We start from the raw sequence: 55,198 nt of genomic DNA on the forward strand, positions 1-55,198 counted from the left end.
GCAGCGGCTTGCCGGTCTGAACGACAGCTTCGAGAACCGGGAGCATCGACTGCAGGTTCGAGAGCTTCTTCTCGTGAAGGAGAATGAAGACGTCTTCGAGGTCTGCGATCATCTTTTCCGGGTTGGTCACGAAGTAGGGGCTGAGGTAGCCGCGGTCGAACTGCATGCCTTCGACAACTTCGAGTTCGGTTTCGGCGGTCTTGGCTTCTTCAACCGTGATGACGCCTTCGTTGCCGACCTTCTGCATGGCTTCAGCAATGTCGAGACCGACCTGCTTGTCGCCATTGGCCGAAATCGTGCCGACCTGTGCAACTTCTTCCGAGGTGGAGATCTTCTTGGCCTTGGCCTGGAGATCCTTCACGACGTCAGCAACAGCAAGGTCGATGCCGCGCTTCAGGTCCATCGGGTTCATGCCGGCGGCAACGGCCTTGTTGCCTTCGCGAACGATCGCCTGGGCAAGAACGGTTGCAGTCGTGGTGCCGTCGCCGGCGATGTCGTTGGTCTTCGAAGCAACTTCGCGGACCATCTGGGCGCCCATGTTTTCGAACTTGTCTTCGAGTTCGATTTCCTTGGCGACCGAAACGCCGTCCTTGGTGATGCGCGGAGCGCCGAAGGACTTGTCGATGATGACGTTACGGCCCTTCGGGCCGAGCGTTACCTTCACTGCATCGGCGAGAATGTCGACGCCACGCAGCATCTTTTCGCGCGCGGTGCGGCCAAACTTGATTTCTTTAGATGCCATATTCTTAACTCCTGAATTCGAGTTGTTCGGGCAAAGAGCCCGTCAGCCATTTCGGGAAAGCAGGTCGGCCGATCAGCCGATGATGCCCATAATGTCGGCTTCCTTCATGATCAGAAGGTCTTCGCCGTCGATCTTGACTTCGGTGCCGGACCACTTGCCGAACAGGATGCGGTCGCCAGCCTTGACGTCGAGTGCGACAACCTTGCCGGACTCATCGCGCGCGCCGGAGCCGACGGCGACGATTTCGCCTTCCTGCGGCTTTTCCTTGGCGGTATCGGGAATGATGATGCCACCCTTGGTCTTGGCTTCGGACTCAACGCGGCGAACAACGACGCGGTCGTGAAGGGGGCGGAAGTTGGTGCTTGCCATTGTCTAATCCCTCGATCGAATGACATTCGCGGACCGGAGTGGCCCACATGGATAGGTGTTAGCACTCCCTTGCGGTGAGTGCTAGCGACGAGCATTTAGGGATGGCTCCGAAAGGAGTCAATGAGAGCAATCACGAATTTTTGCGCCGGAATTGTGAAGAGGCCGGAGAATAGTCGGAGATTGCGGCCGAAACCCGACGCCGCCGAACTCGTCCGCCTCGGGATGGGATCGTCAAGCTTTGCCCATCCACTTCGATCGCCGGTCGAAATCTTCGCATTGGCCGGCAGCAAAGAAAATGCCTTGCCATCGCCTTGCGCCTTTGCAATGTCACCGGTGACTGAAGCAAACGGGAAATCGGAATGGCGAAGCAGATAGAAAACTTCTCGGAGATAACAAGTCACTATGATGTGGTGCTCTGTGATGTCTGGGGCGTCGTTCACAACGGCGTCGATCCGTTCCCGAAGGCGGCAGCTGCCCTTGAAGCGGCACGTGAGAGTGGCGTCGCCGTCGTCCTCATCACCAATTCGCCGCGCCTTTCCTGGCAGGTGGTCGAACAGTTGCGCCAGATCGGCGTTCCCGACAGCGCCTATGACAGGATCGTCACCTCTGGCGACGTCACGCGCGGGTTGATCGCCGAAGGGCCGAAGACGGTCTTTCTGCTCGGCCCCGAGCGCGACAAGGCGCTTCTCGAAGGCATTGGCGTCGAGCGCCGGCCGGCGGGCGAAGCGCAATCGCTCGTCTGCACCGGCTTTTTCGACGACGAGACGGAGAAGCCGGAGGATTACACCGACATGCTTCTCGATTTCAAAGCCCGCGACGTGCCGATGATCTGCGCCAATCCCGACCTCGTCGTCGAGCGTGGCCATCGCATTATCCCCTGCGCCGGCGCCATGGCTGCCTATTACGAGCAGCTTGGCGGCAAAACCCGAATCGCCGGCAAGCCGCACCGGCCGATCTACGAGGCGACGCTGGCCGCTGCCCGCGAGCTTCGCGGCGATTTCCCGGTCGAGCGCGTGCTGGCGATCGGCGACGGCATGCCGACCGATGTGCGCGGCGCCTTGAATTATGGCCTCGACCTTCTTTACATCAGCGGCGGTATCCACGCCAAGGAATACACCCTCAACGGCGAAACCGACGAGGCGATCCTCCACGCCTATCTCGAACGGGAAAAAGCCGCGCCGAAGTGGTGGATGCCCCGCCTTGCATGAAGACACGCCTTGCATGAAGAGAAGCCAGCCGATGACCGTCTTCCACCGCAATGAAACCCGGGAACCCTTGCCCGCCCATCTGAAGGGCGGCGTCATTGCCATCGGCAATTTCGACGGCGTGCACCGCGGCCATCAATCGGTGCTGAGCCGCGCGCTCGAAATCTCCGAGGCGCGCGGTATCCCCGCTTTGGTGCTGACCTTCGAGCCGCATCCGCGTACGGTCTTTCGGCCGCAGGCGCCGGTCTTCCGCCTGACGCCCGCGCCGCTGAAGGCCCGCATCCTGGAAGCGCTGGGTTTCGGCGCCGTCATCGAGTATCCCTTCGACTACGAATTCTCGCAGCGCTCGGCCGATGATTTCATCCATTCGATCCTGAAGGATTGGCTCGGCGCCTCCGAAGTCGTCACCGGCTTCGATTTCCATTTCGGCCGCGGCCGCGAGGGCGGTCCCGCCTTCCTGATGAATGCCGGCCATACCTACGGCTTCGGCGTCACCTTGATCGATGCCTTCCGCGACGAAAACGCCGATGTCGTCTCTTCGAGCCATATCCGCGCGCTCCTGAAGGAGGGCAACGTCAGCGAAGTCGCCGGCATGCTGGGTTATCGCTACACGGTGGAAGCCGAGGTGATCGACGGCGAAAAGCTCGGCCGGCAGCTGGGCTTCCCGACGGCCAACATGCGCCTGCCGCCGGAGGTCGATCTTGCCGCCGGCATCTACGCCGTCCGCTTCCGCCGTCAGGACGGCACGCTCCACGATGCCGTCGCAAGCTACGGCCGCCGCCCGACGGTGACGGAAAACGGCGCACCGCTGCTCGAAACCTATCTTTTCGATTTCAGCGGCGATCTCTACGGCCAGCTCTGCTCAGTCTCCTTCTTCGGCTATATTAGACCCGAGCTGAAATTCGACGGCCTCGATCCGCTCGTTGCCCAGATCAAACGCGATGAGGAAGAGGCGAGGGCGCTGCTTGCCGGCGTTAAACCGCTCAGCGTGCTTGATGGGAAACTGTGCTTTTCCTGAGGTCGCCTTGAGTGCGGCTGTCGCTGGGACACCGGCAATTCCAGCCGTTGATGCCGATTGTGAACCGCGAATTCTTCTCTTCCTTTTCCCGGCAAAAACGCCTATGAACCGGCGCGATGACGAAACTTCGGCTGGCAATGATGATGCGAATTATCGGCCCGGCCTTCCGCGCGCGCTAAGCGGCCGGAAGGTCCGGGTTTTTGGCGCTTGGAAACGAGCGCTTCCGCCACCAGCTCTTTCACGCCCGTTGCGCCCTTTCCGGGCCGCCAGAAACGATTGCCAGACATGACCGACACAGCCGAAAAGATCGACTATTCGAAGACCCTCTATTTGCCCGAGACTGATTTCCCGATGCGCGCCGGCCTGCCGCAGAAGGAGCCGGAACTCGTCAAGCGCTGGCAGGAGATGGGTCTCTACAAGAAACTGCGCGCTTCCGCCGCCGGCCGCGAGAAATTCGTCCTCCACGACGGCCCGCCCTATGCCAACGGCAACATCCATATCGGCCACGCGCTGAACAAGATCCTCAAGGACGTCATCAACCGTTCGTTCCAAATGCGCGGCTACGACGCCAATTACGTGCCCGGCTGGGATTGCCACGGCCTGCCGATCGAATGGAAGATCGAAGAGAAGTACCGCGAGAAGGGCAAGAACAAGGACGAGGTCCCGGTCAACGAATTCCGCAGGGAATGCCGTGAATTTGCCGCCGGCTGGATCAAGGTCCAGGCAGAAGAGTTCAAGCGTCTCGGCATCGAGGGTGACTTCGATAATCCCTATACGACGATGAACTTCCACGCGGAGTCGCGCATCGCCGGCGAACTCTTGAAGATCGCCGCAAGCGGTCAGCTTTATCGCGGCTCCAAGCCGATCATGTGGTCGGTCGTCGAGCGCACCGCGCTGGCCGAAGCAGAAGTCGAATACCAGGACTATGAGAGCGATACGATCTGGGTGAAATTCCCCGTCGTCGAAGGTCCGGCTGCGCTCAAGGATGCGTTCGTGGTCATCTGGACGACCACGCCCTGGACGATCCCCGGCAACCGCGCGGTCTCCTTTTCCGCGCGTGTTTCCTATGGCCTCTATGAGGTGACGGCCGCCGAGAACGATTTTGGTCCGCGTCCTGGAGAAAAGCTGATCTTTGCCGACAAGCTGGCCGAGGAATCCTTCGCCAAGGCCAAACTGCAGTACAAGCGCTTGAGCGATGTCTCTTCGGCTGATTTCGCAGCGATGACCTGTGCGCATCCCTTCAAGGGTCTCGGCGGTGGCTATGAATTCCTCGTGCCGTTGCTCGATGGCGATCACGTCACCGATGATGCCGGCACCGGTTTCGTGCACACGGCGCCAAGCCATGGTCGCGAAGACTTTGATGCCTGGATGTCGGCTGTCCGCACGCTTGAGGCCCGCGGTATCGAGACCAAGATCCCGTTCCCGGTCGACGACGGCGGCTTCTACACATCAGACGCTCCCGGCTTCGAAGGCGCCCGCGTCATCGACGACAACGGCAAGAAGGGTGATGCCAACGACCGCGTCATCAGGGAACTGATCGCCCGCGGCGCACTCTTTGCCCGCGGCCGGCTGAAGCACCAGTATCCGCATTCCTGGCGCTCGAAGAAGCCGGTCATCTTTCGCAACACGCCGCAATGGTTCGTCTATATGGACAAGACCCTTGCCGACGGCACGACGCTGCGTTCGCGCGCCTTGGGTGCGATCGACGACACGCGCTTCGTGCCCGCCGCCGGCCAGAACCGCCTGCGCGCCATGATCGAAGGTCGCCCGGACTGGGTGCTCTCGCGCCAGCGCGCCTGGGGCGTGCCGATCGCCGTCTTTGCCGACGAGCAGGGCGAGGTCCTCATCGATGAAGCCGTCAACGCCCGCATCATCGAGGCCTTCGAACATGAGGGCGCCGACGCCTGGTTTGCCGAAGGCGCCAAGGAGCGTTTCCTCGGCAATGACCACGACCATTCCCGCTGGACCCAGGTCATGGATATCCTTGACGTCTGGTTCGACTCTGGCTCGACGCACACCTTCACGCTCGAAGACCGTCCGGACCTGAAATGGCCGGCCGATCTTTATCTTGAAGGTTCCGACCAGCATCGCGGCTGGTTCCATTCGTCGCTGCTGGAATCGGCTGCCACCCGCGGCCGTGCGCCTTACGACGCCGTCCTCACCCATGGCTTCACCATGGACGAGAAGGGCGAGAAGATGTCGAAGTCGAAGGGCAACGTCACCGCGCCGCAGGAGGTGATGAAGGACGCCGGCGCCGATATCCTGCGCCTCTGGGTCATGACCTCGGATTATGCCGACGACCTGCGCGTCGGCAAGACGATCATCCAGACCAATGTCGACGCCTATCGCAAGCTGCGCAACACCATCCGCTGGATGCTCGGCACGCTCGCCCATGACAAGGGCGAGGAGATCGCGCTTGCCGACCTGCCGGAGCTGGAGCAACTGATGCTGCACCGGCTTGCCGAGCTCGACGAGCTGGTGCGCGAGAACTACGATGCCTTCGACTTCAAGAAGATTGCCCGCGCGCTGATCGATTTCGCCAATGTCGAGCTTTCGGCCTTCTATTTCGATGTCCGCAAGGATGCGCTCTATTGCGATGCGCCGTCGAGCCTGCGCCGGCGCGCCAGCCTGCACGTCATCCGTCAGATCTTCGATTGCATGGTGACGTGGCTCGCCCCGATGCTGCCCTTCACCACCGAGGAGGCCTGGCTGTCGCGCAACCCGTCTGCCGTGTCCGTGCATCTGGAGCAGTTTGCTCCGGTTGCAAAGGAATGGCGCAACGATGCCTTGGCCGAGAAGTGGAAGAAGATCCGTACAGTGCGTTCGGTTGTGACCGGTGCCCTGGAAATCGAGCGCAAGGACAAGCGCATCGGCTCCTCGCTGGAAGCGGCTCCGGTCGTCCACATCGCCGATCCGGAATTGCTGAAGGCGCTGGAAGGCCAGGACTTCACCGAGGTCTGCATCACCTCGGCAATCGAGATCAAGGCCGGCGAAGGACCAGCGGATGCCTTCCGCCTTGCCGAAGTGCCTCAGGTCAGCGTCGTGCCGAAGCTGGCAGAGGGTGAAAAATGCGCCCGCTCCTGGCGCATCACCAGGGATGTCGGCTCCGATCCCGAGTATCCCGATGTTTCGGCTCGCGACGCCGCTGCCCTTCGCGAACTTGCCGCGCTCAAGTGAAGAATATTGCCGGATGAATTGCGCTTTCGCGGTTCATCCGGTAAAAGCTGCCTGAAAATGGCCGGATTTTTGCGTCAGGGGGACGTTTGTCCGGTTGGGCGAGGATTGCACCGGCAGGGCTGGAAGGGTTTTCATGTTAGCAACGCATTGGTTCCGTATGGGCGCCTGCCTGTCTGTTGTAGTGGCGGGATGCTCCCTGGTGTCCAGTTGCGCCAGCAGCCCGACCTACGGCACGGACAAGACCGCCATGGAACAGTTGACCGACGATCTCGGCCAGTCCGTGTCGTTGACCGGACCGGACCCGAAGAACAAGGGCGTCAAGTACACGCCGCGGCCGACGCTGGTGCTGCCGGCGCAGGCGCAGAAGGAAACCCTCGTTGCGCCGCAGCAGACGGTCGCCAACAAGGACAATCCGCAATGGCTTGAATCGCCGGAGGAGACGCGCGCCCGTCTCGTTTCGGAAGCCGACGAGAATTCGGACAATCCGAATTACCGCTCGCCGCTGGCAAGCTCTGCGATCGAAGGCGGTCGACGCACGACGGAAGCCCAGACCAAGGCTTATCGCGAAGCCCGCGCCCTGCAGAAGGGCTCCTATGTCGATCAGCGCCGCTATATATCAGATCCGCCGCCCGGCTACCGCACCGTCGACGATCCGGCGAAGCTCGACGATGTCGGCGAGCCCGAGCTCAAGAAGCAGAAGAAGCGTAAGAAGGATGCAGCTGTCGCCAACACCGGCAAGCAGTGGTGGAACCTCCTGCAATAGCTTTTTCGGCGCGCCGGCGCTGGTGATTACGGCGCCTCTCTCCTTTGCGAAAAGAACTTTCGCAGCATATCGGCCGATTGGACCTCGTTGAAGCCGGAATAGACTTCCGGCGCGTGGTGGCAGGTCGACTGCCCATAGAAGCGCACGCCATTGTCGACGGCGCCGCCCTTCGGGTCCTCGGCGCCGTAATAGAGCCTGCGGATACGCGCAAAAGAGATGGCTGCTGCGCACATGGTGCAAGGCTCCAGCGTCACGTAGAGATCGGCACCGGTAAGGCGTTCCTGTCCGAGCGCTTCGCAAGCGAGCCGGATCGCGGCGATTTCGGCGTGCGCGGTGACGTCTTTGAGCTCGCGCGTACGGTTTCCCGAGCGTGAAACGGCGATATCGTCGATAACGACGACGGCGCCGATCGGCACCTCACCGCGTTCTCCGGCCGCGCGCGCTTCTTCAAGCGCCATCTCCATGAAACGATTTGTCTTCACGATCGCAAGAATTTCCACTTAACCGCAGATGCGTGACCTGATAGACAGGCCCAAAAGGCAGGCAAACAACAAATGACACCCAAAGACAAGCCAAAACGCCCGGGCGCAAAGCCCCTTTCACGGGATATCAGGTCCAACGCCGGCCCGAAGGCGGGCGGCGAGAAGCCGGCAAAGCCTGCGGCGGCACGCGCGATCGCCGCCGAGACCGATGGCGAGGCCAAGGCCGAACGCATTTCCAAGGTGATGGCGCGCGTTGGCGTCGCCTCCCGCCGCGACATCGAGCGCATGATCATGGAAGGCCGTGTGACGCTGAACGGCAGGGTGCTCGAAACGCCCGTCGTCAACGTCACGCTCGCCGATCGGATCGAAGTCGACGGCGTGCCGATCCGCGGCATCGAGCGCACCAGGCTATGGCTCTATCACAAGCCCGCCGGCCTCGTGACCACCAATGCCGATCCGGAAGGCCGCTCGACCGTATTCGACAACCTGCCGGAAGAACTGCCGCGCGTCATGTCGATCGGCCGCCTCGACATCAACACCGAAGGCCTGCTGCTGCTGACCAATGACGGTGGTCTGGCCCGGGCGCTCGAACTGCCGGCGACCGGCTGGCTGCGGCGCTACCGCGTCCGCGCCCATGGCGAGATCGATCAGGACGCGCTCGACAAGCTGAAGGACGGCATCGCCGTCGACGGCGTGCTCTATGGCTCGATCGAGGCGACGCTCGACCGCACGCAAGGGTCGAACGTCTGGATCACCATGGGCCTTCGCGAAGGCAAGAACCGCGAAATCAAGAACGTGCTCGGCGCGCTCGGCCTCGACGTCAATCGCCTGATCCGCATTTCCTATGGCCCGTTCCAGCTCGGCGACCTGCCGGAAGGCCATGTGATCGAAGTGCGCGGCCGCACACTGCGCGACCAGCTCGGCCCGCGCCTCATCGAGGAAGCCAAGGCGAATTTCGACGCGCCGATTTACAATGCGCCGGCCGTCGCTGCCGAGGAAGAGGCAGAGCCCGCAGCACCGGAAAAGCGCGAGCGTCCGCGCCGCGATGAGGACAAGCGCGAACGGGCGCTGAGCCGCCTCGACACCAAGCGCGACGACCGCCACGGTGGCGCGCGCAAAGAGGACGACCGCCGCGACGGCGGGCGCCGGGACGATGAAAGGCCAAAGCGCCCCCAGCCGCTCGGCCAGCGCCGCAGCGCCAATGTCTGGATGGCGCCGGGCGCCCGGCCGCTTGGCGAAAAGGCTGCGGCGAAAGCCGCCAAGAATGCGCAGACCGCGCGCCGGCGCGGCGAGCCGGCGCCTGCAAAGAATGATCACATCGAGGATCGCCCGCGCACACAGGTGAACCGCGTGCGCGAAGAGGATGGCGAATGGATCCGCTCGAGCGAAGAGCCCCGTCGCAAGGATGAGGGAGAGGGCTTCGGCCGCAAGCGTTCCTTCGGGGATCGCCCCGCCCGCGAAGACCGCGGTTTTGGCGACCGCCCGGCGCGCCGCCCCCGCGAAGGGGGTGAGGAACGCCCGCGTGCCAGAAGCTCTGCCGGCGAAGGTCGTCCGGAGCGTCCGCGCGGCGACCGGCCCTTCGGCGACAAGCCGCGCGGTGATCGTAAGCCGCGTACGGACGGCGACGAGCGTCCTCGTGCCGCCAGAACCTCCGCCGGTGAGGGCCGTTCGGAGCGTCCGCGCGGCGACCGGCCGTTCGGCGATCGTCCCCCACGTGGGGATCGTCCCTTCGGCGACAAGCCGCGCGGTGATCGTAAGCCGCGTAAGGACGGCGACGAGCGTCCTCGTGCCGCCAGAGCCTCCGTCGGTGAGGGCCGTTCGGAGCGTCCGCGCAGCGACCGCCCCTCCGGTGATCGTCCTTCGCGCGGAGACCGGCCCTTCGGTGACAAGCCGCGTGGCGATCGCAGGCCGCGCGAGGACGGTGATGAACGTCCGCGGGCAGCCAGAAGCTTTGCCGGCGAGGGCCGCTCCGAGCGTCCCCGCGGTGAAAGATCGTTCGGGGACAAGCCCTCGGGTGACAAACCTTCTGGTGACAGGCCGCGTGGCAAGGGCTTTGCGGCCAAGCCCGGTGGGGCCAAGCCTGGTGGGGCCAAGAGTTTTTCCGGCAAGCCGAAAGGCGCCAAACCCGGCGGTGACAGGCCGGGCGGCGACAGGCCTGCAGGCGGGCCGTCCAGAGGTGGTGCTAAAGGAAAAGGAATGACGCGCGGTGCGGATCGTCGGCGGTGAGTTTCGCGGACGGCCTCTCGCCGTGCCAAAATCCAACGAGATCCGGCCGACTGCCGACCGGACGCGCGAGAGCCTGTTCAATATATTGAGTCATGCCTATCCGGAATGCGTCGATGGCACCCGGATACTCGACCTTTTTGCCGGCACCGGCGCCGTCGGCCTCGAAGCGGTTTCACGCGGCTCTCGCCATGCGCTCTTCGTCGAAAACAGTGTCGAGGGCAGGGCGCTGCTCTGGGAGAACATCGATGCGCTCGGCCTGCATGGCCGCACGCGCATCCTGCGCCGGGATGCGACCGATCTCGGCAGTGTCGGCAATCTCGAGCCCTTCGACGTGCTCTTTGCCGACCCGCCCTATGGCAAGGGGCTCGGCGAGAAGGCGATGGCGGCGGCGGCCGAAGGCGGCTGGCTGCGGCCAGGCGCGATCGCGGTGCTCGAAGAACGCGCCGATGTTGTCGTTTCCGTCCATCCTTCCTATGTTTTCCTCGAAAGCCGCATCTTTGGCGATACGAGGGTGCATTTCTTCCGATATCAGCCGCAATAAGCGGGGGCGGGCGTGCAGCAGGCAGAGATCATCAGCCCGAAATTGCCCGCGATCAGCGATGTGCCAACGGTCGCGGTCGCTTTTGGCGGCGGCGGCGCGCGCGGGCTTTCCCATATCCATGTCATCGAGACGCTCGACGAACTCGGCATCCGCCCGGTGGCGGTATCAGGCTCATCGATCGGTGCGATCATGGCGGCCGGCATGGCGGCCGGCATGTCCGGCGCCGAAATCCGCGAACATGCGCTGACGACCGTCGGCAACAAGACGGCGGTCGTCGCGCGCATCTGGGGGCTGAGGCCGGCGACAGTGCGCGATGCGGTGGCCAAGGGTATCCGCATCGGCCAGTTCAATCTGGAGCGGATCCTCAAGGCTTTCCTGCCGTCCGAACTGCCGGCCCGCTTCGAGGACCTGCTGGTCCCGATGAAGGTGATCACCACCGATTATTACGGGCAGTGCGAAGTCATCATCGAGCAGGGCGAGCTGTTTCCCGCACTCGCGGCCTCGTCCGCTATTCCCGCCGTCTTCATGCCGGTGCGCCTGCGCGACCGCGTGATGATCGACGGCGGCATCAGCAATCCGGTGCCCTATGAATGCCTGATGGATCTTGCCGACATCGTCATCGGCATCGATGTCGTCGGCGCGCCGGAAGGCGACGGCACCCATATTCCGAACCGCATGGAGAGCATCTTCGGTTCCGGCCAGCTGATGATGCAGACGGCGATTTCGCTGAAGCTCAAGCTTCGCCCGCCGCATATCTTCCTGCGCCCGACGGTCGGCCGCACCGGCGTCATGGATTTCCTCAAGGCCCGTGAAGTGCTGGCCATGTCGGTCGGTGTCAAGGACGACCTGAAATTTGCTCTCGATCGGGAAATCGAGGCGCGGCTAAAGCGCTAAACTGCATTGCACGGGAACCGTCGCATACTTCCGGGCGACATGCATGAGCGGTTCACTGAGCATCGCTTCGGCTATGAGCTCGGCATCATCATTATCGATTTCGAAGAGACCAAAGCGCAATCGATAGCCCCAGCCTCCCCGATCGCTTGTGAAAGACAGCCGGCCGAGCAGCGGCCGGATCGGCGTTTCCACGGCCCGCCACCAGGCGACATCGCGCCTCCAGGGGCGGAAACCGGGGTGAACTTCCACCTGATATGCCGCCGTTTCCTCGACCACGCCAATTGCCGTGAACGCCTGCAGGCGATCCTTGCCGCCAAATGTTTCGGTCGGCGAATAATAGATCACCCGGTCGCCAGGCGCGCTTCGCTTAAGCGGAGCGGCCTTGCCATGACAGACCTGCATGAACCCAGCTTCGCGCCCGATGCGGACATGGTTTGCTGATGCGACAGCGATCCAGCTGCGGGACATGTTTCAGTCCTCCGCAACGTTGTAGACACGCAGGCGATGCCCGTCGGGATCGGCTGCGACAAAGGTGCGGCCGAAATCGAGGCTGGTCGGTGGCAAAAGGATGGTCGCGTCCTTTGCCTGCCATTCGGCGTGAAGCGTATCGACCATATCAGCTGTCGCGACCTTGAAACCGACGTCGCAGCCGCCGCCCGTCGCAGCCGGCGCCGGCTCCACGCCCGCCTTGCCCCAGAGTCGAAGGGCCAGACCCGAAGGCAGGATGAACATGGCGAAGGTCGGGCTGAACTCAACCGGATCCTGCCCGAGCAGTTGGCCATAAAAGCCGGCGCTTTTTGGCACGTCGGCTACGAAAAGTAGAATGCTGTTGCTGTCGATCATGGTGAGCCTCCTGTTTGGGTCAGGAGGATCGTCTACAGAGACATACTGACAGATTCTGGCAGTAACCTTTGCCTCTGCCGCCGTTCAATCCGCCCAAGTTTGCCACTTCCGGAGTTGATTTATGCTTCCGCTGTCGCATCCGCGGTCCCGGCCAGCGGATCGTCCTCGAAGGGATCGGCTGCACGCTTCGGCTTGACCAGCGGTTCGGGGCGGACGGGGTGGGAAAACAGCATGTCGCGCCCGGCCTGCAGCCCTTCGGACACCTGCAGCACCAGACGCGCCTCGTCGCGCTTGCGGATATCCTCGCCGATTTCATAGGCGTCGACCTCGGAAACGCCGAGCGCCTCCAGTGTTCGCCGTCCGAAGAGCAGGCCCGATTCCAGCGTTTCACGCAGCTCGTAGTCGACGCCCTTGTTGCGCAGTTCGATCGAATGGATGCGGTCGTAGGAGCGCACGTAGAGCCGCGTCTGCGGATAGTCGGCCTGCACCAGCTCCACCACCTTGTCGGTGATCTCCTTCTTCTGCGTGCAGACGAGTACGATCTTCGCCCGGTCGATACCGGCCGAGCGCAGCACGTCCTTGCGGGCGCCGTCGCCGAAATAGATGCGGAAGCCGAAGGAGGAGGCCTGGCGGATGCGGTCGGCCGAAAAATCGATGACGGTGACGCTGCGTCCGCCGGCAAGCAGGATCTGGGCGGCGATCTGGCCGAAACGCGAGAAGCCGACCATCAGCACGTCGGCGCCTGCCCCCTCGAAATCCTCGTCCAGCTCCTCCTGCTCGTCGCCGCGCAGCAGCCGCTTCGAAAGGGCCGACCCGATCGGCGTCAGCGCCATGGACAGCGTGACGACCGCGACCAGCAGCGATGCCGTGCTCGTCGACATCAGCCCGGCCGCACCCGCCGTGGTGAACAAAACGAAACCGAATTCGCCGCCCTGCGGCAGCAGGAAGGCGATGCGGATTGCATCGTCATGCGGGGAGCCCGAGATCCGGCAGAGGCCATAGATGATGATCGCCTTGACGGCCATGACGATCGGCACGGCGACGATGACGAAGAGCGCGTTGTCGGCGAGAACGTCGAGTTCCAGCGACAGGCCGACGGCGATGAAGAAGATAGCGAGCAACACGCCGCGGAAGGGCTCGATATCCGCCTCCAGCTCGTGCCGGTAGGAGGATTCGGCAAGCATCACGCCGGATAGGAAGGCGCCCATCGCCATCGAAAGACCGGCAAGCTGCATCAGGCTCGCCGATCCCATGACGACGAAGAGGGCGGCGGCGATCATTGCCTCGCGCGCGCCGGTCCGGGCGATGATCTGGAAAAGCGGCGTCAGCAGGTAGCGTCCCATGACGATCATCGCCGCAACCGCGCCGACGGCGACGGCAAAATCCAACAGCGGCGCGTTGCTGCCCTTGTCGCCACCGTCGAGGATGGTGATCAGCGCCAGCAGCGGCACGATCGCCAGGTCCTGGAACAGCAGCATCGAGAAGGAGCGCTGCCCGTATCTGGTGTTGACGTCGCCGTCGCCCTCGAGAATCTGCATGGCGAAGGCGGTCGAAGACAGCGCCAGGCCAAATCCGGCAACGATGCTGCCGCGCCAGTCGAGAACCTGGGAAAACCAGGCAAGCGCGGTCAGCGCCAGTCCCGTCAGCACCACCTGCGCCGTGCCGAGGCCGAAGATATCGCGCCGCATCTGCCAGAGACGGGTGGGCTTCAGCTCCAGTCCGATGATGAAGAGCAGGAAGACGACGCCGAGTTCGGCGACGGCGAGGATCTGTTCGCCATCGGTGATGCCGTGGAAGACCGGGCCGATGACGATGCCGGCGGCGAGGTAGCCGAGCACCGTGCCGAGCCCGAGCTTCTTGAAGATCGGAGCGGCGACCACCGCGCCGCCAAGCAGCAGGATCGTTTCGGAAAAAAGGGCATTGGGCGCTGACATGCTGACAATTTCTTTCAACGGCGGGGAGCACGCAAGCAGCCCCGATAAAGAATCGGCGGCGGCGGCCTTGATGCTTGGGAGAGTGCACAATAAATGGAAGCCGAAGGAAAGGCCAAATCATGTCCTCTGAAATTGATTCCTCGACACTTCTTTCCCGCGCAAGTCAATTGATCGATCTGGCAAGGAAGGCAGGGGCTGATGCCGCCGATGCCGTCGTCGTCCGGTCGCGCTCGCAATCGGTCAGCGTGCGCCTCGGCAAGGTCGAGGGCACGGAATCCTCCGAAAGCGACGATTTTTCCCTGCGCGTCTTCATCGGCCAACGCGTCGCCAGCGTTTCGGCCAATCCGGGCTTCGATCTTCAGGCGCTTGCCGAACGCGCCGTCGCCATGGCCAAGGTTTCCCCGGAAGACCCCTTCGCCTGCCTGGCGGATGAGGCGAACCTTTCGAGATCCTATCCCGACCTGCAATTGCTCGATACCACGGAGGTCTCCTCCGAGATGCTGCGCGAGGCGGGTCTTGCCGCTGAAGCAGCCGCGCTTGCGGTCAAGGGGGTTACCAATTCCTCCGGCGCCGGCGCCTCCGCCGGCATGGGCGGCCTCGTTCTTGCCACCTCGCACGGGTTCGAAGGCAGTTACATGGCCTCGCGTTTCGGCCATTCCGTTAGCGTCATCGCCGGCGAAGGCACCGGCATGGAGCGCGATTATGATTTCGACAGCCGCCTCTATTATGCCGAGCTCGACGATCCCTCTGAAATCGGCCGTCGCGCCGGCGAACGGGTGATCAAGCGCGTCAATCCGCGCCAGGTGCCGACCGGCAAGGACGTCACCGTCATCTTCGACCCGCGTGTCGCCCGCGGCTTCGTCGGCCATATCGCCGGTGCGATCAATGGTGCTTCCGTTGCCCGCAAGTCCAGCTTCCTGCGCGACAGAATGGGTCAGCAGGTGCTGAAGTCCGGACTGTCGATCACCGACGATCCGCTGATCGTGCGTGGGCCTTCCTCGCGGCCCTTCGATGGCGAGGGCGTGTCCGGCGAGCGGCTGGTGATGATCGAGGATGGTGTTTTGAAGCACTGGTTCCTCTCGACCTCGACCGCGCGCGAGTTGGGTCTGGAGACCAACGGCCGCGGCGTGCGCGGCGGCACCGCCGTCTCGCCTTCCTCCACCAATCTTGCCCTGGAACCCGGCGACATCTCGCCGGAGGATTTGATCCGCAGCGTCGGCAACGGTTTTTATGTCACCGAATTGATCGGCCACGGCGTCAACATGATCACCGGCGAATACAGCCGCGGCGCCACCGGCTTCTGGATCGAGAACGGCGAACTCACCTTCCCGGTCTCCGAGGTGACGATCGCCTCGAACCTCAAGGAGATGTTCATGCGCCTGACGCCGGCAAACGACATCGATCGCAAGTTCGGCGTTGCGGCCCCCACCTTCGCCATCGAAGGCATGACGCTCGCAGGGCGCTAGAGCATGTCTCGCAAAACTGTGCGCGGTTTTCGGACGACATCATGCTCTAGCGATAGTTCAGAAACGGATTGACGGGATGAGCGATAAGGAAACGGCCCGCTGGCAGAGCGATCTGACGCTAATCGCCGATGCTGCGAGAGAGGCGGGCGCCGTCGCTTTCGGCTTCTTCAACCAGTCTCCCGAGGTCTGGTGGAAGAACGACGACCGGTCTCCCGTCAGTGCCGCCGATTTCGCTGCAAACAAGACGCTCGAAACCATCCTGCGCAAGGCCCGGCCGGATTATGGCTGGTTGTCGGAGGAAACCGACGACGATGCCGACCGTCTCTCACGCGAGACGCTGTTCATCATCGATCCGATCGACGGCACGCGCGCCTTCCTCGGCGGACAGAAGGTCTGGTGCGTCAGCGTCGCGGTGGTTCATCGCGGCCGGCCGGTCGCCGGCGTGCTCTATGCCCCGGCGCTCGAGGAGCTCTATGAGGCGGTTGAGGGCGGCGTGGCGCTGAAGAACGGCGTGCCCTTCACCGTTTCGGCCGCCGGACCGGAAGAGATGAGCCGCCTTGCGATCGGTGACGACCTGCTGAAGACCTTTCCGACGGAATTCCGCGACCGGGTGACGCGCGAGACATACATTCCCTCGCTCGCCTATCGCATCGCCATGGTGGCGGACGGTCGTCTCGAAGGCACCTTCGTCAAGGGCAATTCACATGATTGGGACCTTGCCGCCGCTGATCTGATCCTTGTCTGTGCCGGCGGCGGCCTCGTCGACATCGAAGGCCAGCCGATCGTCTACAACCGCGCCGAAGTCACCCACAAGGTCCTCTGCGCGGCCCCAACACCCCGCCTCGGCGAATTCCTCGCGGCCTTTGCGGGGCGACGAGACAGTTGACGTTTCCGTCAAAATCCCGCAGATGGGTGGCGGAGGAGAATAGGCAGAAAGAGAACGAAAAATGACTGAATCCGGTGACAAGAAGCAACTTTTGCATCTCGTTTTTGGCGGCGAACTGGAAAGCCTCGATGACGTCCAGTTCCGTGACCTGCAGGGTCTCGATATCGTCGGCATTTTCCCGGATTATGCCACGGCGCTGACGGCCTGGAAGGCGAAGGCGCAGCAGACGGTCGACAATGCGCATATGCGCTACTTCATCGTCCACATGCATCGTTTGCTCGATCCGCAGGAAAAGCCCAAGGGCTGAGCTTAGCAAGTGCCGCCGGCCGGCCGCTCCTCGAGCGGGGCGTTGGTGCATCCGGCGCGCTCGTCGATCCGGATTGTTGGACGCATTCTGAACAAATTAATCGGCCATTGCGGCCGCAACGATAATTAGGGAATGGGTTTGATGTCGATCGGTTTTGATCGGAGGCTGGCGCGATGAGTTCCCGGATGGCGCGGTTCGGTCTGAACGCATACCGTCTGGCGGGAACCGTGGCCTCTCCTGTGGTCGGCCTCTATATCACCTACCGCACGGCCAAGGGCAAGGAAGACCGGGCCCGCCGCCTGGAACGTTTTGGCTATCCGAGCGCCAACCGGCCGCAGGGCCCGTTCCTCTGGTTTCATGCTGCAAGCGTCGGTGAAACCAACGCCGTCATCCCGCTGATCCGTGAAATCCGCCGCCGCGACATCCATGTCATCCTGACGACCGGCACCATCACGTCGGCCAAGCTCGCCGCTGAGCGCCTCGGCCAGGAAGCGATCCATCAATATGTGCCGCTCGACCTGAAGCCCTCCGTCAGCCGCTTCCTCGATTATTGGCAGCCCGATTGCGCCATCATCGCCGAATCCGAGATCTGGCCGGCAACGGTGCTGGAGCTCGGCCGCCGCCGCATTCCGCAGATCCTGATCAATGCCCGCATGTCGGACCGTTCCTTTGCCCGCTGGCGCCGCCGCCCGGCGATCGCCGAAGCCTTGTTCGAGAATCTTGCCCTCGTCATTGCCCAGTCGGATGTCGATGCCGAACGTTTTCGCGATCTCGGCGCTGTGCCCGTCATCACCTCGGGCAATCTGAAGGTCGATACCGACGCACCGCCTTATGACAGCGCTGTTTTCGCCCGCTATAAAAAGCAGATCGGCGAGCGCAAGACTTGGGCGGCGATCTCGACCTTCGACGGTGAGGAGAATGCCGCCGCCATCGTTCATCGGGCGCTCAGGGAGCGCGATCGTCAATTGACGATTATTGTGCCGCGCCATCCCGAGCGCAGCGACGAGATCGAGGCGGCCCTCGTCAAGCAGGGGCTGAAGGTCGCCCGCCGCACCCGCGACGATGTCTTATCCGCCGATGTCGATATTTTCCTCGGCGATACGATCGGCGAAATGGGTCTTTATCTCCGTCTGACGGAAATCGCCTTCGTCGGCCGCTCGCTCTTTGCCGAAGGCGGCCAGAACCCGCTGGAGCCCGCCATGCTCGGCTGCGCCATTCTCTCCGGCGGCCATGTGCAGAATTTCCGCGATGCCTATCAGAAGCTTGCCCGCAGCGGCAGCGCCCGCATGGTGCGCGATACCGAAATGCTGGCCAAGGGCGTGCATTACCTGCTGATCAATGACGACGCCCGCCGCGGCATGATCGAGGCCGGCATCACCGCCGTGCACGAGATGCGCGGTGCGCTGACGGCGACAGTGAAGGGGCTGGAACCCTATATCAATCCGCTGACGGTGAAGGCGCGACTGCTGCCCAAAGCCGTGGCCCAGGTCTGAGGAACTGAGATGTCGGCTGCCACGCCTATAAAAGGCATCCTCTTCGACAAGGACGGCACGCTGCTCGATTATGACGAGAGCTGGCTGCCGGTCAACCGCGAGCTTGCCCGCATCGCTGCGAAAGGGGATGAGCTTCTCGCCAACCGGCTGCTGTCGGCCTGCGGCATGGATCCGCTGACCGGCCATATCGTTCCCGACAGCCTGCTTGCCGCCGGCAATACCCGCCAGATCGCCTCAGGCCTTGTTGCCGCGGGTTCGATGGTGGATGTCGACGAACTGACGGTCCGCCTCGACGATCTGTTTTCCAGCGCCGCCGAATTTTCCGTGCCGGTGACCGACCTTGCCGGCTTCTTCGCCCGGCTGCATCGGCGCGGCTTCAAGCTCGGTGTCGCCTCCAGCGACAATGAGCGGTCGATCCGCCAGACGGCGGAACGTTTCGGTTTCGCCCGCTATGTCGATTATATCGCCGGCTACGACAGCGGTTTCGGCGTCAAGCCGGAGCCCGGCATGGTGCTCGGCTTCTGCGCCGCAACCGGTCTTTCTCCCGCCGAGGTCGCCATGGTCGGCGACAACAACCACGATCTGCACATGGGTCTGAATGCCGGCACGGGTCTCAGGATCGCGGTGCTGACCGGCACCGGTTCGCGGGAGACGCTTGCCGCCGCGGCCGATCACGTCCTCGACGATATCACCGCCATCGAGACGCTGCTGCCCGACTTGCAGCCGGCCTGACGGGTAAGGGCTTGCATTTTTTCAGGTTTTGGCTTCTCAATCCGACCGGTCGAAAAGCAGGGGACTGGCTGTCGCTAAAGCAATTCCAGCAAAAGTGCACAGCGGTTTTGCCGGGAAAAGCGCGCAGCGACTTTCCCAAGGGATTGCGTGAGAACAAGCCGGACAGGGGAGCGGGACGGCAAGATGATATCCGAAGCGCCACCGTTCTGGTGGAGGAAAGCCGATTGGCGGGCCTGGCTGCTGCTGCCGCTTTCTTTTCTCTATGGCCGTATCGCCGGCCACCGTATGGCCCATGCGCGCCGCGCTTCCGTTCCCATCCCGGTCATCTGCGTCGGCAATTTCACCGTCGGCGGCGCCGGCAAGACGCCGACGGCGCTGACGATCGCTCGCGCCGCCAAGGCGAAGGGGCTGAAGCCCGGCTTTCTCAGCAGGGGTTACGGCGGCTCGCTCGATGTGACCACCGTGGTCGACCCCGATCATCACCGGGCGATTGCCGTCGGTGACGAGCCCTTGCTGCTTGCTCAGGAAGCGCTGACGGTGATTTCGCGCCGGCGCGTCGAGGGTGCTGCACGCCTGGTGGCGGAAGGCGCCGATCTCATCATCATGGATGACGGTTTCCAGAGTGCCCGGCTGGCGATCGACTATGCCCTGCTCGTCATCGATGCGACGCGCGGCCTCGGTAACGGCCATATCGTGCCGGGTGGCCCGGTCCGCGCGCCGATCCGCCAGCAGTTGCGTTCTGCGACCGCTCTGCTGAAGGTTGGCGGCGGCAATGCCGCCGACAGGATCGTCCGCATGGCGGCGCGCGCGGCAAAGCCCTATTTCACCGCATCGCTGAAAGTGCGCGGCGACAATACCCTGGCCGGCACCAAGGTGCTCGCCTTTGCCGGCATTGCCGATCCCGCCAAATTCTTCCGCACGGTCGAATCCCGCGGCGCAGAGATCGTCGTCGCCAAGTCCTTCGGCGATCACGAGCATCTGACCGAGGAGGAAATCGACGACATCCTGATGACCGCCGAGCGGCAGGGCCTTCAGATCGTCACCACCTCCAAGGATTTTGTCCGCCTCTCCGGCCATCCCGGTAAGGCGGTGCAACTCGCCGAAAAGAGCCGGGTGATTGAGGTCGACATGGTGTTCGAGGATCACCTCGCCCCCAGCCTCATCATCGACCGGGCGATCGTCGCCTGCCGCGAACGGCGCCTGCGGGAGATGAAGGCCGGGGTTAAAGCGATTCCAGGAAAGGCTGAACCGCTCTAACAGGCTGTTGCAAAACGCCTCGTTCTGCGCACATCCGTACATCCAATGCTATCACGCGATCGAGTGAAGCAAAGTTTCGCGAGCGGAAGTCAGATGCAACCGGCATGCGCGATCGATCAAGGCGATATTGCGGCTTTCGAGGGCTTCGATCAGCGCGAGATGTTCCCTGATGGCGACCTCATTCCGCGCGCGTTCATCACGCTTGTTCCACTGATAGTGATAGTGGAAGACCATGGTTATCACGTCTTGAAAGCTTTCGATAAAGCGGTTTGGCGCGACTGCGGTAATCAGGCGGTGGAAACGGCTGTCCAACTCCGAGAAATCCTGAAACCGAGCGTCGATATCAGCGAGCAGTTCCAAATGTGCCGCCCGCATAGATTGGATCTGTTTCCAGACGGGCGACCCGTCGGGCAGGGCAGCGAAAAGCCGTGCGGAGCGCATTTCGAACATCTCTCTAATCTCAAACAGTTCGAGTGCGAAACTGGCTGTGAACCCTTTAAAAACCCAGCCGGCATTCTGACGCTTCTCGATCAGCCCATATTTCTGAAATCGATTGAGAAACTCACGGACAATCGTTGTCGCGACGCCGAATTTCCGAGCTAATTCCGTCTCATTGATTTCTGTGCCCGGACAGGCATCACCGCGCAGCATCCATTCCATGAAACTCGTCTCGACCTGTTCCGAAATTGCCAAGGTCTCTTCCTTCGGATAGCGCTCTTTCTGCCGCGGCTGCTCACGTATGATCCGCTTGTGCGCTTCAGATATGATGATCCCACGTGCGGACATCCCCGCCAGCACCTTCCGCACCGTTGTTCTGCTCACGCCAAGCTGGGTGCGCAGTGCATTTTCGGACGGCAAATCCGCCCCAAGATCGAGCGTCCGAATGATATCGATCATATCATTGAATGCCCGCTTGAAAGTCGTATCCGTCCTCATGACGCAACTCTCGGTATGATTAGATATCCATAAAAAACAATTTGACGCACGTGTATCATATGTTTCTTATGTATAAAAAACGGGGGAGGCTAGGGGAATTTGGAAGACTCCGGGATTCTGCCTCAGAATTCGTCCCGGCCTGGTGGTTCGCAAGATGCAACCTTCCATCCGAGACAATCTGGCATCACATTCGGGCTGAAGCTATTGAGCCTTGGCCCTCTACTGATCCTGATTATGCTCATCGCCGTCGTCAGTTTGATCACGCCGGCTTTTCTAAAGCCCGTTAACCTGGGGAACATCCTGGCGCAGACAGCAGTGATTGCTGTTGTGGCAATGGGGCAGCAACTCGTTATCCTGACACGCGGCATCGACCTGTCTGTAGGCTCGAATCTTGCGCTGGCAACAGTCATCGGCGGACTTGTCTACCAGCAGGTTGATTCCTCGATCGTCGTCATTATGGCCATGCTGCTTGCCGGTGCTGCCATTGGTGCGGTCAACGGCCTGGTCTTTGTCTATGGCCGGCTGCCACACCCCTTTATCATTACACTTGCGACCTTGAGTATCTGCCGCGGCCTGGCACTTGCATTGGCGCCCGGCCACACCACCATGCGCGGGATGCCCGATGCAGTGACTGCAATCGGCGGCGGTACGACGCTTGGTGTGCCCAATTCCTTCTTTGCCGTTGCGATGTTCGGGCTTCTTTTTCTGATCCTGACGAAGTCGATGGTCTTTGGCCGATGGATCTATGCGGTCGGCGGCGCGCCGAATGCCGCCAGAAGCATGGGTATCCCGGTAAAGGGCGTTCTGCTCGCAACCTACATTATTTGCGGCTTTTGTGCAGGTGTCGGCGCGGTGCTGCTCGCTGGACGGACCGCCGCCGCCTCGCCAATCTACGGCAATCTTTTGGAGCTCGACACGATTGCTGCGGTGATTATCGGTGGCGCCAGCTTCCTTGGCGGACGAGGCCATCTCGGCCACGCCCTGATCGGCGCCGTGCTGATCGGCGTCATCCGCAACGCCCTTAACCTTCTCGGGGTCGACGTGTTCTTTCAAATGATCGCGATTGGGCTCGTCATCGTCATCGCCGTAGAGGCTGACGTGCTTCGTAACCATCTCGAGGCGCGCGCACGCATGCTTCAATCGGCGAGAGTACAATGAACCCGGCATCCATCACACCGGCACTTTCGGTTCGAAACGCCCAGAAGCGCTTTGGCGCCATCCATGCCCTGAAAAATGTAAGCTTTGATGCGTATTCGGGTGAGGTAACCGCTCTCTTGGGTGACAACGGCGCCGGCAAGTCGACGCTCGTCAAATGCATCAGCGGGCTTCATAGTCTCGACGAAGGAGAGATCCTCGTGGATGGTGCTCCTGTATGGCTCCATTCAACGGCGGCCGCCCGCCGCGCCGGTATTGAAACCGTCTATCAGGATCTGGCGCTTTTCGACAACCTGACCCCGGTACAGAATTTCTATTGCGGACGAGAAATCTCTTTCCCCTCCTGGCTGCCGCGGCCGCTCCGCTTCCTCAACACGGGCGCGATGAAGCGGGAGGCAGCAAGTGTCATCGATCGCCTGAAGGTTAAACTGCCGAGATTCGATGCGCCGGTCGCGCTGATGTCTGGGGGGCAGCGACAGGCGATCGCGGTCGCGCGCGCCATTGTGTTTGCGCGCAAGCTGGTAATTCTTGACGAACCAACGGCCGCCCTCGGTCTTCGCGAGTCTCGCCAGGTTCTTGATCTTATCCATCAGCTCAAGGCCGACGGCAATGCCGTGATCATCATCACGCACAATATGGAGCATGTCGTCGAAATCGCCGATCGGGCGGTTGTGCTGCGGCAGGGTCGCAAGGTGGGTGAACTGAAGCCGACTGAAGCGAACAAGCAGGACCTTGTCGCGATGATTGTCGGCGCCGAGGCTTAAGGGAGATCGCTGCTTCGTTGGGGCAGCGGACAACGAGATCGCTCTAGAGGAGGGCGGTCGAAACATGGGAGGTCTATCATGAAACCGCAATTCCTGCTGGGAGCTCTTGCGCTCCTGGCCGTCGCTGCAGTCCCGGCCTTGGCGCAGGAGCCGGTCAAGCTCGGCTTTATAACCAAATTCCCAGTACCGTTCTTCGCAACAATGGAGAACGCCGCCAAAGATTATGCAAAGAGAAATCCCGGCGTCGAGATCATCTACGGGCAGGGTACATCCGCAACCGACATCGAGGGCCAGATTGCACAGATCGAGTCCATGGTGACACGAGGCGTGCAGGGTATTGCCCTCACGCCCGTCGATCCCACCGTGTCCACTGCGCTGGACAAGGCGGTGGCGGCCGGTGTCAAGGTCGTGCTGATGGATAACAACATTCCGGATTGGAAAGGCAGGACGGCGCTTGCCACGACCAATAACTTCGCCGCGGGCAAAATCGCAGGGGAATATCTCAAAACGGTTCTTCATGCCGGCGACACGCTCGGGATTCTCGAGGGCGTGCCCGGTGTGCCGGCGCTTGATGACCGCGTGAACGGTATGCTTGAAGGGCTGAACGGCCTTGATGTCAAGATCGTCGGGAAAGGCGCAACAAACTGCACCGAGGAGCTCGGGATCAGTGTCGCCGAGGATCTGCTGACGAAGAACCCGGATCTCAAGGCCATTTATGCCGCTTGCGGCCCGCCCGCTGCTGGCGCGGCGCGCGCAATCAAGAACGCTGGCACTGCCAATGACAAGATTGTGCTGGTCGGTTTCGACTTCTGCTGCGGCGAAGAGGAAGCGCTGAAGAGTGGAGTCGAGGATGCGTCGGTGGCCCAGTTCCCCACCAAGATGGCAGAACTCGGTGTGGATGCGCTGGTCAAATCGATTCGCGGAGAGAAGGTTGAGTCTTTGATCGATTCCGGCGCTGCGCTCGTGACGCCAGAGAATATGGCGAAATTCAAGTGAACCGTTGCCCCTGTGGGGATCGGATCACGCAAACGGCCCGTCCTTCGTGGGGCGGGTCGGACGTGTGACCGCTCGTTGTGCCAAGATTTCAATCTTCTATCAGGACGGCCGACAGGGCCTAAAATCATCCTGTTCTAGCGCCGCTGGTTCGGCAGCACGCCGGCGCGTTTGTCGGCATCGATGGCCGTGATCACGTCGGCATAGGGTTCCTGCCGGGCGACGCTCCAGTAGCGCAATTCGTCGAGCGGGATCTGTTTCCCCGTCATCGCGCAGACGACATAGGAGCCGGGCGAGAGAATCTGGAAATCGCCATCGAGATACCGGATCTTCGCCTCGCGGTTTCCGTGCCCTTCGAACAAATTCATGCGCTCCGTTCCCTGCAGCCTGTCATTAGAGCATGTCGCGCAAAAGTGTGCCGCGGTTTTGCGATCACGACATGCGGAACACTAAAGACCTAAAGCGTGGCAAGCGAATCTGAAAGATCGCGACACGCTTTAGTCTGCCATACTCCCGCAAGGGCCGCTTTTCCAGCTTTTTTAGCTTCTGCCAAAAAGCCGCTCGATATCGCTGAGCTTCAATTCGATATAGGTCGGCCGGCCGTGATTGCACTGGCCGGAGCCGGGCGTCACTTCCATTTCCCGGAGCAGCGCGTTCATTTCCTCCGGTCGCAGCCGCCGTCCGGAGCGCACCGATCCGTGGCAGGCCATGGTCGCTGCCACATATTCGAGCTTGGCCGATAGGCCCGACGCTGTGTCCCATTCGGCAATCTCGTCGGCAAGCTGGCGGATCAGCCCGTGCGCATCGACCTCGCCGAGCATAGCCGGCGTCTCGCGCACGGCGATCGCGCCTGGGCCGAAACGCTCGATCGCAAGGCCGAGTTCGGAAAGCTCGGCCGCATGCTGCATCAGTCGGTCGCAATCCTCTTCCGGAATATCGACAATCTCGGGGATGAGCAGCACCTGCGAGGCCAGCCGCTTCGAATGCAGCGCCTTGCGCATCGCTTCGAAGACCAGCCGCTCATGCGCTGCATGCTGGTCGACGATGACGAGCCCGTCCTCGGTCTGGGCGACGATGTAGTTTGCGTGGATCTGCGCCCGCGCCGCGCCGAGCGGATACCGTGCGTTTGGTTCTGGGGCTGCCGGCTGCGGCGAAAACTGCGGCTCGGCCCGCGCCGTCGGCATCGAAAGTCCGTCGAAGGACGCCTGTGGCCGCTCGCCGAAACCCGTTGTCGGCTGAAAGGGCCGGGAGGGCGACGTTTCGGCCGACCATCCGCCCTGCGGCCGCTGGCTATTCGGCTGGAAGCCGGGGCGGAAGGAGCGCAGCATGTCGCTCGCCCCGGTCGTCGCCGCCCGGCTGCCGTCGCGCGCCAAGGCCTCGCGGATGGCACCGACGATCAGGCCGCGCACCAGGCCAGGATCGCGGAACCGCACGTCGGATTTTGCCGGATGCACGTTGACGTCGACGAGAGCGGGATCGAGCGTGACCGACAGCACCGCCACCGGATAGCGTCCGGATGGGATCGTCTCGGCATAGGCGCCGCGGATCGCCGAGAGGATCAGCTTGTCCTGCACCGGTCGGCCGTTGACGAAGGCGTATTGATGGGCGGAGTTGCCGCGATTGAAGGTCGGCACGCCGGCAAAGCCGGTCAGCGAGATCTCTTCGCGCTCGGCGTCGAGCGCAATGGCGTTGTCGCGGAATTCCTTGCCAAGCACCTGCGCCATGCGCGCCAGATGGTCGTCGCCGGTTGCGGGAAATTCCAGTGTCGTGCGGTCCGAGCCCGACAGCACGAAGCGTACCGCCGGAAAGGCGATCGCCATGCGCTTGACGATCTCGGTGATGGCGCCGGCCTCGGCCTTCTCCGTCTTCAGGAATTTGAGCCGGGCCGGTGTGGCAAAGAACAGGTCGCGCACTTCGACGATCGTCCCGGGATTGGCGGCAGCCGGGCGCATATGCGCGATCTTGCCGCCAGTCACGGCGATCTCGTGGCCGCCTGTGCTGTCGCGCCTGCGGCTTGCAATGCTGAGCCTTGCGACCGAGCCGATCGAGGGCAGCGCCTCGCCACGGAAGCCGAGCGTGCGGATATCCTCGAGCGTCTGCGATATCTTCGAGGTGCAGTGGCGCCTGACCGCCAGTTCCAGATCGGCCGCGTCCATGCCCGAGCCGTTGTCGCTGACGCGCAGCAGCGCCTTGCCGCCGCCAGCCGTGGCGATTTCGATGCGCGTCGCGCCCGCGTCGAGCGCGTTTTCGATCAGTTCCTTGGCAGCGCTCGCCGGCCGTTCGATGACTTCGCCGGCGGCGATCTGGTTGATGAGCGTTTCGGAAAGCTGTCTGATGGCCATGGGCTATTTTCGGGGATTCGCGGGCCGGAGGGAAGGGGTTTCGATGCGCTTTCCCAAAGCGTGATCACGGCCGTCCCCGAATTTGGGGGTGGCTAGTGTTAAGCCGGTTTTAACATAAAAATGGCATTTCTAATCACATACTTCCGGAAGCTGTGAAATCGAACAGATGTGGGACGCAATGGAATGAGTGCCGGCTTCGAAAAGGCGGACACATCATCAGAAATCGATGGGTCTCCCGCCGAGGCCGATCTGCAGACGGCGCTTTTCGATGTGGTGTGCGACAGCCTTTCCGCAGCTTTCATCATCTACGACAAGAACGACCATCTGATCTTCGCAAGCCGCCAGACCCTCGAATTCTTTCCGCTGCCTGTCGAAATGCTGAAGCCGGGTACGCGGCTTCGCGATTTCCTCGGCGCGATGTACGACACTGGCATTCGCCAGCAGTACGATGTCAGGCAGGGCGGCGCTCTGAGCCGCGAGGACTGGCTGTCGCAGAAAATCGCCTCGCATTGGCGTGAGCGCTTCGACGCCGTCGAGCGCCACGGCGCCGACAGCTGGGTCCGCTTCGTCAAGCGCAGGCTGCCGGGTGGTTACGGCGTCACCATCATTTCCGACATTTCCGAGAACAAGAAGCGCGAAGAGCAATGGCGCTCCGATTTGGAGCGCGTGCAGCTGACCGAGGACATTCTCGACAATCTGCCGTTCCCGCTCTTCGTCAAGGACCGCAACCTCACTTATGTCGCGGTCAATCTCGCCTTCTGCGAGAAATATCAGACGAGCGCCGACGAGGTGCTCGGGCGCAAGAGCGGTGATCTTTTTTCAGAGGAGATCGCCAAGCGTTTCGAAGAGAGCGATCGCCATGTGCTGGAGACCGGCGAGATGTCCGTCTCCCGCCAGCGTCAGATCTCTCGCGACGGCATCGAGCGCGACATCGTCAGCCGCAAGCACCGCATCGGCAAGCCCGGCCGCTATTTCCTGGTATCGACCATGCAGGACCTGCCGCGCGACGGCGCCGATCTCGACGAGTTCGGCCAAGCGTCGGCGATCACCGCCTCCAGCAATCAAAGCTACCGGCGGGCCTATGTGCCGGTACCAACCGGCGTCGAGCGGCGCGAACCGGCGGCGATGGAAGCGATCGTTCCGGAGAATTTCTCCGGCCGCAAGGTCCTTGTCGTCACTGCCGACCTCGCAGCCGAGACCGCCGCGCTGCGGACGCTGACGAAATACGGCTTCGAATCCTGCTCGGTCCGCGGCGAGGACGAAGAGGAGCGGTTCCTGGAAATCGCCACCTCCTCCGGCATCTCGCTCGATCTCTTGATCATCGACAATCAGATGGGCATGCGCTGCCTCGAGCTTGCCGAGCAATACGGCATCCCGGCGCTCGTCATGGACGGTTTCCAGATCGCCAACGAGCTCACATTCCAGATCGCCCGCCATTTCAATCGCAACAGCCGCAGCGCTTCCGGTTCGGATACCGATTGGGAAATCAGCATTTCCGACGATGTGGTCGGCCTGCAGGTTCTCGTGGCCGAAGACAACGATATCAACCAGATCGTCTTCTCGCAGATCCTCGAAGGTCTCGGCTATCGGCATATGCTGGCAGCAACCGGCGACGAGGCGGTGCGCCTCTGGGCTGAGCACCGGCCGCAGATCGTGCTGATGGATATTTCCCTGCCGGGTTTCAACGGCTTCGAGGCCGCGCGCCTCATCCGGCAGATGGAGGAAACCGGCGGCGGCACCCGCACCCCGATCATCGGCGTGCTCACCCAGGCCTTCGAGCGCGACCGCGCCGAATGCGTCAAATCAGGCATGGACGACGTCATCATGAAACCCGTCAGCCCCGACATGCTCGAGACGGTGTTTCAGAAGTATCTAATGGTTGAGGCTATGCGGGCGCGAAACTAGCCGGCGATACCCGTCAACTCCCTAGATTTTGGGCGTTTCAGGCGGCAGAGGCCGCTGATTTCCTATCGAATTGTTAAGACATGCCGGTCATTCTTTTGCATGGCTGCGGGGGAAGCTCGGGTTTGCATGATGATGAAATCGGCGGAAATAGCTTTCTTGACCGTGGGTCAGAATGAGCTTCAGGCGATGGCCTATACCGATCCGCTGACCGGATTGGGAAACCGCAATCGCATGCGGGACAAGGTCTTGCAGATCTCTTCCGAGCGCGCCAGCGATCCGGCCCCCTTCACCATCGGCATCGTCAACCTCGACAGTTTCAAGCCGATCAACGATCTGTTCGGCTCGACAGCCGGCGATGAAATCCTCTGCCAGGTCGCCCATCGTCTCAGGGCCTGTATTCCTGATGGTGCGCTTGTGACCCGCCATGATGGCGACGAATTCGCCTTCGTGCTGCCGTTGGTCTTCGAGCGGGCGAGTGCCGAGAAATTCGGCCAGATGATCCGCGAGGTGCTATCGGCTCCCTATGACCTCGGTGACCGCAACGTCCGTCTCTCCGCTTCCCTCGGCTTCTCCATCTATCCGTTCGCCGGAGAGGATTGCGAGGAACTGCTGAAGAGCGCCGAGACCGCTCTCTACCGTTCCAAGCGCCGCGGTCGCGGTCAGATCACCGTCTATTCGCGCGAGATCGCGCAGGAAATGAAGCGCGCCACGCAGCTGGAGCAAGCGCTCAGAAACGCCATCATCTCGGATGCGATCGACGTGCATTTCCAGCCGATCGTCTCACTCTCCAACAATCAGGTCGTCGGCTTCGAGGCGCTCGCCCGCTGGAACGACCCGGATCTCGGCTTCGTGTCGCCCGGCGTCTTCGTGCCGCTCGCCGAAGAGCGCGGCTTCATCGATGCGCTGTCGGAGGCGTTGTTGCGTAAGGCCGCCGAAGCAGCACTATCTTGGCCGCGCGAACTTTTTCTGTCGTTCAATCTTTCCTCGGCTCAGCTGATGGATCCGGGCACCAGCAGCAGCGTCCTGTCGATCCTCGGCCGCGTCGGCTTCGATCCGCATCGCCTGGAGCTGGAGATCACCGAGACCGCGGTGATGAGTTCGGCCGATACCGCTCATCGCATCATCGCCGATCTGCGCGCCGCCGGTGTGCGCATCTCGCTCGACGATTTCGGCACCGGTCAGTCGAGCCTCGGGCGCCTGCGCGACTTCATCTTCGACAAGATCAAGATCGACCGTGCCTTTGTCTCGCGCATCAATTCCGATCGCGCCTCCGAACACATCATCAAGGCGATCCTCACCATGTGCGAGGGATTGGAGCTGGAAGTCGTCGCGGAAGGCATCGAGGATTATGCCGAGGCGGTGAAGTTGCGCACGCTCGGCTGCGGCATGGGCCAGGGCTATCACTTCGGCCGTCCGGCGGACGGTATCGCCACGTTGCGCTTCCTGCACGAAAACTATTACGATCCGACCATGGCGGAGCGTGTCAGCGCATAAAGCGATGGCGCCCCCTAGGAGCGCCATCGCCTACGCTATACTACCGCGCACGGATTACTTAGGCGTGGTCGAGCCGGTCGCCGTGGTGTCGGTACCGGTCGCAGCCGGAGCCTTTTCGGCCGCCAGCATTGCCAGCGTCTTGAACTCAGGTGCGGCCTTCAGCGATTCAGACGTTTCGCTGGTCGTCAGCTTGACGCTGCCGTCCTGGGTGTTCTGGGCGACGGTGATCTTTTCCATCGGCACGGCGACGTTCTTTTCGCCGATGCCGAGGAAGCCGCCGACACCAACGATTGCAGCAACAAAGCCGCCGTCCTTCTTCAGGATCAGGTCGTTGACGCTGCCGATGCTTTCATTGTTGCCGTTATAGACCGACTGGCCGATATAGGTGTTGGCGCTGACCTGGTCCGGAGACTGTTCCGTCAGATAGCCGGCCTGAGCCGTATCTGCCGTCGGTGCTGCGGCCGGAGCCTGTGCGGCATCGCCCGCGGGCTTGGTGACGTCAGGCGTCATCGGCTTCGGTGCAGCCGGATCGGCGGGAGCCGCCTGGGTCGGAGCGGCGGGGTCCGCAGGCTGCGGAGCGGTCTGCGAGAATGCCGCCGGTGCGAAAGCCGTGGCAAACAGGGCGCCAGCGGCAACGGTCGTCAAGAGTTTGCGTGTCATTTCGAACCTACCTTCGTTTTTCTCTAGTGATCGCTGACCCGGCAACACCTATTTTTCAGGTCTCGTTGCCGCGCCAGTTCGAAGGGAAAATGACTGGTGGAGTGATTGGTTCCGGTTGAAAACACGGAAAATTTCTCGATTCTCACGGAACATTTATCGATGAGTGGCCACCAAAACGAGAAAAAGCGCCCCGGTCAGGAGCGCTTCTGATCATCGATGGCAAGCAAAAATCAGATCACATAGACGGGATCGAACACGCCTTTGACGTCGATGCCGAGTTCCAGCAGCGCGCCGGCACTGGGCTGCGCCGAACGGGCATCTTCATCCAGCCCTTCCCAGGCTGTCGTTACCGCCAGGCGGTCGGCATTGACGCCGATGAAGGCAGGGCAGGAGGGCTGGACGGCAGGAACCTTGTAGCGCGAGATGCGCAGGCCATCCGGACTGTAGCGGTCGACGACGCTGGCGCCCCAGCGCGCATTCCACAAATAGCCGTCGGCATCGACCACCGAGCCGTCGATGTCGCCGGGGTCGTTCATGCTGTCGACGAGCACGATCGGCTCGCCCGAGGGCAGGCCAGTCAACGGATCGACCATGACGCGCATCAGCCGGTTGATGCGGGAATCCGTATAATAGCCGATCGTGCCGTCAGGTGAGAAGCAGATCGAATTCGGGATGCTGATGCCGTTGAAGATCTTCGTCACCTTGCCGCTAGCGACATGATAGATGGCGCCGGCCTGGTTTTCCGCCCGCTTGCTCATCGTACCGATCCAGAGCGCACCGGAAGGATGGGTGCGGCCGTCGTTCGAACGGTTTTCCGGCCTGTCGTTTTCGAGCGCGGCGTAGAAGGTGAGGTTGCCGCTTGCGATGTCGCGCACGAAAAGCCCTTCTTCCGTCGCGATCAGCTGCCGCCCGGCGTCAATGCGGGCAAGCACGCTCGCCATCACAGGCAGCGGATGCACCTTTTTCGCGCCCGTCGAAAGATTGAGCTCGTGCAGTTCCTTGCCGAGGATGTTGAACCACCAGACGGTATTGCTGTCCGGATCATAGGTCGGGCCTTCACCGAGAACGGAATTGGTATTGCAAAGTGTTTTGCCCTCGAACTCATAAATATCGGTCATACGTTCACGCTCCCAATGGCTGCATCATAGGCGTAAATGGTCGCCTTGGCGCGCTCGGCAACCTCTGACGCGGTCATTCCGGGTTTGTAGATGCTGGTGCCGAGGCCGAAGGCGAAGACGCCGGCCTTGGTATAATCGCCGAAATTCTTATCCGACACACCGCCGACGGCGGCAATCGTGAGCTCCGGCGGCAGGATTGCCCGGATCGCCGTGATGCCGGAAGGGCCGAGCACGCTGGCCGGAAAGAATTTGAGACCGGTGGCCCCGGCCCGCGCGGCCGCCAGCGCCTCGGTCGGCGTGAAGACGCCCGGCATCGTCACCATGCCGTATTCGCGCGCCCGGATGATCACCTCGGGTTCGACATTCGGGGTGACGAGGAGCTTGCCGCCGGCCGCATGCAGGCTGTCGACCGCCTCGACGGTCAGCACCGTGCCGGCGCCGATCAGCACTTCGGCCGGCGCCATCTTCGCGGCGATCTCGATGGATTTGAACGGTTCCGGCGAGTTGAGCGGGATCTCGATCGCCGTCAGGCCATTTTCGATCAGAGCACCGACGACGCTTTCGATCTCGTCGGGCCGGATGCCGCGAAGGATGGCGATCAGCGGGCGCTTCATGTCGGGGAAGGGGATACGGTTCATCGTGTCAGCTTTCTCAATTCGGCCAGATGGCTTCGGCGGCAGCCGAAAGCCCGCGGCGCACGGCGGCGTCGGCGTCGATGGCGGTGAAGGCAAGGGAGAGGGTCCTGAAGGCCTGTTCGTAGAGGGCTTGCAGGCGCCCGGAGGCGACGAGGGTGATGTCGGTGCCGTTTGCCGCATCTTGCAGCGCACCGGCGATTTCGAGGCCGATCAGCGTGCCGGAAAGCCGGGCTTGCGCCGCTGCGGCAGAAATCCCGTGCAGGAGCTGGCCGGAGCGGGCAGTAAACAGCAGGTTGGAGGCAAGGGCCGGGCGCGTAAAAGCGGCCGAGACGGCGGCCTCGAAGGCTGCCGCATCCGCCGGCTGCTCTGCCGCACCGCCAACGGCATGCGAAAGGATCGTGTGTTTGCTGATGACGTCGAAAAGCTCGCCGGTCATGAAGGTCGAAAAGCCGGTCACCTTGCTGTCCGTCACATGCACCCATTTCGAATGCGTGCCGGGCATGCAGACCGCCTGCGCCCCGGAGCTTGCACGGCCGAGCGCGCCGAGAAGCTGGGTTTCCTCGCCGCGCATGACGTCCGGCGTCGCCATGTCCCGCTGGGCAAGGCCTGGTAGAATGCGGATGTCGCGGCTTTCGCCGGGCACGGAGACCGCCGCGCTCAGGATCGAGGCAAGCGGCGCCGGCACGTCGATATAACCGGCCTCGACCCAGCCCTGTCGTGCGCCGGCCATGCCGCAGATGATCACCGGCAGGTTTTCCGGCGCCTCGATGGCTGTGAGATGGCCGGCAAGCACGGCGGAAAAGCCGGTTTTTGCCGCGCTCGTCATGCCTTCGCCGCTGCGGCGTTCGGCAAGGACGGTGCCGTCCCTCTCGATCAGCCAGAGCCTGAAGCTGCTGGTGCCCCAGTCCACCGCGACATAAGCGGGATTTGCCATTACAGAACGCCTCCATCGACAATCAGGGACTGGGCGGTCATCGCCGCCGCACAGTCGGATGCAAGAAACAGGCAGGGGCCGACGATCGCATCGGGTTTGAGCGCGACCTTCAGGCACTGGTCCTCGACCGAGCGCGCAATGCTCTCCTCGGTGAGCCAGTGCTGCATCTGCCGCTCGGTGACGACCATGCCGGGCAGGATGCAGTTGACCCGGATGTTCTCCGGCCCGAGCCTGCCCGCCAGGCTCTTCGTCAACCCGACGACCGCCGCCTTGGCTGCCGCATAGGCGGGAAAGCCGCCCATGTTCAGCTTGAAGGCGATCGACGACATATTGATGATCGCCCCGCCGCCGGCCGTCCGCATCGACGGCACGACTGCCTGCGAGGTAAAGAACACATGCTTGAGGTTGACCGCCTGGTTGTTGTCCCAATAGGCCTCGGTCACCGCGTCGAATTCATGGCGGTCGTCCCAGGCGGCATTGTTGACCAGCACGCGGATCGGCCCAGAGCTCGCAATAACGCTATCGACCGTACGCCGGATCGCTTCGATGTCGCGCAGATCGGCATGGCAAAAAGAGACCGGATGCGCCGTCTCCTGCGACACCCTTTCGGCGAGCTCGCGGCCGGCGGCCTCGGCGATATCGATGAACGAGACCTTGGCGCCTTGGCGCGCGAAACCTTCGACGATCGCAGCACCGATGCCCGATCCACCGCCGGTCACGAGCACGGCTCGGTCTTTGAACTCGGGAAATTGTGCTGCTGGCATCATGGTCACCGTCGCCTCCCGACCTTATCATTGTTCCATTATTTGGAACTTAATTTGACTATATGGAATTATCGAATTACGGTGCCCTTTCTGTCAAGGGTGGATGAGGCAATGGATGCAAACGGCAGCGGCGCAGCACAGGCACGTGAGACCGGCACGCTCGGCAAACTGATGGTTCTGCTCGATCTCGTCACCCATGCGGATGCGCCGCTGCGATTTACAGATGTTCTGGCTCTCGCCGGCCAGCCGCGCGGCACGCTGCATCGCCAGCTGAGCCATCTGGTGGAGGAGGGGTTGCTGGAGCTCGATGGCGACGGCCGCTATGCGCCCGGCCTGCGCCTGCTCGATTTCGCCGCGCGCAGCTGGGCGCGCAACGAATTCCGCCTGATCGCCGAGCCGCACCTTGCCGATCTGCAGCGGGCAACCGGCGAGACGGTGCATCTCGGCGTTCTCCGGGGCCAGTCGATCATCTATCTCGACAAGGTCGAAGGCCGCCAGCCGGTGCGCATGTATTCGCAGATCGGCAATGCCTCGCCTTGCTACTGCACCGGCGTCGGCAAAGCGGCCCTTTCGCTGCTGCCGGCCGAAAGTCTCGTCGATCTCGTCGCCAGCCTGAGCTTCACCAGCTTTACCGCCTCGACCCATGTCTCGGCCGAAACGCTGCTTGCCGAAATCCGCGAGATTGCCGATCAGGGTTATGCTTTCGACCGCGAGGAGCACGAGGCCGGCATCTGCTGCGTCGCCGCACCCGTCTGGTCGGAGGATCGGACCTTTATGGGGGGCATTTCGATTACCGGCCCGGCCTATCGGTTGTCGATGGAACTTCTGCACCAATGGGCCGTTCCGGTTCAACTGGCGGCTGGGAGGATCATGGAGGGCATGCGCGTCCGTCTCGGTCCGCGCCGCTGAGGGAAAAATTGCAATCGGCCCGCTGCTGGACGCAATCGCAGAGCATGCTTATGATGAGCGCGATATTGAGATTTGCCGACGAATCATCACAACTAGAACGGTCCGCGAAATCTACAACCAGTCACCGGCCGAACGCTCAACGCTGAAGCCGATTCCAACCAGCGATCGTCGTTCCCCGATGCAATCGAAACGCCCATAGCGGGCAGGTTTCGCAAACGGTTTGCCGGCCGCTGTGCCGAAGATGAAGAAATGTGATGGCACCCTTGTCGCAAACATCCACGGAAGAAGACGATTATATCAAGGAAATAGCGGGCCTGAAGACCCAGTTCGATATTTTCCGTTTCATGAAGCGGGTGACGGAAGCCTATCGCAGCCGTGCCTTCATGGTCCTCAACCTGCCGCCGATCACCTCCTTCGATCTTCAGGGCAGCACCGTCATCACCAGCTGGCCGGCCGAGCTTCTGGCTCTCTACGACCAGGAAGGCCTGATGGTGAACAGCCCGGTCCTCAGACGCCTCAGAACATCCGCGCGGCCCTTCTTCTACGACATGTCACGACAGAACTTGTCGCGGGACGACGGCAAGTCCATTCTCGTTGCCTCCCTGTTCGAACGTTTCAAGATGATGCGCTGCGCCTATTTCCCAACGCATGAGCCCTCCGGCCTGCGCGGCGCCGTCTCTTTCGCCGGCGACCGCGAGCCCTTCAGCCCGGCGGAGATGCGGGAGCTGTGCTACATCGCCATCCACGTTTTCGACAGGCTCGCCGAGATCCGCAACCTTGATACACGCATGACGGATACGCTGACCGACCGCGAGATCGATTGCCTCAATTGGACGGCGGCCGGCAAGACCAGTGCCGAAATTGCCGAAATCCTCACCCTGTCCGAGCACACGGTCAATCACTACCTCAACCGCGCCACCAAGAAGCTCGACACGGTCAACCGCACCCAGGCCGTCGCCAAGGCGCTGCGCATTGGCTTGATCAAATAAGTTGCAAAAAACAACCGAATGCTGTCGACGCCGCCCAGTGCATAGGCAAATCCTTCCCGTTGGAGGGCTGTTCCAAGCGCTTTTGCGCTGTTTTTCCTGATTTTCCATCTGGCACGCTTTCTGCATCTCTTCTGCGAGAGGTCCAGAGGGGACTTTGAGACCAGCGCCAGGAAATGGCGCGGCCGACACACCGCTGCCCGACGCCGATGCCGCTTTCTCCCGGCCCTTCGGTGTCGGCGGCGGTTGTTGCGTTTTGGCACCGCTTCTTTCGTGGCTGTTTGCGATTTCGTCTTCCCGGTTCACTTTTCGCTGGCCTTTTGCTCTGCTTGCTCTAGTTCGCCCCGGATTGCGCCGGTTCTCAGGGAGACCGTTGCGGCCATCAGGGCGAAAGCCCGGCGGACTTGATGGCCGCAACGGATCGAGAATTTCCGGGCGCTCTTTCGGCACGCCGTCAAATCGATTTTCCTCCCGATGATTTTGTTTGGCGAAGGCTTCCGTCTCCACTATCTCTACTGCATGATTTCAGCCTTGATCGGAATCGATCAGGGCTGAAATCATGCAGCAATTCAAAGTGCTACAGCGTCCTTTGCGCGTCTTGAAAGACGCGCGGCGTCGTAGTCTGCAAGAAGAAGCAGTGAGGGTGCAATGACCGACGTCACCAAGGAACAGGTTCTCGAAACGCTGAAGACCGTGCGTGGACCGGATCTCGAGCACGATATCGTCGAGCTCGGCATGGTCTCCGACGTCTTCATCTCCGACGGCAAGGTTTATTTCTCCATCACCGTTCCGGCCGACCGCGCCAAGGAGCTGGAGCCGATGCGGCTCGCCGCCGAGCGCGTCATCAAGGAAATGCCGGGCGTCAAGGGCGCCCTCGTCACACTGACTGCGGACAAGAAGGCGGCCGGCGCCGCTCCGGCTGCCCGCCCTGCGCCGAACCCGCCGCACGGCCATGCCGGCCACGATCACGGGGCCCACGCCCCTCAACAGCCGCCGCGCGCCGGCAAGATCGGTGTGCCTGGCATCGGCGCCATCATCGCCGTCGCCTCGGGCAAGGGTGGGGTCGGCAAGTCGACCACCGCCGTCAATCTCGCGCTCGGGCTGCTCGCCAACGGTCTTCGCGTCGGCATTCTCGATGCCGATATCTATGGTCCCTCGATGCCGCGGCTGCTGAAGATATCCGGCCGCCCGACGCAGATCGACGGCCGCATCATCAATCCGATGGAGAATTATGGCCTCAAGGTCATGTCGATGGGCTTCCTTGTCGACGAGGAGACGGCGATGATCTGGCGCGGGCCGATGGTCCAGTCGGCGCTGCTGCAGATGCTGCGCGAAGTCGCCTGGGGCGAGCTCGACGTGCTCGTCGTCGACATGCCGCCCGGCACCGGCGACGCGCAATTGACCATGGCCCAGCAGGTGCCGCTTGCCGGCGCCGTCATCGTCTCGACGCCGCAGGATCTCGCGCTGATCGATGCCCGCAAGGGCCTCAACATGTTCCGCAAGGTCGAGGTGCCGGTGCTCGGCATCGTCGAGAATATGAGCTATTTCATCGCCCCTGATACCGGCACCCGCTACGACATCTTCGGCCATGGCGGCGCCCGCAGGGAGGCCGAGCGCATCGGCGTGCCCTTCCTCGGCGAAGTGCCGCTGACGATGAACATTCGCGAAACCTCCGACGCCGGCACGCCGCTCGTCGCCTCCGAGCCGAATGGCGTCGTCGCCGGCATCTATCGCGGCATCGCCGCCAAGGTCTGGGAGCAGGTCGCCGGCCAGTCCCAGCGCCCGGCACCGACGATCGTCTTCGAATAATGCATGTCGCCCGGAAGCGTGCAGCGGTTCGGGGATAACGACATGCATACAAGCGAAGAGCTGAAGCGCATCGCATGAATCAGGTTCGATGCGCGGTGCTTGAGCGAGCCGAATCACCGCGGCGGATACCCCAAATTGTGGGGGAAACGTGGTGAAAAGCCGCGCTTCACGGAAGATGTCTTGATTATTTCACGGCTTTGCTTCATATGCCGCGGCGCCATGATGGCGTTTTGCTGCAGATGCTCACTGACGGTCGTCTTCGTTTCGAAGAGGCCGCCCGCCTGCAAGTTCGGAGTTGTCTTGTCGATCGAAGGATTGGGAACTGCGATGCGGTTGAGCACAATGCGCATGCCGGCCTTTGAGGTTGGATGCAGCCGGAGAGACGACCGGTGATTACCGCCTACTGTTCGAATTGCAAGTCGGTCGAGATCCGCGATCTGTCGCATGCCGCCTCCTTTCCCGAGGATGTCGTCTGGATCGACATGATCGAGCCGACCCGCGACGAGGAGCTCTATGTCGAGAAGATTCTCGGCATCGAGGTCCCGACCCGCGACGATCTCAAGGATATCGAGCCTTCCGCCCGTCTCTATGTCGAAGACGACGCCGTCTTCATGACCGCCTCGCTGCTCTGGAAGGCTGACACCGACGTGCCGACGCTGACCGATGTCGCCTTCATCCTGGCCGGAAATCGCCTGGTCACCATTCGCTACGCCCATCCGAAATCCTTTGCGCTGTTCATCGCTGCCCTCCACCGGCTGCCGGAAAACTGGCGCAGCGGTGCCGCCCTTCTCGCCAAGCTCTTGGAGACGATCGTCGACCGCACCGCCGAGATTCTCGAAATCTCCGTCTCGCGCCTCGACATCCTGTCGACGCATGTCTTCGGCGACCGGGCAAGGAAGGTGCGCAAGCCCTCGAACTATCTCGAGGAGAAGTTGCGCGATATTGCCGGCCATCACCGGATGATCAGCAAGGTGCGCGACAGTCTCGGTTCGCTTACCCGGCTGCTGACATTCTTTCACACGATCCCGGCGATCCAGCAGGACCGCGAGGCGAAGGAGCTCTGCCGCACCATTTCGCGCGATGTCCAGTCGCTGTCGGAACATGCTTCCTTCGTTGCCGCCAACATCACCTTCCTGCTCGATGCTTCGCTCGGGCTGATCAACATCGAGCAGAACTCGATCATCAAGATTTTCTCGATTGCCTCGGTGGTGTTCTTGCCGCCAACATTGGTCGCCTCCATCTATGGTATGAACTTTCAGATCATGCCGGAGCTGACCTGGGTCGCGGGTTATCCCTATTCGCTGGCCCTGATGGTGATATCCGCCGTCATCCCCTTCTTCTTTTTCCGCTGGAAAGGCTGGCTCTAAGGAGCCTGTTGCAACTTCATGTCCGAAGAGAGCCATCCGAACGAAAGCCATATGACGCCGCGAAAGCTGTTCTATCTCGCGCTGGGTTCCGTCGGTGTCGTCTACGGCGATATCGGTACCAGCCCGCTCTATGCTTTTCGCGAGGCGCTGAAGCCGGTGGCCCATGACGGCGTCACCCGTTTTGAAGTCATCAGCCTGATCTCGCTGATGATCTGGGCGCTGACGATCATCGTCACCATCAAATATGTGCTCTTCCTGCTGCGCGCCGACAACGACGGCGAGGGCGGCACGCTGTCGCTGCTTGCCCTGCTGATGAAGACCGCCAACGGCCATACCGCCATCCTGATGCTGCTCGGCCTGATGGGTGCCGCCCTCTTCCTTGGCGATGCGATGATCACGCCGGCGCTTTCGGTGCTGTCGGCCGTCGAGGGCCTGAAGCTCGTCACACCCAGCCTCGCGGACTATATCGTACCGATCTCGGTGGTGATCCTGGCGCTGCTCTTCGTCGTGCAATCGCGCGGCACCGGCGCCGTCGCGAAGTTCTTCGGCCCGATCACCGCCGTCTGGTTCCTCGTCATGGCCGCCGCCGGCATTTCCCATATCTCGGACGATTACGGCATCCTTGCCGCCTTCAATCCCTATTATGCCGTCAGCTTCCTGCTGCATGAGGGCTTCTACGGCGTCGTCGTCCTCGGCGCCGTCTTCCTGACGGTGACCGGCGCCGAGGCCCTCTATGCCGATCTCGGCCATTTCGGCCGTCGCCCGATCCAGTGGGCTTGGTTCCTGCTGGTTTTCCCGGCGCTGACGCTGAACTATCTCGGGCAGGGGGCACTCGTTCTCGGCAATCCGATGACGATGTCCGATCCCTTCTATCTGATGTATCCGAAATGGGCGCTGCTGCCGGTCGTCATCCTGGCGACCGCCGCGACGATCATCGCCAGCCAGGCGGTCATCACCGGCGCCTTCTCGATGGTGCGCCAGGGCATCAACCTCGGCTTCTTGCCGCGCATGGAAATCCTCTTCACCTCGGAAACCAATACCGGGCAGATCTTCGTGCCTTCGGTCAATGCCGTGCTGTTCATCGGCGTCATCTTCCTGGTCCTGAGTTTCAAGACTTCGGACGCGCTGGCGACCGCCTATGGCATCTCCGTCACCGGTGCCATGGTCGTCACCTCGATCATGGCCTTCGAATTCGTCCGCGCCCGCTGGAACTGGTCGCTTCCCGTCGCGGTGATCGCGCTTGCGCCGCTGGTCGTGCTCGAAATGATCTTCCTCGGTGCCAACCTTTTGAAGATCCACGACGGCGGCTATATCCCGATCATGATCGCCACGGCCTTTACCGTCGTCATGTGGACCTGGCGTCGCGGCACGGCGATCCTGATGGAAAAGACCCGCCATACCGATATTCCGCTCACCTCCTTCGTCAGCTCGATCGAGCGCAAGAGCGAACATTCGCCGGCCCAGGTCCCTGGTACGGCGATCTTCCTGACCAGCGATCCGGAATCGGCCCCCGCCGCCTTGCTGCACAATCTCAAGCACAACCATGTGCTTCACGACCGCAACGTCATCCTGACGATCCGCACGATCAACAAGCCGCGCGTCCCAAGCCACGACCGCTACAGGGTCGAGCAGATTTCCGAGCGTTTCTCCCGCGTCGAGCTGCTCTTCGGCTTTATGGAATCGCAGAACGTCTCGCAGGCCTTGGCGACGCTGCGCAAGACGGGACTGAAGTTCGACATCATGTCGACCTCCTTCTATCTCGGCCGCCGCAAGCTGGTGCCGGACGCCAAGTCGGGCATGCCTTACTGGCAGGACCGGCTCTACATCGCCCTCGCCAACGCCGCCGCCAATCCCTCGGACTACTTCCGTCTGCCGGCCAACCGCGTGGTGGAACTGGGTTCGCACGTTATTATTTGATGGGTGGAGCAAAGACCCCGCCCCAAACCCCTCCCCACAAGGGGGAGGGGCTTAACCTGTTGCGCCGTCTGCCAGCTTTTCGACATTTCAGAATAAGCGAGGCGGTGCCGTCTAGTCCCTCCCCCTTGTGGCGAGGGGTTGGGGAGGGGACTTTCGCAAGGTGGGGAGAGGACTTTCACAAAGTTGCGACACACCTCATCCCACGAAATTATCCACCACATTAGAACATTAAAAAGTTCTCACGGTCACATTCCGGCACGGCCTGTTAACCGGACATCAAGGTTAATGCGAGATTTTCAATGGAATGTTCCCGCGTTCCATGCCCGGAGTCCGTGTTGCGTCGAAAGAGCCCTTCCCGTAGCAAGCTGCGTCTCATTCCCGAGAATTGGGTGTCGCCCGTCATCTTCGGTCTCGCCGGCTGGCTGATTTTCCCGAGCGTCGCATCCCATGCCGATCTCGCCGCCATGCTCGCCGGCCTCGACCATGAGGGTGAGAACTGGCGCATGGTGCTGACCAATTCTCCGGCCGGCTCCATCCACCAGGCCGAACTCGCCTTCGCCGAGCCGATGGTGACGGGTTCGATCTCAGCCGGTGCCGGCATGGTGCTGCCCGATGGTCGCAAGGTCGCTTTTACCGCCAAGGACAAGGGCACTGCCAAGGATAGGGGCCACGAGGACACGCCGGACGAGGATCGCGTCAACCGCCGCACCAAGAAAGGCCGGGTCGTCGCCGTCGAGCAGATGCAGCCGCCGAAGGATTTTTCCGCCGGCTCGATCCTCGAACGTACCAAGATGCTCTTCACCCCGAGCTTCGATCTCAAGGACCGCTCGGCCTTCGTCAAGCCGAAGATCCAGGGCAAGGAAATCGAGATCGCCACATCTTTCTATAAGAAGCAGCCTGTTGTGACCGACAATGGTGTGCCGGCAATGCTCGCAAGCCTCATTACCAGCAACAAGGCCGATGTGCTGGCCACCGCCTATGCGCCGGCAGCACCCGACTATGCCCGCCAATCGCCCTTCGATTCCATCCTGGCCGAGCCGGACAGCGGCCGCTTCGTTCCGGAGATCGGCCCGCGCGATCATGCCTGGGCCGCAAGCGTGCTGGCGCCGAGCGTCTTTTCCGCCCGCGAACAGCAGTGCCTTGCCTCCGGCATCTATTTCGAGGCACGGGGAGAATCGGTGAAGGGCCAGGCGGCCGTCGCCCAGGTCATCCTCAACCGCGTCCGCAATCCTTCCTATCCCAAGACCATCTGCGGTGTCGTCTACCAGAACGAGGATTGGCGCAACCGCTGCCAGTTTTCCTTCGCCTGCGACAGCATCAAGGACCGGGTGAACTCGGAGTATCACTGGCGAGTCGCCCGCGATGTGGCGATGGCGGTGACCGCCGGCAAGATCTGGCTGCCGCAGGTGGGCTCGGCGACGCACTATCACGCCGTCTATGTCAGACCGAAATGGGCAAAGACCATGGAAAAGGTCGGTCGCATCGGTCTTCACGTCTTCTATCGCACCTATGGGGGCGGCTGGAGTTGAGATAAATCGCTTGGGCAAGCCGATTTCCGGCCCGGAAAAGCGGATTCTTTCCGTCGAATTTGCGCGATCGACCCGGAGTCGATTTATCTCTTTGATTTGATGGAATTATTTTCTCGCTGGACAGAAGCTGTCTACGCCTTGACTATGCTAATCCCTAAAACTATGTTGCGCGCGACTTCAGAACGGGCCGGAAGGGTCTCAACCTTCGTGTCCGGGGTCCGAACGACCGGGGTAGCGGGAGTGCGGGCGACGGGCAGACGAGGAGAGATCCATGGCGGACGACCGCGAGGAAAGTCTTGAAAAGCGCCGTGCGCAATTGGGAGCGAAACTCGCGACCAAGGGCGTCGAGACGGGAGAGGACGAGGCTAGGGAAGCCCGCGCCGAGGTAAGCCGCAAAGGTTATGCCCAGGCGATGAAGCTTTCCAGCGAGTTCATTTCCGCAATCGTCGTCGGTGCTCTGCTTGGCTATCTCCTCGACCGTTTTGTTGGCACGGCGCCTTGGGGTTTGATTGTTCTTCTGCTTCTCGGATTTTGTGCCGGCGTTCTGAACGTGCTGCGTTCTGCGGGGGTGGTGGCCCATCCCCTGGACGACAAGGACGACAAGAAATAAGGACCGGTTCCGGTCCAGTGCAATGACCCCGCGTCTGCGGGCCAAAGAGAGAGAACAAGCGGTGTCTAACGATCCGACTCATCAGTTCCTGATCCAGAAGATTGTGCCGATCGAAATCGGCGGAATTGATTTTTCGTTCACCAATGCATCGCTCTTCATGGCCGCTTCGGCTGCCGTTGCCGTAGGCTTCCTCTATTTCGCGACCTCGAACCGCGCCATCGTGCCGGGCCGCTCGCAGTCGGTCGCGGAAATGTCCTATGAATTCATCGCCAACATGCTGAAGGAAGGCGCGGGCAAGCAGGGAATGAAGTTCTTCCCGCTGGTCTTTTCGCTCTTCACCTTCGTTCTGACGGCGAACCTGCTGGGTATGTTCCCGTATTTCTTCACGGTCACCAGCCAGATCATCGTCACTTTCGCGCTGGCGCTCTTGGTTATCGGTACGGTTCTCGTCTACGGTTTCTATAAGCACGGCTTCCACTTCCTGAATGTCTTCGTGCCCTCGGGCGTGCCGGGCGTTCTGCTGCCGTTGGTCGTCACGATCGAAATCATCTCCTTCCTGTCCCGTCCGATTTCACTCTCTGTTCGTCTTTTTGCGAACATGCTCGCCGGTCACATCACGCTGAAGGTGTTCGCAGGCTTCGTCGCCTCGCTCGGAGCCCTCGGTGCTGTCGGTGTCGGCGGCGCCGTTCTTCCCCTCATCATGACCGTCGCCCTGACCGGTCTCGAGTTCCTCGTCGCCTTCCTTCAGGCTTACGTCTTTGCGGTGCTGACTTGCATGTACCTCAACGACGCAATCCATCCGGGCGGGCACTAAGGATAACGACATCGACGTCAAAGGGCGTCAGTCATTCGCCGCAACAACCATTTCAAAGGAGTTCAACATGGAAGCGGAAGCAGCAAAGTACATCGGTGCAGGCCTGGCTTGCTTTGGTATGGCCGGTACGGCTCTCGGCCTCGGCAATATTTTCGGCAGCTACCTCTCCGGCGCTCTGCGCAATCCGTCTGCCGCTGACAGCCAGTTCGGCCGTCTGGTATTCGGCTTCGCCGTTACGGAAGCTCTGGGCATCTTCTCGCTGCTCGTCGCTCTCCTCCTCCTCTTCGCCGTCTGATATCGGCGAATAGATGGATCACGGCCTGCGACCGCAAGCCGTGATCCTTTGCATTTGCAGTCCACCTGGAGGTGAGCATGTTTTTTGTGACCCCGGCTTACGCTGAGGAAGCACCGGCGGCAGCGACGGGTACGGATGCGCATGCCGCTCCGGCCGCAGGCGAGGTCCATACCGAGACTGGTGTTGCCGAAGGCGAACACGCCCGCGGCCCTTTCCCGCCTTTCGATTCGACGACCTTCGCGTCCCAACTGCTCTGGCTGGTGATCACGTTCGGCGTCTTCTATTTGCTCATGCAAAAGGTCATCGCGCCGCGCATCGGGGCCATCCTCGATCAGCGTCACACGCGCATCTCCCAGGATCTGGAAGAAGCAGGCCGCCTGAAGGCGGAAGCCGACGCCGCCGTCCGGACCTATGAAGGTGAACTGGCCGCTGCCCGCGCCAAATCCAACGCGATCGGCACCGCCGCACGCGACGCCGCCAAGGCCAAGGCCGAAGAGGATCGTCGCGCTGTCGAGGCAAGCCTGTCGGAAAAGATCAAGGCTGCCGAGCTCCGCATCGGCGAGATCAAGGCCAAGGCCTTCGCCGACGTCGGCACCATTGCCGAGGAAACGGCGGCGGCCGTGGTCGATCAGCTGATCGGCGGCACCGTCGCCAAGGCCGATGTCGCCGCCGCTGTCGCGGCTGCCAAGAAGGAGGCTTGATCGATGGAATTTGCCTTTGACGCGACTTTCTTCGCCTTTGTCGGCCTTGTCCTCTTCCTGGCACTGGTCGTTTACCTGAAGGTTCCGGGCATGATGGCACGGTCGCTCGACGACCGCGCCGACCAGATCCGCAACGAATTGGCCGAAGCCAAGCGCCTGCGCGAAGAGGCCCAGCACCTGCTTGCCGAATATCAGCGCAAGCGCAAGGACGCGGAAGCCGAAGCGGCCCACATCGTTGCCGCCGCCGAACGCGAAGCCGAAATGTTCACTGCCGAAGCGAAGAAGAAGACGGAAGAATTCGTCGCCAACCGCACGGCGCTGTCCGAGCAGAAGATCAAGCAGGCCGAGGTCGAGGCGATAAAGGCGGTGCGTTCCGCCGCTGTCGATCTCGCAATCGCGGCCGCTGAAACCGTGCTTGCCAAGCAGGCCGACGCCAAGGTCCAGTCCGAGCTCTTCGGCAATGCCGTCGGCCAGGTCAAGACGCGGCTGAACTGAGCGGCTTCGAAAACATTTGAGAGGGAAGGCCGGGCATGTCCCGGCCTTTTCTTTTCTACGCTCTTTTCTTATTCGGAAAGCAGCTCGTCCGTCTCAGGACCGTCCTCGGTCTTGCGCAACGGCCTGAAGCTCATCCGGTGCAGGGAACAGGGGCCGTGCCTCTCGATGCCGGCGCGGTGCTGCGCCGTGCCATAGCCGACATGCGCGGCGAAACCGTAATCCGGAAATACACGATGGGCCCGTGCCATCATCCGGTCGCGCGTCACCTTGGCGACGATCGAGGCGGCGGCGATCGAGACCGAGCGGGCATCACCCTTGACCACGGCCTGTCCAGGGCAATCGAGGCCGGGCGGCACGTCGAGCCCGTCGGTCAGCACGTAGCTTGCCGGAATGGCGAGGCTGCAGATGGCCCGGCGCATGGCGTCGAGGCTCGCCTTGCGGATATCCGTCTCGTCGATGCGGGTCGAACTGGAAGAGGCGATGGAGACGGTCGCGGTCGCTAGAATCTGTACGAACAGTTCCTCACGCCGTTGCGCCGACAGCTGCTTGGAATCGTTCAGACCCTCAGGGATGCGCCGGGGATCAAGGATGACGGCAGCAGCAACAACGGGTCCCGCCAGCGGCCCGCGGCCTGCCTCGTCGGCACCGGCGACCGGCCAGTGGCCGGCCTTGCGGGCTTTGAGTTCCAGCCGGAAATCCGGCACGAGCGGAGCTGTGTCGAAAAGCAGGGGAGAATCGGGTGACGTGCGAGGTTTCATGCGGCTGAACCTCGCACGCCAACCCGATTGCCCGCAAGTCCCCGGATCAGGGCGGCGGCCGGGGACGCTCCGGCGGATGGTGGCGGTCAGGGCCATCCGCGGGAATTGCGCTCGGGACTCGAAAACAGGGCGGTTTTGTCGAGAAGCCGATGCGCAAGCTAGAAGCAATTCCAGGAACAGTGTGGCGCGGTTTTCCGTCCGGAATTGCGTAAAAACAAAATATCAGAGCAGCGACAGCTGCACGCCGCTGCCATCGGGCGGCACGAACAGATCGTCGCGTAGCGGCACGCTGCGTCGCGTCAGGCCGAAACGCCGGGCTGCCATCTCAAAGCGCCGGGCGATCTGCCAGGCATAGGGACCGGCGCCCTTCATGCGCTTGCCGAATTCGGCATCATAATCCTTGCCGCCGCGCATCGAGCGCACCAGCGACATCACATGCCGGTAACGATCGGGGTAATGCTGCAGCAGCCAGTCGCGAAACAGCGGGCTGACCTCGAGCGGCAGCCTGAGGATGACATAGCTCGCCTCGGCGGCGCCGGCAGCCTTTGCCGATTCGAGGATGCGCTCCAGTTCGTGGTCGTTCAGCGCCGGGATGAGCGGGGCGGCCATGACAACCGTCTGTATGCCTGCTTCGGCAAGGGTGTGGATCGTCTCCAGCCGCCGCGGCGGCGTGGCGGCACGCGGCTCCATCGTCCGGGCAAGCTTGCGATCCAGCGTGGTCACCGAGATGCCGACGCGCACCAGGTTCTTAGCTGCCATCTCCTGCAGAATGTCGAGATCACGCAGGATCATCCCCGACTTGGTGACGATCGATACCGGATGGTTCGCCTTGTTCAACACCTCGAGAATGCCGCGCATGATGCGCCATTCCTTCTCGATCGGCTGATAGGGATCGGTATTGGTGCCGATCGCGATCACCCGCACTTTGTAGCCGGGCTTGGCGAGTTCCCGCTCCAGGAGTTTTGCCGCATCGGGCTTGGCAAAGAGCTTCGTCTCGAAATCGAGCCCTGCGGAAAGCCCCATATAGGCGTGTGTCGGCCGGGCGAAGCAATAGATGCAGCCGTGCTCGCAGCCGCGATAGGGATTGATCGAGCGGTCGAAGGAAAGGTCCGGCGATTCGTTACGGGTGATTGCCGTGCGCGGCTTCTCGACCTGAACTTCGGTCTTGAAGGGCGGCAGCTCCTCCCACGTCTGCCAGCCATCGTCGACGGTTTCCCGCTGCAGCGCTTCGAACCGACCTGTCGGGTTCAGTCCCGCCCCACGTCCACGCCGCCGATCGACTTCGACTCTCAGACCGGAGGAAACGATCATCGCATCGGCAATATCTGCCGTATTGGCAGGCGCGAATGCGGCCTGCCCTGCCAGGGACTGCTCTCTCATCGGATTCTCCCGTGGCGGAAAGCCATCGCCTCCGCCCGTTTTGCTGATTAAATTCCTATCCGCAAAACGAGAACAATGCAAGAACAAAATAAGGAAAACGGTGCTGGCAAAAATTTGTGCGGCGCATTATAAATGGTCAATGTTGACGGTTGTTCTCGAATGTCAGGATCAGGAATCTGAGCTGGCACAGACCTTATCGGTATTGGTGGCAGGTGCGGTGGAGGGGCTTGTGAGCGACGTGGTCGTGCTCGATCACGGCTCGCGCGACGGCACCTCGCGGGTGGCCGACGCCGCCGGTTGCCGCTTCCATTCGCAGTGGGATATCAAGGACATCGTCCGCGCCGCCCGCGGCGAATGGCTGCTCTTCGTCGAGCCGGGCGCGCGACCCCAGGCGGGCTGGATCGATGAGATCGCCGAATATGTCGCACTGAACAAGCTGCCGGCGCGCTTCACCGCATCGCGTGGCTATAGGCGCCCGTTCTTCCAGCGTGTCGGCCGGGCCGTACCGCCGCTGGAGCTCGGCTTTCTCCTGCCGAAGAAGCAGGCGCTCGCCATCGCCAAAAGCGGAATGCGGCTTACCGAATTCGTCAAGGGCCAGAAGCCGCGCAAGCTCGCAAGCGAACTGATTCCGTCCTGGGTCGCCCGCGCTGCGCGGTAGGTGTCACGACCCTCTCCATGAGCAAAAGATGGCGCCCAATAGGATTTCGCGCTATAATTCAAACATGGCGCCGTCGAAGCGCCGCGCTTCGCAACGGAATGGCCATGGAATGCCGGTGAACGGCAGAACAGGTCAGTGACAATCTCCTCTTCTGCCGGGTTCCCGGCGAAAGGAGGTGCGTCATGACACGCGGTAGGATCTACGGCGTACGCAGTATGATCTACGGCCTCATCGCCGTCATATTGCCGACATTGGTGATCGCGCATCCGCATTCGGCAGCATCGCAGATGATGCGCAGTTGCGCAGGCCGACCCGAAATCGTCAATTTCCTGGACAAGAACTTCGCCGAAAAGCTCACGGCAGTCGGACTGATCAACGAGAACGCCATTCTTGAGGTCTATGCCGCCGAAAGCGGCACCTGGACCCTCATCATCACGGATGTTCACGGCATAAGCTGCGTCCTGCTGTCGGGTGACAGCTGGGAGACGATGCCCATCCTGCCGGGCTTGGCCACATAGGAATGCCGCTGTTGCAGGCAGTCTACTTCGTCGCGCCGCGTTTCAGGTGCTCGTCCAGACGCGGCATGATCTCCACGAAATTGCACGGCGTGCTGCGGTAGTCGAGCTGTCCTTTCAGGATGCCGTCCCAGGCATCCCGGCAGGCGCCGGGCGAACCCGGCAGCACGAAGATGAAGGTGGCGTTGGCAACGCCTGCCGTGGCGCGCGACTGGATCGTCGCCGTGCCGATCTTCTCGTAGGAGATGCGGTGGAAGATGGCGGAAAAGCCGTCCATCCGCTTTTCGAACAAGGGCTCCAGCGCCTCGGGCGTCACATCGCGGCCGGTAAAGCCGGTGCCGCCGGTGGTGATGACCACGTCTATGTCTTTGCTGTCAATCCAGGCCTTCACCCGCGCGGCAATCTCCGCGCGATCATCGGGCACGATTCCCCGGTCCACCAGCCTGTGGCCCGCCTCGGTGATCCGCGCCGCCAGCGTGTCGCCTGACTTGTCCGTCTCCGGCGTGCGCGTATCCGAGATCGTCAGAACCGCAATGCCGACCGCGATGAAGGGCCGCTTTTCGTCTACGCCTGCCATCATGCGCCTCCCGAAACCGTTTCCGTCGCCTGGAAATACCAGTCGGGCCGCGCGTCGTGAAGAGCTGCCGCCGCATCCTCGGAAGCAGTCACGGTCGCAAAGATGCCGAAACATGTGGCGCCGGAACCGGACATGCGGGTCAACAGAGCGCCGTTAGCCTGCAGCATCGCCGTGATCGCCGTGATCTCCGGCACGAGTTCGCGCGCCGGCGGCTCCAGGTCGTTGCGGGCAGCAGCAATCGCCGCAAGCCAGTCGGCAGTCTGAGGTCGGCTCGGAGCCAGGCTCAGGCCCGGATTATTCTTTGTCGCCAGACGGCGGAAAACCTCGGGCGTCGAGACGCCTTTCAGCGGATTGGCAAGCACCATGGCCAAGGCCGGCAGATCCGGCACGGGTTCGATCTTTTCGCCGATGCCGCGGGCAATCAGCGGCCGGCTCTCAAGGCACATCGGCACGTCGGCGCCGAGCTTCAGGGCGAGAGCTGCGAGCGCCTCCTCGGGCAAGCTCGCGCCCCAGAGCCGCATCAGCCCGCGCAGCGTCGCGGCCGCATCGGCCGAGCCGCCGCCGATGCCGGAGGCAACCGGCAGGTTCTTTTCCAAGTGGATGTGGACCGGGAAGGCGAGGGGGCCGACCGCCTCGCGCAGGAGATCGCGCGCCTTCAGCACCAGGTTGGTGCCGCCATCGCCGGCAAGGACCTCGCCGAACCGGCCAGACAGGCTGAATTCGTCGGTCGGCGACCGCATGAAGTCCAGCCGGTCGCCATAATCTGCGAAGGTCACCAGCATATCGAGCAGATGATAGCCATCCGGGCGCTGGCCTGTCACATGCAGGGCCAGGTTGATTTTCGCGCGAGCTTCCTCGGTGATGCTGGAGCATGATGCCGAAAAGTCTGAGCAGTTTTCGGACGACATCATGCTCTATTTCTTTGATCTCGAAGCGGCCAAGCCCTCTTAAGGGCCTTCTTCAGGCAAACGTCCCGCCCGTCAGGATTTCTTGTCGACCGGCGGCGGGATGACGGGTGCCGGATCCGGCTGCTTCTTGTCGGCCGCCTTGGCATCGTCGCTGGCGGGAGGCAGGCCGTTGGCGACCTTGTCCTTGATCTTCGGAATTTCGGCGGCCTCAGGCTCGGAGCTGAGCGCCCGGTTCCACTGGTAGACGGCCTCGAGCTTGCGCCCGACGCGCCAGTAGGCATCGCCGAGGTGGTCGTTGATCGTCGCGTCGCCGGCCTTGATCTGTGCGGCCCGTTCCAGTTCGTCGACGGCATCGTCGAAGCGGTTGAGGCGGAAATAGGCCCAGCCGAGCGAATCGATGATGTAGCCGTCGTCAGGGCGAAGGTCGACGGCCTTCTTGATCATGCCGAGACCTTCGTCGAGGTTCCGATTCATGTCGATCCAGGAATAGCCGAGATAGTTCAGCACCTGCGGCTGGTCGGGATTGAGCTCCAGCGCCTTGCGGAAGTTCGGTTCCGCCAGGTCCCACTTCTTCAGCCGCTCATAGGCGATGCCGCGCTGGAAGAAGACGCTCCAGTTGGCGCGGCCGGGAATGGGGCCGATCGCATCGACGGCCTTGTCGTAATTGGTGGCCATCGCCTCGTAGTCCTTGGCGTCGGAAAGTACGCTGCCATAGGCGAGGTAACTGCGGATGTCCTTCGGGTCGGAGGCGATCAGCGCCTGCAGGTGCTTGCGCGCCTCATCCACCTTGCCGCCCTGGGCAAGGGCAAGGCCGAGCTGCAGCTCGGAGATGCGCCGCATCGGTGAATTCTCCGGCACCTTCTTGTAGAGGGCGATGGCGCGGTCCATCTGGTTCTGCTTCTCGGCAATGCCGCCGAGCAGCACCAGCGTATCGGCGCTGTTCGGATCGAGCGCATTGGCCGTCTGCAGGTAAAGCGAGACGATATCCTCTGCGCCGTCGCGGTTCAGCGCGCCGCCGACCGAGAACAGCACGCCGGCAGCGCCTTCTTCGGCCGTCTTGACCTGCTGTTCCTGCTTCTCGTTCTTTTCGACGCTGTCGCGCAGCGCATTCAGCGGCGCGTAGTTCGGCAGCAGGTTGTCGCCGACGGAAACGGCGTCGAGCGCCTTCTGCTTGTTGCCTTGTGTTGCTTCGAGGCGAGCAAGCGCCATCACCGCGCGCATGAAGGTATCGGGCGCCGTCGCTCCGCCTTCCTTGTCGAGCACGGCATCGTTCAGATGCTGGCGGGCGGATTTCACGTCGCCGATGGCGATGGCGATCGCGCCGGCATTGTAATTCTGGAAGATGCGGAACCAGTCCGGCCCTTTCATCTTCTCGACCATGGCGAGCGCTTCCTTGCCGCGGCCGGCGCCGACGCGGGCCCAGGCGAGCAGCAGGTCGTTCATCATCCGGTCGAGATCGTTCGGCCCCTTATATTTCAGGATGGCCTCGGCGGTCTTGTAGTCGTCGCGGCGCACGGCATCCATGCCGCGCACGATCGTGGTGATACGCTCGACCGAAGGATCGCCCTTCAGGTCGTTGGCGTATTTGACGCCCTCCTTGATGTCGCCATTGAGCAGCAGCGAGATCATCAGCCGCTGGCGAATCTCGGGATTGCCGGGCTCGATCTGCAGCGCCTTCTTGTAGAGCTCGATCGCCGTTTCGTAGTCATGATCGACATCGGCCGTGCGCGCGGCGAGGAAGGCGCCGGAGAAACTGGTAACGCTATCGGCATCAAAGTGAGCGGCCGTGCCGGCATCGTCTGCCTTGGCCGCATCCTCGGCGTTGACGCCGCCGACACTGCCCAGCGAAAGGACAGCGGCAAGCGCTGCGCTCGTAAGAAGACGGATGGCAAGTCTCTGCCGCATTAGGAAACCTTTCTTCGACAGCGTCCCGGACAATGTGCCGGTCGCAAAACAAGTTGCGATCACTGATTCATAACAGGATGGCTTTTTTGAAGCGGCGCCGCAAGAAAATCAGCCTGCGATCAAGGACGTTTGATCAATTGACGCGCTCGATGCAGAAGTCGATCACTTCCATCAGGGCCGATTTCCAGACCGTATCGGGAAGCGGCGCAAGCGCGTCCCGTGCGATCGTGCCGTAATGGATCGCACGGCCGATCGTGTCGCTGAGCGTGCCATATTTGGTGATCAGCCCCAGCGCTTTTTCGAGGTTGGCGTCGGTGCTGTTGCCGGCTTCGATCGCATCGCGCCAGAAGGCGCGCTCGTCCTCGGTGCCGCGGCGATAGGCGAGAATGACCGGCAGGGTGATCTTGCCTTCGCGGAAATCGTCGCCGACATTCTTGCCGAGATCGGCCGCCTTGCCGCCGTAGTCGAGCGCGTCGTCGACGAGCTGGAAGGCGAGCCCCAGATTCATGCCGTAGGATTTCAGCGCATTGCGGCCGGACCGGCCGGCCTCTGCGACGATCGGCCCGACTTCGGCGGCCGCAGCAAAGAGGGCCGCCGTCTTGGCGCGGATGACGGAGAGATAATCGTCTTCGGTCGTCTCCATGTTCTTGGCGACCGAAAGCTGCAGCACTTCGCCTTCGGCGATCACGCAGGCGGCGGAAGACAAGACGTCGAGCGCATCGAGCGAGCCGACATCGACCATCATGCGGAAGGCCTGGCCGAGCAGGAAGTCGCCGACCAGCACGCTTGCCTGGTTGCCCCAGATCATCCGCGCCGTCGGCTTGCTGCGGCGCAGATCGCTTTCGTCGACGACGTCGTCATGCAGCAGCGTCGCCGTGTGCATGAATTCGACCGATGTGGCGAGCTTGACGTGGTTTTCGCCCCTGTAGTCGAACAGCGAGGCGGAAGCCAGCGTCAGCATCGGCCGCAGCCGCTTGCCGCCGGACGAGATCAGATGGTTCGCCACTTCGGGGATCATCTGCACATCGGAGCCGGCCTTGGACAGAATGAGCTGGTTCACTCGCTCCATGTCCGCCCTGGTGAGATCGACCAATGGCTTGATGGATGCCAGTTTGTTTTTGCTTTCTTCAAGCGGTATGACCACGCCCAACGACCCGGACTCCTGTTCATTCTTTGCACCTGACAATAGAAAGGGGCGATGGACGCGGCAAGGGGTGAATTGTCGCGCTGAGCGAAATTGGAAGGAAAACGACGGCAAATGCATGAGCTTATCCGCGCCAACGACCCCGTTCTTCTCTCCTATGCCGAGAGTTTGATGAAGGATGCGGGAATTCACTGCTTCATCGCCGATCAGGGCATGAGCGTGCTGGAAGGCTCGCTCGGGATGCTGTCACGCCGCCTGCTGGTGGATGAGGAGATGGCCGATCAGGCGCGCCGCATCCTCACCGATGCCGGTCTCGGCGGCGAGTTGCGCGAGCGGAAGTGAGCTCCGATGACCGGGGAAACCACTGACACCATCGATGCCTTTCATCGCGGCGCCTTTCATGTGGTGCAGCCGAAGGGCAGGGGCCATCGCTCCGGCATGGATGCGATGCTGCTTGCGGCTCTGGTCGCCGACGATCGCCCGGTCAGGGTTGCCGATCTCGGCGCCGGCGCCGGTGCTGCCGGCCTTGCCGTCGCCTCGCGGCTTGCCGATGCGCAGGTTGTGCTCTTCGAGCGCTCGGTCGAGATGGCCGATTATGCCCGCCGCAGCATCCTCTTGCCCGACAATGCCCATGTCGCGGGCCGCGTCAGCGTCGTCGAGGCCGATGTGACGCTGACCGCCAGGGCGCGCAACGATGCCGGGCTCAGCGATGAAAGCTTCCACCACGTCATCATGAACCCGCCCTTCAACGATGCCGGCGACCGGCGCACGCCGGATGCGCTGAAGGCCGAAGCCCATGCGATGACCGACGGCCTGTTCGAAAGCTGGATCCGCACCGCCGGCGCCATCATGATCCCCGGCGGGCAATTGTCGTTGATCGCCAGGCCCCAGTCGATCGCCGAGATCGTTGCCGCCTGTGGCCGGCGCTTCGGCGGCATCGAGATCACCGCTATCCACCCGCGTCCGGGTGAAAACGCCGTCCGTATCCTGGTGACTGGTATCAAGGGATCGCGGGCGCGGCTGTCGCTGCGTGCGGCCCTCATCATGCACGAAGAGGGGAGCCACAAGTTCTCCCCTCTCGTCGATGATTTCAACAATGGCCGGGCGGCCTATATGAGGCTTTAGGGTCTCCCGCAATTCCGGACGGAAAACCGCTTCACACTTTTCCTGGAATTGCTTCAGCCGGTGACGAAGTCGAAGAGCAGCTTGACGTTCAGCCCGGCGATGACGACCGCGATCAGATAGGCGATGCCGCTCAGCCAGCGGGGCGCCACAAGTTCACCCATCTTGGCCTTGCTGGCGGTGAACATGACAAGCGGGAAGACAGCGAAGGAAAGCTGCAGGCTGAGCACCACCTGTGTCAGGATCAGCAGCTGCGCCGTGCCCTGATCGCCGTACCAGATGGTGACGATCGCCGCAGGCACGATGGCGATGGCGCGGGTGATCAGCCGGCGTACCCACGGCTTCAGCCGGATCTTGAGGAAGCCTTCCATGACGATCTGGCCGGCAAGCGTTGCCGTCACCGTCGAGTTGAGGCCGCAGCAGAGAAGCGCGATGCCGAAGAGCGTCGGCGCGATGGCTAGGCCGAGCAGCGGCGACAGCAGTGAATGGGCCTCGCCGAGTTCGACGACGTCGGTCTTGCCGTGCGCATTGAAAGCGGCCGCCGCAAGGATCAGGATCGAGGCGTTGATCAGAAGCGCGAAACACAGCGCCACCGTCGAGTCGATCGTCGCAAAGGTCAGCGCCTCCTTCTTCTCGGGAATGGTATGGCCGTAGGCCCGCGTCTGCACGATGCCGGAGTGCAGGTAGAGATTGTGCGGCATGACGGTCGCGCCGAGAATGCCGAGCGCCAGATAGAGCATCTCCGGATTTGTGACGATCTCGGT

General features: G+C 62.1%; 55 protein-coding genes (2 of these 55 only partly in view). 33 read left to right on the forward strand and 22 right to left on the reverse strand.

What is annotated here, in order from left to right:
• Window positions 1–742, reverse strand: partial view of a chaperonin GroEL gene (groL, locus tag ELH03_RS02590; RefSeq protein ID WP_130806649.1) — the 5' portion only. 902 nt of this gene lie to the left of the window's left edge; the window shows 742 of its 1,644 coding nt (coding positions 1–742); it begins with the start codon at window positions 740–742; the stop codon falls past the left edge of the window.
• Between the two features lie 72 nt (window positions 743–814).
• Window positions 815–1,111 (reverse strand): co-chaperone GroES, encoded by a 297-nt coding sequence (gene groES / locus ELH03_RS02595; protein WP_003545797.1) that lies wholly within the window; start codon window positions 1,109–1,111, stop codon window positions 815–817.
• A gap of 359 nt (window positions 1,112–1,470) precedes the next feature.
• Here groES and ELH03_RS02600 point away from each other — a divergent pair, with 359 nt between their 5' ends.
• The 4 genes from ELH03_RS02600 to ELH03_RS02620 all read left to right on the forward strand — a co-directional run bounded on the left by ELH03_RS02600 (window position 1,471) and on the right by ELH03_RS02620 (window position 7,274).
• Complete coding sequence (locus ELH03_RS02600; protein ID WP_128403088.1) at window positions 1,471–2,319, forward strand: TIGR01459 family HAD-type hydrolase; 849 nt, start codon at window positions 1,471–1,473, stop codon at window positions 2,317–2,319.
• A 31-nt stretch (window positions 2,320–2,350) separates the two neighbouring features.
• Complete coding sequence (locus ELH03_RS02605) at window positions 2,351–3,334, forward strand: bifunctional riboflavin kinase/FAD synthetase (RefSeq protein WP_128403102.1); 984 nt, start codon at window positions 2,351–2,353, stop codon at window positions 3,332–3,334.
• A 285-nt stretch (window positions 3,335–3,619) separates the two neighbouring features.
• On the forward strand, window positions 3,620–6,511 hold the full coding sequence (gene ileS, locus ELH03_RS02615; protein WP_128403090.1) for an isoleucine--tRNA ligase: 2,892 nt from the start codon (window positions 3,620–3,622) through the stop codon (window positions 6,509–6,511).
• A gap of 133 nt (window positions 6,512–6,644) precedes the next feature.
• Window positions 6,645–7,274: a hypothetical protein gene (locus ELH03_RS02620; protein ID WP_018516568.1), complete on the forward strand. Its 630-nt coding sequence runs from the start codon at window positions 6,645–6,647 to the stop codon at window positions 7,272–7,274.
• 26 nt (window positions 7,275–7,300) lie between these two features.
• Here the strand turns inward: ELH03_RS02620 and ELH03_RS02625 are convergent, their stop codons facing one another.
• The gene (locus ELH03_RS02625; protein WP_018449379.1) at window positions 7,301–7,738 is read right to left on the reverse strand and encodes a nucleoside deaminase; all 438 of its coding nucleotides are present in this window, start codon (window positions 7,736–7,738) and stop codon (window positions 7,301–7,303) included.
• Window positions 7,739–7,828: 90 nt separating this feature from the next.
• Between ELH03_RS02625 and ELH03_RS02630 the strand changes: the two genes are divergently transcribed.
• Genes ELH03_RS02630 through ELH03_RS02640 form a run of 3 tightly spaced genes read left to right on the forward strand, consistent with a single transcriptional unit; the run spans window position 7,829 to window position 11,417 of the window.
• Window positions 7,829–9,982: a pseudouridine synthase gene (locus tag ELH03_RS02630; RefSeq protein ID WP_128403091.1), complete on the forward strand. Its 2,154-nt coding sequence runs from the start codon at window positions 7,829–7,831 to the stop codon at window positions 9,980–9,982.
• A complete protein-coding gene (gene rsmD, locus ELH03_RS02635) occupies window positions 9,963–10,523 on the forward strand; it encodes a 16S rRNA (guanine(966)-N(2))-methyltransferase RsmD (RefSeq protein ID WP_128403092.1) in 561 nt (186 codons plus the stop codon). Before ELH03_RS02630 ends, rsmD begins: the two co-directional genes overlap by 20 nt.
• Window positions 10,524–10,535: 12 nt before the next feature.
• Entirely contained in the window at window positions 10,536–11,417 is an 882-nt protein-coding gene (locus ELH03_RS02640; RefSeq protein ID WP_027685828.1) for a patatin-like phospholipase family protein, read from the forward strand.
• Here the strand turns inward: ELH03_RS02640 and ELH03_RS02645 are convergent.
• The 3 genes from ELH03_RS02645 to ELH03_RS02655 all read right to left on the reverse strand — a co-directional run bounded on the left by ELH03_RS02645 (window position 11,406) and on the right by ELH03_RS02655 (window position 14,194).
• On the reverse strand, window positions 11,406–11,885 hold the full coding sequence (locus ELH03_RS02645) for an EVE domain-containing protein (RefSeq protein ID WP_128411429.1): 480 nt from the start codon (window positions 11,883–11,885) through the stop codon (window positions 11,406–11,408). The genes ELH03_RS02640 and ELH03_RS02645 overlap by 12 nt on opposite strands.
• Window positions 11,886–11,888: 3 nt before the next feature.
• Window positions 11,889–12,260 (reverse strand): VOC family protein, encoded by a 372-nt coding sequence (locus ELH03_RS02650; RefSeq protein WP_130765989.1) that lies wholly within the window; start codon window positions 12,258–12,260, stop codon window positions 11,889–11,891.
• Window positions 12,261–12,379: 119 nt separating this feature from the next.
• Window positions 12,380–14,194, reverse strand: a complete 1,815-nt coding sequence (locus ELH03_RS02655) for a monovalent cation:proton antiporter-2 (CPA2) family protein (protein ID WP_128411431.1) — start codon at window positions 14,192–14,194, stop codon at window positions 12,380–12,382.
• Between the two features lie 119 nt (window positions 14,195–14,313).
• Here ELH03_RS02655 and ELH03_RS02660 point away from each other — a divergent pair, with 119 nt between their 5' ends.
• The 6 genes from ELH03_RS02660 to lpxK all read left to right on the forward strand — a co-directional run bounded on the left by ELH03_RS02660 (window position 14,314) and on the right by lpxK (window position 20,335).
• On the forward strand, window positions 14,314–15,660 hold the full coding sequence (locus ELH03_RS02660; RefSeq protein ID WP_128411432.1) for a TldD/PmbA family protein: 1,347 nt from the start codon (window positions 14,314–14,316) through the stop codon (window positions 15,658–15,660).
• Window positions 15,661–15,736: 76 nt separating this feature from the next.
• Complete coding sequence (locus ELH03_RS02665) at window positions 15,737–16,546, forward strand: 3'(2'),5'-bisphosphate nucleotidase CysQ (protein WP_128403097.1); 810 nt, start codon at window positions 15,737–15,739, stop codon at window positions 16,544–16,546.
• A gap of 61 nt (window positions 16,547–16,607) precedes the next feature.
• Complete coding sequence (locus ELH03_RS02670; RefSeq protein ID WP_128403098.1) at window positions 16,608–16,853, forward strand: DUF4170 domain-containing protein; 246 nt, start codon at window positions 16,608–16,610, stop codon at window positions 16,851–16,853.
• A 173-nt stretch (window positions 16,854–17,026) separates the two neighbouring features.
• Window positions 17,027–18,346 carry a lipid IV(A) 3-deoxy-D-manno-octulosonic acid transferase gene (gene waaA, locus ELH03_RS02675; RefSeq protein WP_130765990.1) on the forward strand — a complete coding sequence of 440 codons (1,320 nt, stop codon included), beginning with the start codon at window positions 17,027–17,029 and terminating at the stop codon, window positions 18,344–18,346.
• 9 nt (window positions 18,347–18,355) lie between these two features.
• Entirely contained in the window at window positions 18,356–19,078 is a 723-nt protein-coding gene (locus tag ELH03_RS02680) for an HAD family hydrolase (RefSeq protein WP_130658455.1), read from the forward strand.
• A 183-nt stretch (window positions 19,079–19,261) separates the two neighbouring features.
• Window positions 19,262–20,335 (forward strand): tetraacyldisaccharide 4'-kinase, encoded by a 1,074-nt coding sequence (lpxK, locus tag ELH03_RS02685; protein ID WP_128411435.1) that lies wholly within the window; start codon window positions 19,262–19,264, stop codon window positions 20,333–20,335.
• 51 nt (window positions 20,336–20,386) lie between these two features.
• Here lpxK and ELH03_RS02690 read toward each other — a convergent pair whose 3' ends face one another.
• On the reverse strand, window positions 20,387–21,271 hold the full coding sequence (locus ELH03_RS02690) for a GntR family transcriptional regulator (RefSeq protein ID WP_130765991.1): 885 nt from the start codon (window positions 21,269–21,271) through the stop codon (window positions 20,387–20,389).
• Between the two features lie 99 nt (window positions 21,272–21,370).
• On the opposite strand from ELH03_RS02690, the gene ELH03_RS02695 reads away from it, so the two are divergent.
• The 3 genes from ELH03_RS02695 to ELH03_RS02705 all read left to right on the forward strand — a co-directional run bounded on the left by ELH03_RS02695 (window position 21,371) and on the right by ELH03_RS02705 (window position 24,186).
• Window positions 21,371–22,429: an ABC transporter permease gene (locus ELH03_RS02695; RefSeq protein ID WP_197727699.1), complete on the forward strand. Its 1,059-nt coding sequence runs from the start codon at window positions 21,371–21,373 to the stop codon at window positions 22,427–22,429.
• On the forward strand, window positions 22,426–23,190 hold the full coding sequence (locus ELH03_RS02700) for an ATP-binding cassette domain-containing protein (RefSeq protein WP_128411436.1): 765 nt from the start codon (window positions 22,426–22,428) through the stop codon (window positions 23,188–23,190). Before ELH03_RS02695 ends, ELH03_RS02700 begins: the two co-directional genes overlap by 4 nt.
• 78 nt (window positions 23,191–23,268) lie before the next feature.
• Entirely contained in the window at window positions 23,269–24,186 is a 918-nt protein-coding gene (locus ELH03_RS02705; RefSeq protein ID WP_128401956.1) for a sugar ABC transporter substrate-binding protein, read from the forward strand.
• 134 nt (window positions 24,187–24,320) lie between these two features.
• On the opposite strand, the gene ELH03_RS02710 is transcribed toward ELH03_RS02705, so the two are convergent.
• Together ELH03_RS02710 and mutL are read right to left on the reverse strand one after the other, a co-directional pair.
• Complete coding sequence (locus tag ELH03_RS02710; RefSeq protein ID WP_128401957.1) at window positions 24,321–24,551, reverse strand: DUF2093 domain-containing protein; 231 nt, start codon at window positions 24,549–24,551, stop codon at window positions 24,321–24,323.
• A gap of 171 nt (window positions 24,552–24,722) precedes the next feature.
• Entirely contained in the window at window positions 24,723–26,525 is a 1,803-nt protein-coding gene (gene mutL / locus ELH03_RS02715; RefSeq protein ID WP_128401958.1) for a DNA mismatch repair endonuclease MutL, read from the reverse strand.
• Window positions 26,526–26,708: 183 nt separating this feature from the next.
• On the opposite strand from mutL, the gene ELH03_RS02720 reads away from it, so the two are divergent.
• Both ELH03_RS02720 and ELH03_RS02725 read left to right on the forward strand, forming a co-directional pair.
• A complete protein-coding gene (locus ELH03_RS02720; protein WP_130765992.1) occupies window positions 26,709–28,430 on the forward strand; it encodes a response regulator in 1,722 nt (573 codons plus the stop codon).
• A 129-nt stretch (window positions 28,431–28,559) separates the two neighbouring features.
• The gene (locus ELH03_RS02725; RefSeq protein ID WP_128401960.1) at window positions 28,560–29,924 is read left to right on the forward strand and encodes a putative bifunctional diguanylate cyclase/phosphodiesterase; all 1,365 of its coding nucleotides are present in this window, start codon (window positions 28,560–28,562) and stop codon (window positions 29,922–29,924) included.
• A 54-nt stretch (window positions 29,925–29,978) separates the two neighbouring features.
• Here the strand turns inward: ELH03_RS02725 and ELH03_RS02730 are convergent, their stop codons facing one another.
• The 5 genes from ELH03_RS02730 to ELH03_RS02750 form a co-directional block, all read right to left on the reverse strand.
• Window positions 29,979–30,584: a PRC-barrel domain-containing protein gene (locus ELH03_RS02730; RefSeq protein ID WP_128411437.1), complete on the reverse strand. Its 606-nt coding sequence runs from the start codon at window positions 30,582–30,584 to the stop codon at window positions 29,979–29,981.
• Between the two features lie 230 nt (window positions 30,585–30,814).
• Window positions 30,815–31,702, reverse strand: a complete 888-nt coding sequence (locus tag ELH03_RS02735; RefSeq protein WP_130765993.1) for an SMP-30/gluconolactonase/LRE family protein — start codon at window positions 31,700–31,702, stop codon at window positions 30,815–30,817.
• Window positions 31,699–32,340, reverse strand: a complete 642-nt coding sequence (locus tag ELH03_RS02740) for a 2-dehydro-3-deoxy-6-phosphogalactonate aldolase (RefSeq protein ID WP_128401963.1) — start codon at window positions 32,338–32,340, stop codon at window positions 31,699–31,701. The genes ELH03_RS02735 and ELH03_RS02740 overlap by 4 nt, the downstream gene beginning before the upstream one ends.
• A 13-nt stretch (window positions 32,341–32,353) precedes the next feature.
• A complete protein-coding gene (locus ELH03_RS02745; RefSeq protein WP_128411438.1) occupies window positions 32,354–33,271 on the reverse strand; it encodes a 2-dehydro-3-deoxygalactonokinase in 918 nt (305 codons plus the stop codon).
• Window positions 33,271–34,038, reverse strand: coding sequence for an SDR family NAD(P)-dependent oxidoreductase (locus tag ELH03_RS02750; RefSeq protein WP_197727783.1), 768 nt, complete (start codon window positions 34,036–34,038; stop codon window positions 33,271–33,273). The genes ELH03_RS02745 and ELH03_RS02750 overlap by 1 nt, the downstream gene beginning before the upstream one ends.
• 108 nt (window positions 34,039–34,146) lie before the next feature.
• Here ELH03_RS02750 and ELH03_RS02755 point away from each other — a divergent pair, with 108 nt between their 5' ends.
• From ELH03_RS02755 to ELH03_RS02765, 3 genes are all read left to right on the forward strand, one after another.
• On the forward strand, window positions 34,147–34,944 hold the full coding sequence (locus tag ELH03_RS02755; RefSeq protein WP_128405489.1) for an IclR family transcriptional regulator: 798 nt from the start codon (window positions 34,147–34,149) through the stop codon (window positions 34,942–34,944).
• A 254-nt stretch (window positions 34,945–35,198) separates the two neighbouring features.
• Window positions 35,199–35,933 (forward strand): helix-turn-helix transcriptional regulator, encoded by a 735-nt coding sequence (locus ELH03_RS02760; protein ID WP_128405488.1) that lies wholly within the window; start codon window positions 35,199–35,201, stop codon window positions 35,931–35,933.
• Window positions 35,934–36,578: 645 nt separating this feature from the next.
• A complete protein-coding gene (locus ELH03_RS02765) occupies window positions 36,579–37,739 on the forward strand; it encodes an Mrp/NBP35 family ATP-binding protein (protein ID WP_128405487.1) in 1,161 nt (386 codons plus the stop codon).
• Between the two features lie 113 nt (window positions 37,740–37,852).
• On the opposite strand, the gene ELH03_RS02770 is transcribed toward ELH03_RS02765, so the two are convergent.
• Window positions 37,853–38,089: a hypothetical protein gene (locus tag ELH03_RS02770; protein ID WP_128405486.1), complete on the reverse strand. Its 237-nt coding sequence runs from the start codon at window positions 38,087–38,089 to the stop codon at window positions 37,853–37,855.
• A gap of 39 nt (window positions 38,090–38,128) precedes the next feature.
• Here ELH03_RS02770 and ELH03_RS02775 point away from each other — a divergent pair, with 39 nt between their 5' ends.
• From ELH03_RS02775 to ELH03_RS02810, 8 genes are all read left to right on the forward strand, one after another.
• Window positions 38,129–39,106: a magnesium transporter CorA family protein gene (locus ELH03_RS02775; protein WP_128405485.1), complete on the forward strand. Its 978-nt coding sequence runs from the start codon at window positions 38,129–38,131 to the stop codon at window positions 39,104–39,106.
• 18 nt (window positions 39,107–39,124) lie between these two features.
• Window positions 39,125–41,023 carry a potassium transporter Kup gene (locus ELH03_RS02780; protein WP_130765994.1) on the forward strand — a complete coding sequence of 633 codons (1,899 nt, stop codon included), beginning with the start codon at window positions 39,125–39,127 and terminating at the stop codon, window positions 41,021–41,023.
• 299 nt (window positions 41,024–41,322) lie between these two features.
• Window positions 41,323–42,552, forward strand: a complete 1,230-nt coding sequence (locus ELH03_RS02785; RefSeq protein WP_130765995.1) for a cell wall hydrolase — start codon at window positions 41,323–41,325, stop codon at window positions 42,550–42,552.
• 271 nt (window positions 42,553–42,823) lie between these two features.
• Complete coding sequence (locus ELH03_RS02790) at window positions 42,824–43,162, forward strand: AtpZ/AtpI family protein (protein WP_012756239.1); 339 nt, start codon at window positions 42,824–42,826, stop codon at window positions 43,160–43,162.
• Between the two features lie 61 nt (window positions 43,163–43,223).
• Window positions 43,224–43,976: a F0F1 ATP synthase subunit A gene (locus ELH03_RS02795; RefSeq protein ID WP_018245007.1), complete on the forward strand. Its 753-nt coding sequence runs from the start codon at window positions 43,224–43,226 to the stop codon at window positions 43,974–43,976.
• Between the two features lie 67 nt (window positions 43,977–44,043).
• Window positions 44,044–44,271 carry a F0F1 ATP synthase subunit C gene (locus ELH03_RS02800; RefSeq protein WP_003545854.1) on the forward strand — a complete coding sequence of 76 codons (228 nt, stop codon included), beginning with the start codon at window positions 44,044–44,046 and terminating at the stop codon, window positions 44,269–44,271.
• A gap of 77 nt (window positions 44,272–44,348) precedes the next feature.
• Complete coding sequence (locus tag ELH03_RS02805; protein ID WP_130765996.1) at window positions 44,349–44,972, forward strand: F0F1 ATP synthase subunit B; 624 nt, start codon at window positions 44,349–44,351, stop codon at window positions 44,970–44,972.
• Between the two features lie 3 nt (window positions 44,973–44,975).
• Window positions 44,976–45,467 (forward strand): F0F1 ATP synthase subunit B, encoded by a 492-nt coding sequence (locus tag ELH03_RS02810; RefSeq protein WP_130765997.1) that lies wholly within the window; start codon window positions 44,976–44,978, stop codon window positions 45,465–45,467.
• Window positions 45,468–45,535: 68 nt separating this feature from the next.
• Here the strand turns inward: ELH03_RS02810 and rnhB are convergent, their stop codons facing one another.
• Together rnhB and ELH03_RS02820 are read right to left on the reverse strand one after the other, a co-directional pair.
• Window positions 45,536–46,225 (reverse strand): ribonuclease HII, encoded by a 690-nt coding sequence (gene rnhB, locus ELH03_RS02815; RefSeq protein ID WP_130765998.1) that lies wholly within the window; start codon window positions 46,223–46,225, stop codon window positions 45,536–45,538.
• A 222-nt stretch (window positions 46,226–46,447) separates the two neighbouring features.
• Window positions 46,448–47,605, reverse strand: coding sequence for a PA0069 family radical SAM protein (locus ELH03_RS02820; protein WP_130765999.1), 1,158 nt, complete (start codon window positions 47,603–47,605; stop codon window positions 46,448–46,450).
• A gap of 139 nt (window positions 47,606–47,744) precedes the next feature.
• Here ELH03_RS02820 and ELH03_RS02825 point away from each other — a divergent pair, with 139 nt between their 5' ends.
• On the forward strand, window positions 47,745–48,263 hold the full coding sequence (locus ELH03_RS02825) for a glycosyltransferase family 2 protein (RefSeq protein ID WP_017959187.1): 519 nt from the start codon (window positions 47,745–47,747) through the stop codon (window positions 48,261–48,263).
• Window positions 48,264–48,445: 182 nt separating this feature from the next.
• Window positions 48,446–48,781 (forward strand): hypothetical protein, encoded by a 336-nt coding sequence (locus tag ELH03_RS02830; protein ID WP_128411440.1) that lies wholly within the window; start codon window positions 48,446–48,448, stop codon window positions 48,779–48,781.
• A 22-nt stretch (window positions 48,782–48,803) separates the two neighbouring features.
• Here the strand turns inward: ELH03_RS02830 and moaB are convergent, their stop codons facing one another.
• The 4 genes from moaB to ELH03_RS02850 form a co-directional block, all read right to left on the reverse strand.
• Entirely contained in the window at window positions 48,804–49,355 is a 552-nt protein-coding gene (moaB, locus tag ELH03_RS02835; protein WP_128411466.1) for a molybdenum cofactor biosynthesis protein B, read from the reverse strand.
• Window positions 49,355–50,266 (reverse strand): 4-(cytidine 5'-diphospho)-2-C-methyl-D-erythritol kinase, encoded by a 912-nt coding sequence (locus ELH03_RS02840; protein ID WP_130766000.1) that lies wholly within the window; start codon window positions 50,264–50,266, stop codon window positions 49,355–49,357. Before ELH03_RS02840 ends, moaB begins: the two co-directional genes overlap by 1 nt.
• A gap of 69 nt (window positions 50,267–50,335) precedes the next feature.
• Complete coding sequence (locus ELH03_RS02845; RefSeq protein WP_130766001.1) at window positions 50,336–52,168, reverse strand: tetratricopeptide repeat protein; 1,833 nt, start codon at window positions 52,166–52,168, stop codon at window positions 50,336–50,338.
• A 133-nt stretch (window positions 52,169–52,301) separates the two neighbouring features.
• Complete coding sequence (locus ELH03_RS02850; protein ID WP_018245017.1) at window positions 52,302–53,318, reverse strand: polyprenyl synthetase family protein; 1,017 nt, start codon at window positions 53,316–53,318, stop codon at window positions 52,302–52,304.
• A gap of 108 nt (window positions 53,319–53,426) precedes the next feature.
• Between ELH03_RS02850 and ELH03_RS02855 the strand changes: the two genes are divergently transcribed.
• Complete coding sequence (locus ELH03_RS02855; protein ID WP_003545870.1) at window positions 53,427–53,654, forward strand: putative signal transducing protein; 228 nt, start codon at window positions 53,427–53,429, stop codon at window positions 53,652–53,654.
• Window positions 53,655–53,660: 6 nt separating this feature from the next.
• On the forward strand, window positions 53,661–54,437 hold the full coding sequence (locus tag ELH03_RS02860; RefSeq protein WP_128402779.1) for a tRNA1(Val) (adenine(37)-N6)-methyltransferase: 777 nt from the start codon (window positions 53,661–53,663) through the stop codon (window positions 54,435–54,437).
• 53 nt (window positions 54,438–54,490) lie between these two features.
• Here the strand turns inward: ELH03_RS02860 and ELH03_RS02865 are convergent, their stop codons facing one another.
• Window positions 54,491–55,198 carry the 3' portion of an Nramp family divalent metal transporter gene (locus ELH03_RS02865; RefSeq protein WP_105005107.1) on the reverse strand. Its footprint extends 633 nt past the window's final position, so 708 of the gene's 1,341 nt are visible here — the last part of the coding sequence; its start codon lies beyond the right edge, outside the window — the gene reads right to left on this strand; it ends in the stop codon at window positions 54,491–54,493.

The organism is Rhizobium beringeri (assembly GCF_004306515.1).
Taxonomy (GTDB): Bacteria; Pseudomonadota; Alphaproteobacteria; order Rhizobiales; family Rhizobiaceae; genus Rhizobium; species Rhizobium beringeri.

Excerpts from the sequence above, each read along its gene's own strand:
- groES (WP_003545797.1), bottom strand. The coding sequence starts at position 1,111 with ATGGCAAGCACCAACTTCCGCCCCCTTCACGACCGCGTCGTTGTTCGC.
- ELH03_RS02600 (WP_128403088.1), top strand. The coding sequence starts at position 1,471 with ATGGCGAAGCAGATAGAAAACTTCTCGGAGATAACAAGTCACTATGAT.
- ELH03_RS02605 (WP_128403102.1), top strand. The coding sequence starts at position 2,351 with ATGACCGTCTTCCACCGCAATGAAACCCGGGAACCCTTGCCCGCCCAT.
- ileS (WP_128403090.1), top strand. The coding sequence starts at position 3,620 with ATGACCGACACAGCCGAAAAGATCGACTATTCGAAGACCCTCTATTTG.
- ELH03_RS02620 (WP_018516568.1), top strand. The coding sequence starts at position 6,645 with ATGTTAGCAACGCATTGGTTCCGTATGGGCGCCTGCCTGTCTGTTGTA.
- ELH03_RS02625 (WP_018449379.1), bottom strand. The coding sequence starts at position 7,738 with ATGGAGATGGCGCTTGAAGAAGCGCGCGCGGCCGGAGAACGCGGTGAG.
- ELH03_RS02630 (WP_128403091.1), top strand. The coding sequence starts at position 7,829 with ATGACACCCAAAGACAAGCCAAAACGCCCGGGCGCAAAGCCCCTTTCA.
- ELH03_RS02645 (WP_128411429.1), bottom strand. The coding sequence starts at position 11,885 with ATGTCCCGCAGCTGGATCGCTGTCGCATCAGCAAACCATGTCCGCATC.
- ELH03_RS02650 (WP_130765989.1), bottom strand. The coding sequence starts at position 12,260 with ATGATCGACAGCAACAGCATTCTACTTTTCGTAGCCGACGTGCCAAAA.
- ELH03_RS02655 (WP_128411431.1), bottom strand. The coding sequence starts at position 14,194 with ATGTCAGCGCCCAATGCCCTTTTTTCCGAAACGATCCTGCTGCTTGGC.
- ELH03_RS02660 (WP_128411432.1), top strand. The coding sequence starts at position 14,314 with ATGTCCTCTGAAATTGATTCCTCGACACTTCTTTCCCGCGCAAGTCAA.
- ELH03_RS02665 (WP_128403097.1), top strand. The coding sequence starts at position 15,737 with ATGAGCGATAAGGAAACGGCCCGCTGGCAGAGCGATCTGACGCTAATC.
- ELH03_RS02670 (WP_128403098.1), top strand. The coding sequence starts at position 16,608 with ATGACTGAATCCGGTGACAAGAAGCAACTTTTGCATCTCGTTTTTGGC.
- waaA (WP_130765990.1), top strand. The coding sequence starts at position 17,027 with ATGAGTTCCCGGATGGCGCGGTTCGGTCTGAACGCATACCGTCTGGCG.
- ELH03_RS02680 (WP_130658455.1), top strand. The coding sequence starts at position 18,356 with ATGTCGGCTGCCACGCCTATAAAAGGCATCCTCTTCGACAAGGACGGC.
- lpxK (WP_128411435.1), top strand. The coding sequence starts at position 19,262 with ATGATATCCGAAGCGCCACCGTTCTGGTGGAGGAAAGCCGATTGGCGG.
- ELH03_RS02690 (WP_130765991.1), bottom strand. The coding sequence starts at position 21,271 with ATGAGGACGGATACGACTTTCAAGCGGGCATTCAATGATATGATCGAT.
- ELH03_RS02700 (WP_128411436.1), top strand. The coding sequence starts at position 22,426 with ATGAACCCGGCATCCATCACACCGGCACTTTCGGTTCGAAACGCCCAG.
- ELH03_RS02705 (WP_128401956.1), top strand. The coding sequence starts at position 23,269 with ATGAAACCGCAATTCCTGCTGGGAGCTCTTGCGCTCCTGGCCGTCGCT.
- ELH03_RS02710 (WP_128401957.1), bottom strand. The coding sequence starts at position 24,551 with ATGAATTTGTTCGAAGGGCACGGAAACCGCGAGGCGAAGATCCGGTAT.
- mutL (WP_128401958.1), bottom strand. The coding sequence starts at position 26,525 with ATGGCCATCAGACAGCTTTCCGAAACGCTCATCAACCAGATCGCCGCC.
- ELH03_RS02720 (WP_130765992.1), top strand. The coding sequence starts at position 26,709 with ATGAGTGCCGGCTTCGAAAAGGCGGACACATCATCAGAAATCGATGGG.
- ELH03_RS02725 (WP_128401960.1), top strand. The coding sequence starts at position 28,560 with ATGATGAAATCGGCGGAAATAGCTTTCTTGACCGTGGGTCAGAATGAG.
- ELH03_RS02730 (WP_128411437.1), bottom strand. The coding sequence starts at position 30,584 with ATGACACGCAAACTCTTGACGACCGTTGCCGCTGGCGCCCTGTTTGCC.
- ELH03_RS02735 (WP_130765993.1), bottom strand. The coding sequence starts at position 31,702 with ATGACCGATATTTATGAGTTCGAGGGCAAAACACTTTGCAATACCAAT.
- ELH03_RS02740 (WP_128401963.1), bottom strand. The coding sequence starts at position 32,340 with ATGAACCGTATCCCCTTCCCCGACATGAAGCGCCCGCTGATCGCCATC.
- ELH03_RS02745 (WP_128411438.1), bottom strand. The coding sequence starts at position 33,271 with ATGGCAAATCCCGCTTATGTCGCGGTGGACTGGGGCACCAGCAGCTTC.
- ELH03_RS02750 (WP_197727783.1), bottom strand. The coding sequence starts at position 34,038 with ATGATGCCAGCAGCACAATTTCCCGAGTTCAAAGACCGAGCCGTGCTC.
- ELH03_RS02755 (WP_128405489.1), top strand. The coding sequence starts at position 34,147 with ATGGATGCAAACGGCAGCGGCGCAGCACAGGCACGTGAGACCGGCACG.
- ELH03_RS02760 (WP_128405488.1), top strand. The coding sequence starts at position 35,199 with ATGGCACCCTTGTCGCAAACATCCACGGAAGAAGACGATTATATCAAG.
- ELH03_RS02765 (WP_128405487.1), top strand. The coding sequence starts at position 36,579 with ATGACCGACGTCACCAAGGAACAGGTTCTCGAAACGCTGAAGACCGTG.
- ELH03_RS02770 (WP_128405486.1), bottom strand. The coding sequence starts at position 38,089 with ATGCGCATTGTGCTCAACCGCATCGCAGTTCCCAATCCTTCGATCGAC.
- ELH03_RS02780 (WP_130765994.1), top strand. The coding sequence starts at position 39,125 with ATGTCCGAAGAGAGCCATCCGAACGAAAGCCATATGACGCCGCGAAAG.
- ELH03_RS02785 (WP_130765995.1), top strand. The coding sequence starts at position 41,323 with ATGGAATGTTCCCGCGTTCCATGCCCGGAGTCCGTGTTGCGTCGAAAG.
- ELH03_RS02790 (WP_012756239.1), top strand. The coding sequence starts at position 42,824 with ATGGCGGACGACCGCGAGGAAAGTCTTGAAAAGCGCCGTGCGCAATTG.
- ELH03_RS02800 (WP_003545854.1), top strand. The coding sequence starts at position 44,044 with ATGGAAGCGGAAGCAGCAAAGTACATCGGTGCAGGCCTGGCTTGCTTT.
- ELH03_RS02805 (WP_130765996.1), top strand. The coding sequence starts at position 44,349 with ATGTTTTTTGTGACCCCGGCTTACGCTGAGGAAGCACCGGCGGCAGCG.
- ELH03_RS02810 (WP_130765997.1), top strand. The coding sequence starts at position 44,976 with ATGGAATTTGCCTTTGACGCGACTTTCTTCGCCTTTGTCGGCCTTGTC.
- rnhB (WP_130765998.1), bottom strand. The coding sequence starts at position 46,225 with ATGAAACCTCGCACGTCACCCGATTCTCCCCTGCTTTTCGACACAGCT.
- ELH03_RS02820 (WP_130765999.1), bottom strand. The coding sequence starts at position 47,605 with ATGAGAGAGCAGTCCCTGGCAGGGCAGGCCGCATTCGCGCCTGCCAAT.
- ELH03_RS02825 (WP_017959187.1), top strand. The coding sequence starts at position 47,745 with ATGTTGACGGTTGTTCTCGAATGTCAGGATCAGGAATCTGAGCTGGCA.
- ELH03_RS02830 (WP_128411440.1), top strand. The coding sequence starts at position 48,446 with ATGACACGCGGTAGGATCTACGGCGTACGCAGTATGATCTACGGCCTC.
- moaB (WP_128411466.1), bottom strand. The coding sequence starts at position 49,355 with ATGGCAGGCGTAGACGAAAAGCGGCCCTTCATCGCGGTCGGCATTGCG.
- ELH03_RS02840 (WP_130766000.1), bottom strand. The coding sequence starts at position 50,266 with ATGATGTCGTCCGAAAACTGCTCAGACTTTTCGGCATCATGCTCCAGC.
- ELH03_RS02845 (WP_130766001.1), bottom strand. The coding sequence starts at position 52,168 with ATGCGGCAGAGACTTGCCATCCGTCTTCTTACGAGCGCAGCGCTTGCC.
- ELH03_RS02855 (WP_003545870.1), top strand. The coding sequence starts at position 53,427 with ATGCATGAGCTTATCCGCGCCAACGACCCCGTTCTTCTCTCCTATGCC.
- ELH03_RS02860 (WP_128402779.1), top strand. The coding sequence starts at position 53,661 with ATGACCGGGGAAACCACTGACACCATCGATGCCTTTCATCGCGGCGCC.